We start from the raw sequence: 57,671 nt of genomic DNA on the forward strand, positions 1-57,671 counted from the left end.
CAGAACAGGCAATGCCCGCTCCCCCAGCTTGACGATTGGATATTGGCTCTCCGTTACTTGCAAATATCCTTCGGCAATGAGGAGCTGGATCAAGTCTGCGATCTCTTTTTCCTTGTATTCCTTCATCAAACCGTACGTAGGCAACTGATCGAAGGAAAACTGGGTGACCTTTTTATTCTTGGAGCCTTTCAGTACCTGCGCGACGAGTGCGGCACCGAAGCGCTCTCTCATACGTTTGACGCAGGAGAAAATCTTCTGCGCTTCAAGTGTAATATCGGACAGCTCTGTCTCATCCGTGCAGTTTCCGCAGCGCCCGCACGCGGCAGCATCTATTTCGCCGAAGTATTGCACGATGTTTTGCTGCAAGCAGCGCGGCGTCCGGCAATAGTCGATCATTGCGTACAGCTTTTTGTATTCCAACTCCTTGCGTTCGTCCAGCACTTGATTCTGCTCGATGAAAAACGTTTGCGTCTGGATATCCTGTGGCTGAAACAGTAGAATACACTCACTTGGCTCCCCATCACGTCCCGCACGGCCTGCTTCTTGGTAATACGCCTCCAGGTTTTTCGGCATGTTGTAATGAATGACGTAGCGCACATTGGACTTGTCGATGCCCATCCCAAATGCGTTAGTCGCGACCATCGTACGGACGTCATCAAACAGAAATGCTTCCTGGTTGGCTGCACGCTCCTCCTCCGTCAGTCCTGCATGGTATTTGGTCACAGCAAAGCCACGCTTGTCCAAATCTGCATGCAAGGCGTCCACGTCTTTTCTCGTTGCCGCATAAATAATGCCAGCCTGCTGTTTATTCGTCCGTAAGTACGCCTGGATGAATTCTCGACGGTTCTCTCCCTTGCGTACAGACAAGATGAGATTGTCTCTGCCAAACCCTGTGATAAAAAGGCGTTCGTCCTTTAATTCTAGCTGTCGCTTGATGTCCTCGGTTACCTCTGGAGTCGCTGTCGCCGTCAAGGCTGCGACGATCGGGCGCTGTGGCAAGGATTGAAGAAAACGAGCAATTGCCAAATAGCTCGGACGGAAATCGTGCCCCCACTGCGAAACGCAATGCGCTTCGTCCACTGCCACAAACGAGATCGGTACATCTTGAATCAGGTTTTGGAACGCTTCGGATTCCAATCGCTCTGGGGCGATATACAACAGCTTGTACTCTCCTCGCGCCGCCATACGGAGTCGATCGCGAACCTCGCTATAATCCAGTGAGCTGTTAATTTGAGTGGCGGGAATGCCCATGCTGACTAGCACGTCGACTTGATCTTTCATCAGCGAGATGAGTGGGGAGATCACGATGGTTACTCCTTCTTGGAGCATCGCTGGCACTTGATAGCAGATCGATTTCCCGCCACCTGTTGGCATGATGCCTACGGTATCATGTCCGGCTAACAGGCTCGTGATGATTTTCTTCTGGCCTTCCCGAAATGATTCGTAGCCAAAGTACTTCCGTAAAATCTCTTGCGCTTTATCTAACAAAGAGAATCACCTTCTCTTTCGATATGAATTTTCAATGGTTTTCTACTAATGTAAACATAGGCATTGGGACAAAACAAGGGGATGGGTCAACATTGTGGAGGAGAAGAAAAAGCACAGTTCTCTTCGACTCTGACACGCCAGCGTGGGGGATTGACTGTCCGTCTACACTTCAAAAAGGGGACCGTCGAGCCAAAGCCACCCTACGGGCGGAAGGTTATCAAAGAAGAAGTGTTCGACAAGCGTGGTCCCCTTTTTGAAGTTCCGACTGGGTAGGCGTTGTCAAGGTCTACGAGCCCTGTGCTTTTTCTTCTCACCGGCTTTGTTGGTTCATCCATACCTTTTCAAAAATAGTAAAAAAAGCACCACATGGGTGCCTTATAAGTAGACTACGAAGTTACTGAAATGATGAACCGTTTTTTCTGTATTACCCAAATGAACAAGTACACGATATATCCGATCATCCCGCCCGCTGTATTCAGGAGCAAGTCATCGACATCAAACGTTCCTACATTCATCACGAGCTGTGTCAGCTCCACACCGAGGCTTAACAGCAGGGATAGCAGGGTGACTCTGAACAGTGAGCCAGCTTTTTTTGGAAACAGGAGTGGCAGCAGAAATCCTAGCGGCATGAAGGCGATCACGTTGCCTACGAAGTTCACCGCACTATGCCAGCTTTGGTAATTTCGAATCGATCTGACATAGTTTTCGATTTCATGAAACGGCACCAAATTACTTTGGTAACGCAACCGCTTCACAATCACAGACGGATCGCTCCAAATGATTTTCCACTGATCTACTAGCAAGCTGGTATCCAAACTGCCGAATTTAAACAGCAGTATTTTCACGACGAGAAACAAATAAAGGGCAAACACTGCATAACCAGCAATAGCAAGCAGCTCTGTCGGTCTCTCTATTTTTTGCACGTTATCCATTGTCAAACCCTCTCTCCATCAGTTTTTTTGTCTCTGTAAAACGAGTGGCACCTTCTTCAGCGCCCATCACAACGGAAATGAGCCGCTTGTCCCCCCGCTTCGCTGTAGCCGTGAAAGAGTACCCCGCAGCATTGGTATCACCCGTTTTTAGCCCATCTAGCCCTGCGATACTCCAATCAGCGTTTGCCCCATCGAGCATGAGGTTTGTATGGGTTGGCTCGACCGTCCATTTGACAATATCGGGGAAGTCGTTGAGCAAGTGGTACGCGAGCATTCCTACATCGCGAGCCGTCATTTCATTTTGCCCATTTCCAGTATCCAATCCGGTCGCATTCACAAACGAAGAGGACCTCAGATTCAGCTCGGCTGCCTTCAAATTCATTTGTTCCGCAAAGGCAGTTGTGCTGCCTGCCAAATACTCGCCGATTGCCACCGCTGCATTGTTTGCAGAGCCAATCGCCATCGCTTCATACAAGTCTTTTATCGGATAGGCTTCTCCTGCGACAAGATGGACCCGTGCTCCCCCAGTCGCAGCCGCATTCTCCGATACGACGATCTCGTCGTCCCAATCGACTCGCTCTTCCTTAATGGCTTCGAGGAGCATATATTCGGTCATCATTTTTGACATGCTTGCTACCGGGTAAGGCGTATCCGCATTTTGTGCGTACATGATTTCTCCTGTCTGGCTATCCAACAAAATCGCTGCCTGTGCATCGACCTTCTCGTATGTTTTTTCCGTTAGCGTAATAGGTCCTTGGAATTTCCAATCTGCTTCTACTGCATCTGAATCGCGCAAAAGCGTCAACCCGACGAATATGGTCAGCATGAGAAAAGCCCATGTTGTTTTCCTCATAAAAAAAGCCCTCCTACACCTGCAAAAACAAAGGCTGTAACCTTCATGCAGTCAGGATAGACTTTTGGATTAAAATAAACGGAAACGAAAGGTAAAGAAAAAGTAAAGCTTTTCTCAAAGGCTTGAAATTGTATGTGGGAGCCAAACCGTGAAGGTCGTCCATTCCTTTGTGCTTTCGACGGAAATGCTGCCTTGGTGCAGGTCGATGATGCTTTTAGCGATAGCGAGACCGAGACCCGAGCCGCCTGTCTCTTTCGAACGTGAACCCTCCACCCGAAAAAAACGTTCAAACAAGCTCGGCACATATTCAGCCGGGATCGGAGCACCGTTATTGGCGACAGAAATCGCGATACCATCTCCTTGCTGGAAGACGCGAATGACAATTTCCGTACCATCGCGTCCATATTTCACGGCGTTGGAAATAAGGTTTTCCAGAACCCGAACGAGCTTGTCGGTATCTCCTGCCATTTCAATTTTTTGATCAGGCGTATCTACGACTAAACGCAGCCCTGCCTCATTCGCTACGAGTCGAAAGCCTACCGATACTTGCTCAACCAGCTCTACCAAGTCAAACTCCGTTCGGTTTAAATACGCCCCGCGATTGCGGACCTTCGTGTACTCAAACAGATCATTGACGAGCACGTTCATCTGCTTTGCCTTCTCGTAGGCGATATAGGCGTAATGCTTGAGCTTCTCTTCGTCCTTGTATTTGTTCTGCTCAATCAGCCCCAGGTAGCCAATGATGGAGGTCAACGGCGTTCGCAGATCATGGGAAACGTTGGTGATCAGCTCATCCTTCGATTGTTCCAGCCGCCGCTCCTCCTCCATCGCATCCAAGGCGCTTTTGACCAGAGCATGGATGCTATCGACGACTTGGCCCAAGCTGCCGTTCGGACGAAGGGAAATCTGGTGATGATAATTTCCTTTTGCAATGAAATGCAGCTCGTTTATGATTTGCTCCATCTGCTTTTGTTCCAGGTACTTGCGGATACGAACGACAGACCACGCCACAAACATACCCGTCGCCAGCAAAATGATCGGGATTTTGAAGGAGTTGATATCGAAATTGATCCGCAATTTCCAGATGAACTCTCTGATTTGCGGGATGGTGTACAAATAGTTGTTGGCAAAAAAATCAGCCATCTGAAAAACAGCGTAGATGATCAAGAGGCCAAGTAGCAAATCGAACAGGATGCGGATAAAATCCTTGGCTCTAAGCTTCAATTTTATAGCCGACCCCCCAGACCGTCTGTATCACCTTTTCGCCATTGGTCGCCTTCTCCAGCTTTTCCCGCAGGTTGCTGATGTGCACCATTACCGTCTTGTAGGAAACGAAATTCTCCATTTTCCAGCAACGGTCAAAAATTTCTTCTGAGCTGAATACTCGATTCGGATGACTTGCCAGAAGATGCAGGACGGAAAATTCCAATGCCGTCAGCTTGATCGGGGTGCCCTCTTTTGTCTGAACGAAGTGACTTTGCCTGTCGATAATTAACGGCCCCACCTCAATCACATGATCCTGTTTGCTTACCTGCGTGTAGTTCGACCGTCGGAGAAGAGACTTGACCCTCGCAATCATTTCCAACGGATTAAACGGCTTCGCCACATAATCATCTGCACCCGTCATCAAACCTAGGATTTTGTCCATATCATTCGTTTTGGCACTCGCCATCAGAATCGGGATGGTCGAGTTTTTTCGTATTCGCTTGGTAACTTCCAGCCCATCCAGATTGGGCATCATCACATCCAGAATGACGAGATCGATGGGCTTCTGCTCCAGTCTCTCCATCGCTTCCAGACCGTCAAAAGCCTTTTCGATCTCATATCCTTCGTTGCTCAAATAGATCGCCATCAGCTCTACAATCTCTTTGTCGTCATCTACAATCAAAATCCTCACGGACAAACACCTCCGAACTCGTGCATGGTAGATATAGATAGCATCACTATAACAAGAATTGTTAAAGAAAAGGTAAAGCCAAGTGATTGTTCTCTAACATTATCGCCATTCCGTTCACGAGACCAACCGAGCGAATGAGAGAGCAATATTTCAAACATCCCCTTGTGTTATAACTAACTTGAATTTGAATCAAGGGAGATGAAACCATGCGTAATTTGAAAGGAAAAATTGCATTGGTAACCGGAGCAAGCCGCGGGATTGGTCGTAGCATCGCATTACGTCTGGCACAGGATGGCGCATTGGTCGTCGTACACTATGGGAGACGACAAGAAGAAGCAGAAGCTGTCGTTCAGGAGATTGAACGAACAGGAGGCCAAGCATTCGCAATCGGTACGGACCTGCGCACTCTTGACGGCATTCGCGATTTCTATGCGACATTGGACGAAGAACTGCAGAAACGTACAGGAGATTATCGTTTTGACATTCTCGTAAATAACGCAGGCATCGGACAAATCTTAACGTTGGAAGAGGCTACCGAGGAATCGTTTGACGAAGTCATGAACATCAATGTCAAAGCACCGTTTTTTATGATCCAACAAGCTTTGCCCCGCTTAAGAGAGGAAGGCCGTATCATCAATCTCTCATCCTTCGTGACTCGTGCAGCTTCCCCAAGCGTGTTCACTTACAGTATATCGAAGGGAGCTGTTAACACACTGACGCTCGCTCTGGCTAAACAACTGGGGAGCCGTCATATTACGGTAAATGCGATCTTGCCAGGCATTATTAACACGGAGATGAATGCTGGCACGTTGCAAAATAATCCGGATGGGCAGAAGTACGCCGCTGGACTCTCTACCTTCAACAGATGGGGAGAGCCTGATGATGTAGCGGATATTGCCGCCTTTCTCGCTTCCTCGGACAGCCGTTGGGTAACTGGTCAATTGATTGATGCAAGCGGCGGTTCGCATCTGTAATGGTTCTCAAAAAAATAACCGATGGCCACAAACATGGGACCATCGGTTTTGTTTATGAAGATATTATTCTTTTGGATGAATCATTTGTTCAGGGCGCACGACTTGATCGAATTGCTCTTCGGTCAGCAAATTGCTCTTGATCGCCGCTTCCTTGAGGGTGATGCCTTCTTTGTGAGCCAGCTTCGCTACGGCTGCCGCATTTTCATAGCCGATGTGCGGGTTCAGTGCCGTCACCAGCATCAGCGAGTTGTTCAGGTTTTCTTTAATCACTGTCAGATCAGGCTCGATTCCTACTGCGCAATTGTCGTTGAAGGATTTCATCGCGTCTGCCAACAATCTTGCGGATTGCAGGAAATTGTAGATGATCACTGGCTTAAACACGTTCAGCTCGAAGTTCCCTTGGCTAGCAGCAAAGCCAATGGCAGCATCGTTGCCCATCACTTGGCATACAACCATCGTCATCGCTTCGCTTTGGGTCGGATTCACCTTGCCTGGCATGATGGAGCTGCCTGGCTCATTCGCTGGAATGATAAGTTCACCGATTCCGCAACGTGGGCCGCTCGCCAGCCATCTCACGTCATTAGCGATTTTCATCAGATCCGCAGACAATGCTTTCAGGGCACCATGTACATGAACGAGCTCGTCATGGCTGGTCAGCGCGTGGAACTTGTTTTCCGCGGTCACGAATTGGTGGTTGGTTTCCTTGCTGATTTCTGCTGCGACCATTTCACCGAAGCGCGGATGCGCATTGATGCCTGTTCCTACCGCTGTACCGCCAATCGCCAGCTCACGCAAGTACTCATTGCTCTCCTTGATCATCTTTTCCGATTTTTCCAGCATGCGTACCCAACCGCTGAATTCTTGGCCCAGCGTCAGCGGGGTCGCGTCCTGCAAATGCGTACGACCGATTTTGATAATATCCATATAGGCTTCGCTTTTTTCTTTCAACGTTGCTTTTAACAGCTGGATTGCAGGAAGTACTTGCTCCTCGACAGCAACCAGCCCAGCCATGTGCATCGCTGTCGGGAATGTATCATTGGAGCTCTGCGATTTATTCACATCATCGTTGGCGTGGATGCGAGCCGAGCTGCCCTTCTCTTGCAGCAATTGGTTCGCGCGATGAGCAATGACTTCGTTGACGTTCATGTTGGATTGCGTGCCGCTACCTGTTTGCCAGACAACCAGTGGGAAATGCTCATCCCATTTTCCTTGGATCACTTCATCTGCTGCCGCGACAATCGCTTCTGCCTTTTCATTGTCGAGCTTGCCCAGCTTTTGATTCGCCAGAGCAGCGCTTTTTTTCAGGATGGCAAACATGCGAATCAGTGGAAGTGGCATTTTTTCTTCGCCGATTTCAAAGTTTTGAAAGCTGCGTTGTGTTTGGGCGCCCCACAGCTTATCCGCCGGAACTTTGATTTCTCCAATCGTGTCCTTTTCAATTCTGAATTCCATCTCGCATCCTCCTTGTATAAACAACGGTTTTCTCATATTCTCTATTAAAATGATAATGATTTTCATTCTTGATATCAAGAGATGAAGTGTTAAACCGAGAAAAATGAATAGTTGTCCTCCAACGGTTGTGGTCGGGGGAAGCCCTGCCACATGTCTTCCAGTCGCCTGTATCCTCTCTTCGTTCGGGCGGTCTCCTTCCAGACATGTGACAGTGCTTACGTACAGCTTGTGTGTAGTAGAATTCTTTTACAACGTTTTGTTAGTCATACAAGGGAGTTTTACGAAGTGTTTTTCCCATCATGATGTCACTTTCAAGAAAGTAAACAAGAGCTACGTAGAAGAAGCGCATTTCCAGTCCAAGCGCCTCTGGAGCCCGACCCAGCGCAGGGAAAAATGGCGGGGAATTTCAGCTTCACTTATGGAAAACTTCTTCGAAACATCTACGTTTGAAGCGCTCCCGCCATTTTTTCCTGAGCGGACAGTCTACACCCTCAGCAGGGCGGAGGCCGAAGCGTAGACTGGAAATGCGCTTCTTCCCTCACGACAGCCACTTGAAAATGAAATGAAAAAGACGAAAGCCACACATGGCCTCCGTCTTCTATTATTCCTTTTTATCTGCTTTCTACTTCTACAGAAACAACATGATCTACCGCTTTCAGCAGACTGTAAATATCCGTCGTATACGTGTTTTCCGATGCCGTAATCATCATTTCCAGCTTTTGCAGACTATTGTCCAAGTCTTTGACCTTCACCCGTTTCACTTGTAAATCGAGGTGCTTTATCTGCTTGAACACCAAATCCAAATCGCCCCCGCCTTCGACCACAATCTTGATCGACAAATCTCTTTGTCTGAGCGATTCTGGACCAATCAAGCGAAGAAGGATCGGGAACAAATTAATCGCCAAAATAATGAGGATCGTCGCGGTCACTGCCTCAAAATAAAACCCTGCTCCTACTGCAATCCCAAGTCCAGAAGCCGCCCAGACCATCGATGCTGTGGTCAAGCCCGAAATGACATCATTACTCCGGCGTAGAATAACACCAGCCCCAAGGAAACCTACACCGCTCACAATTTGAGCAGCCAAGCGCAATGGGTCCATATTTGTGTGTCCAGGCAAGGAGAACCGATGCACGGATTCAATCGAGACAATCGTAATGAGACAGCTCGCAACCGAAATAACCATGCTGGTTTTTACCCCCAGCGGCTTGTGTTTGAGCTGTCGATCCATACCAATCATCAAGCCTAGAAATAGTGCAACTCCTAGTTTTAGCAAAAAATCATACGTCGTGAATATCGAGAGTGACATAAGTCTCTCCCCCCATCTGCTTTGATGTCAGGTTTTCTTCCATCGTCTATGATAAGAAGTATATCTGGTCTTTCACCTAGTGTAAACGGGGCTTTCATTCTTCATGCAAAAAGCGGAAAACCCCCACATTAGGGATTTTCCGCTTATCTGTTTCCTTATGAATGGCTGCGAATCATGCGTTTCTGTAACGACAGCAGACGTCCAAAAAGGAAGATGGCACCGGCAGCCAATCCCGTAATCAGACCAATCCAGTATCCGAATGCTGTAAGCGAAGTGAATTTCGCCAAAATGTATCCCAAAGGCAAGCCAATCACCCAATAAGATATCAGCGCAACGATAAAGGTAACGGTCACATCCTTGTACCCGCGCAGTACCCCTTGAATAGGTGCTGCGACGGCATCAGAGATCAGGAAGAGGATCGAGTACATCAAGAAATGCTGGGCAAGCTCCAACACCTCGATGTCGGTCGTATAAAAACCAGCTACCTGCTTGCTAAACATCAGCAAGCTGATCCCGAACAAAAGGGCGATCCCAAGAGCGATACCTATCCCCAAATAACTGTACTGCTTTGCGTCCCGGAACCTTTTGGCTCCGACCTCAAAGCCGACGACAATCGTCAACGCCATGGATATGCTCAATGGCACCATGTACAGGAAGGATGCGAAGTTCATCGCTGCCTGATGCGCAGCAATCGTAATCGTGCTGTATTCACTCATGAACAAAGTGACGGCCGCAAAAATGCTAACCTCACAAAAGATCGAAAATCCGATGGGAAGCCCCAGCTTCAGCAACTCTTTCCATGCTTTCATCGAGATCCGGTGAAAATGGGAGAACAAACCGAACTCAACAAATGGGTGTACGCGATTCACGACAAACAGAGTAATCAGCAAAATACACCAGTATGTGATGCCAGATGCAAGCCCGGCACCGATTCCACCCAGTCGAGGCAAACCAAAGTTACCAAAGATAAGAGCGTAGTTTAAAAAGACGTTAATCGGCAACGAAAGCAGGGTAATGAACATCGTTACTCGCGTCTGTCCTAATGCGTCAATAAAGCAACGGAGCACCGTATAAAGAAACATCGGGATAATTCCAATAGCGATTGCATGCAGGAAGCCGCGAGCAATTGTACGCACCACAGGCTCCAATTGCATCCAGTTCAGGATCGGATCAAGCACCAAACCACCGACGATGATGACACCGATCGCAATCCCCACACTCAAATATAAGGCCTGCATAACCGTGTAAGGCACCTGATCTCGTTTCCCTGCCCCAACCATCTGTGCAACCATCGGCATGACAGCCATCAAAATCCCCGTCAAGCCTGCTTGAACAGGTGTCCATAAACTAGCCCCGATCGCTACCCCCGCCAAATCTGTCGGACTAGCATGTCCAGACATGATGGTATCAGCGAACGTCATCGAAAACAGCGCCAGTTGTGATATCAAGATTGGAAGCAAAACAGCCAAAAACTGTCGCCATTTTTCTTTTAGCGAATAGGTTTCATTCATTTTTCATTTCCTTCTAACCTTATAAGATGGGCTTATCATTCAAATTATAAGTATATCAAAACAAGTAGGAATCGGCAAAATAGTGGCTGCACTTACACAAACAAAGCCCAGGCGGATCACCTGGGCTTTGCACCATTATTCAACCAGCTTCCATACATCGGCTTTCCCTGGCTCTTCGCCTTTGGTCCACCATTTTGCCTCATAAACCTTGTCTCCGTAGTTCACTTGCGCTCCGCCATCATACGCTTTGCCGGAATCCCACGACAGTACGACATCGCTCACCAGTTTCCACGCATCGGAATGGTCTGGCTTTTCTCCAGTTACCCACCATTTTGCTACGAATTCCAGTCCATCATACAAGACGCGGTCGCCCTGTACATACACAGCTGAGGAATCCCACTCGGCGATTTCACCTGGTACTTCAGGCTTTTTCTCCTTTGTGCTTGCAGCAAAAGGTGCACTCTCTTCGGAAATATTTCCTGCGGCATCAACTGCCTTGACTGTATACGTATAAGATGTTCCTGCCGTTAATCCTTTATCGACAAAGGAAGGCTTTTCAACTGTCCCTACGCGGGAACCGTCACGGTACACCTCGTATTTCACCACACCAACATTGTCACGGGAAGGACTCCACATCAGGTCGATTTCTGTCTCTGTTGGATTGTGCGTCATGATTCCTGCTGGTGCAGTCGGCGCTTCTGTATCCACGATATCTTCTGCTTTTGTGCGAACAGTTAGTGCCTTGCTAGCGTTAGACTCTTTCCCTTTGCTATCAACTGCCACAACGGTATAGCTATAAGCCGTAGCAGGCGTCAAATCTTTGTCCGTGTATGCTGTTTCTTTGGTAGATGCGATTAGTTTGCCATCGCGATACACGTCGTACTGCTTGATTCCGTCAGTTGCCACGGATTTTGTCCAGCCAAGCTCAATGCTTGTAGTTGTTTGTGATACAGAAATCACATTACCTGGAACGGTAGGCTTTTCTACGATACCTGTTCCATTGTTAATCAAATTCACGTCAATTGCCTGGTAAAAGGCCATGCCCGTATCGGCAATTTCCCAAACACCCAAAATAATGTGGTAACCGCTACGATCTGTCGGTACATTGCACGAATGCGTTACCGTGAATGGAGGTCTTTTCCCTCCGTCCTGGAATGAGCAGAACAGTTCCAGATCAGCTCGGGAAAGTGGCTTGTTTGGATTCCAATCTTTTTTCGTGATGTAATATTTCCACTCCGCTGTACTATGCGGGGCTGTCAGATTCCACGTAAACGAATTTTGTCCACCCTGCAAGGTAATCTTGGTCCAGCGATCTGCTGTTTGTGTGTAAAGCTCAGGATAGCGACCTGCACCGGTAAATTCACCATCGGCAGGACCAGATTGGGGGAACGAACCGATGCCCTCAACGCTTTGCGGTTCATACTGAATTTGACCGCAGCCTGTGTTTTGCCCCGTCTTACACAAGTAAGAACGACTCGCTGGCGATTCGATGTACCCGTGTGCCGAGGCTTTCTCAGCAAACACGAGAGTAGCTGCGCCTGCCACCAGCATCATAGCCAGCATGAACAAAAGCGACAGCCCTTTACTGAACAGTGTGTTTCTCAACCCTACGTTATCCATTTATTTATCTCCTCTTTCCTGGATTAGGATCGAATACCATGTTACAGAAAATTTTTCCAGTCTCCCAGATTCTGAATACCTAAACCAAAACCTACCAAATACCCGAATTCCAGTAAGAAAATAGGGAGATGATTCAGGAATGTATACCTATGCATGAAAATTTATATGCTTCTTCCGGGACTATTAGATCAAAAAAAATTGCTTGCCGAAAACTTTCTTTTCAGCAAGCAACTTTTTTACATCAACAGCAATGGAACTATTTTCCCGTCGTTAACATCGATCAACCCCAGATCCGTCAGCTTCAAGGCTGGACTGACCGGTAAGGAATGCGTGCTGATCGACATGATCGGGTTGTAGTGATCGTAACCGAGCGACTCCATAGCACGGCGTAGTTGTTCGACTTCCTTTGCCGTTTTTTCCAATGGTTCCTCTGTCAGAATGCCTCCGACTGGCAAATGAAGACTCGCGATCACCTTGCCATCCTCGACCACGTAAAAGCCGCCCTGGTTGCGAATGACTTCATTGGCTGCGACCATCATATCGTGCGGATTGTGTCCGACAACCAAGAGATTGTGGTTGTCATGCGAATAGCTGGTGGCTACCGCCCCTCGTTTGATCGTATCGCCGCTGATCAAGCCATAGCCACGGTTACCGTTTTTGCCATAGCGTTCAAAGACGGCGATCAAGCCGTACGGGCTCTCCTCCCACAAGAGTTGTCCTTCCTGCACCTCAGCGATTCCACGGTGATCCTCTGTAAAAGTAGAACCGTTTTGAACGAGCATGACCCGGCATGGATAACGATTGTCCGGCACCTCTACTGTGACGCGGAAGTCCTGCTCTGTAAGTGGTGATAGCTTGATGCTCTCATAAAAATGCGCAGGAAACTGCTTCTCTTTGACTACTTGTCGGTACTCTTCCTTGACGTCATAAGCTTTCTTCCCATTTTTATAGACGCGTTCGATCTTGAGTTCATGCAGATCAGACAGCAATAGGAAGTCCGCTTTTTTGCCGGGAGCTATCGCCCCTCGATCCGCCATGTTCATACGTCTAGCTGGGGTAAATGTACTCGCGTAGATTGCGCGCTCTGGCTGCATGCCCATTTGAATAGCTTTTTTCACAATATGGTTCAAATGTCCACGATTGACCAAAGAATCGGTCATCACATCATCCGTCACAAAACAAAAATGCTCAGAAACATCTTCCTTGATCAAATAGTCCATGACTTCATCCGTCATCGATTTTTCTTGAATCTCTAGAAACATGCCCGCTGCGATTCTCGCTACCATGCCCTCACGTGTCTGATGCGTATGATCGGAGTCCACTCCCGCATAAATGACGCGATGAAGGTCCAAATCAAGCAATTTCGGGACGTGCCCCTCGATGACGAGCTTTGGATACGTCTTGCGGATATGCTCCAGGATGCGATTCGTCTTGCAGTCAGGGTCCTTGATGATGTCTACGTAATTCATGATTTCGCCAAGGCAAATGATCTCTTCAGAACGCAAGAGCTCGTCCATGTCTGCAATCTCGACAGACCCACCTGTCGTTTCCATTGAGGTTGCTGGTACGGAGCTCGGGATCGCGTACAGCATATCAACGACACAATTACGGCTCGCACGAATCATCTCTTTGATCCCTTCGATTCCGAACACATTGGCCATCTCATGCGGCTCCGGTACGATCGTCGTCACTCCGTTTTGAATCAAACCATAGGAAAACGTCTCCGGCGTCACCATCGTGCTCTCAATATGCAAATGAATATCGACCAGACCAGGAATCATGTAGCGGCCTTGTCCGTCCACGATCTCGGCAGCTTCAAATGTTTCCGTACTCCGCTCACCAATATAGAAGAATCGTTCATCCAAAACAGCGACGTTTCCTTTGATGAACTTTTTAAAATAGCTGTTAAACACTTGGACGTCTTGAATCAACAAATCGACCTTCACGTAAATAACCTCCTGTCTTTAGTCCACGAGTACCACTTTGTCTTTCGGAAACAGCAGATTGACGTTTAGGCCAGTCTTGTACGGCGTCTCCATCTCTTGATTGACCGTGAAGTCACCCAACTCTGTTTCCACGACATATTGATAGCTGCGTCCCAAAAACGTGCTTACCTTTACCGTCCCGCGCAGACGGTTCATTCCCAGCTCGGTGCTCTCTTCTGTCGTCACGAGGAGGTCATCTGGTCGCATTGCGCATTTTTTACCGGACGGATTCGCCGTACCCGGATTTTTGGACGCGGTAAAATGATGGTCACCGACACGCAGGCCGATTTCTCCGTTCTGCTCAGTACGCTCTGCGAAGTCGATGAAGTTGGTAAAACCAATAAAGCGAGCAATAAACTCTGTCTTTGGATATTTGAAAATCGTGGCTGGATCGTCGAGCTGCTCGATCACGCCCTTGTTCATGATCGCCACCTGATCTGAAATGGAGAAACACTCCTCCTGGTCATGCGATACGTATACTGTCGTAATGCCCAGCTCCTGCTGAATGCGACGGATTTCTACGCGCATGTTGATCCGCAGGTTGGCATCGAGGTTACTGAGCGGCTCATCGAACAGCAGCAAGTCGGGCTGAATCACCAGTGCCCGCGCAATCGCCACGCGCTGTCTTTGACCACCAGACAGTTCCTTCGGGAAACGCTTTTCATAGCCGCCGAGACTCACGACTTCGAGAATTTGCTGTACCCGGGTCTTTACCTCTGTTTCATTGATCTTGCGCAGGCGCAAACCGAATGCCACGTTATCGAATACAGAAAGATGCGGAAACAGCGCATAGCTCTGAAACACAAACCCGAAATTACGCTTATTGACCGGAACGCGCGTATAATCTTTTCCTTCAAACATGAACCGGCCATCTTTTGCTTCGAGAAAACCCGCAATCAGGCGCAGCGTCGTCGTCTTTCCGCAACCGCTCGGACCGAGCAAAGAGATGAGCTGTCCTTTTTCGATATTGAGATTGAAGTTTTGCAAAATATATTGATTGTCATAGGCAACCGATACGTTATCCAGCGTGAGCAATGCCATGAGTTGATGCCTCCGTTATCGTTTTGTAAAGTAGGAAAGCCCCATCAGACGTTCAATGATGAACATGAGAATAGCCGTAAGAATCATGAGCAGCACGGAAATAGCGGCGATCGTTGGATCGAAGTTGTTTTCTACGTACGTCAGCATCTGGATCGGCAGCGTGCTTACTCCTGGTCCTGTCATGAAAACAGAGATATCTACGTTGTTGAACGACTCCAGAAAAGCGATCAGAATCGCAGCAATAATTCCGGAGCGAATATTCGGCAAGACGACTTTGAAAAAGGTTTCGAGACGACCTGCCCCAAGGCTTAAAGCCGCTTCTTCAATGGCGAAGTCAAAGTTGGACAAGGATGATGCAATGACGCGAATGATAAACGGAAGCATCAGCACCGTATGACCGACGAGAAGTCCCGCATAAATCGGCAAATTGTACACGACAATGACGTATTTCAGCATGGCAAAGCCCATCACAATACCCGGAATCAGGACAGGTGAGATGAAAATGCCATTCAAAATGCCCTTGCCGCGAAAATCAAAGCGACTGAGCGCATAAGCTGCCGGAATCCCCAATAAGAGCGCCAAAAGATTTCCGAGCAAGGAAACGAACATCGACGTCTTGAATGTCGTCATGAACATTTCTACATTAAAAATGTTTTCGTACCACCGCCAGGAAAAGCCCTCCGGCGGAAACTTCAAGACGCTCCCCGGCTCAAACGACGTAAAAGAAATGATAATGAGCGGCCCTAGCAAAAACAGAAAGACGAGAGAGGTAAACAGGGCCATCCCGCGATTTTTCTCCTGCATAGTTTCTACCCCTTCGGATTTAATTTCGTCGCCAGCTTGTTCATGAAATAAATGACGACAAATGTAATGACAATCATGATCGTGGCAATGACGGATGCCAAATGCCAATCATTAAGCGTAATCGCATTTTGATACAAAAACGTGGAGATGACCCGCTGTTTTCCACCTAGCAGGGCCGGCGTGGTGTAGGCGGTCAAGCTTCCGACAAACACCAGAATGCTACCAATGATGAGTCCCGGTACACTAAGTGGCACAATGACCTTCCAGAAGGCAGTCAACTTGGAAGCACCCAAGCTCTCCGCCGCCTTCAGCAAATCTGGGTCGATGTTTTCCATCACCCCTACCAGCGTAATAATAATCAGCGGCAGGAACAGATGAATCAAACCAATCATCATCGCAGTCGGCGTATACAATATTTCCAACGGCTTATCGATGAGCCCGATTGCAAGCAGCGAGCTGTTCAATAAGCCCTTTTTTCCGAGAATAATCATCCAAGAGAACGACCGCACGACAGAGCTGGTCAGCAAAGGAAAAATCGCCAATGCCAGCAGGATGCCCTTTTTGCGTGGGCCTAGCTTGGAAATGTAGTACGCAGCAGGGAAACCGATCAGGACACACGCAATCGTCGTGACCAGACTGACCTGCAGCGTCGTCAGCATAATTTTCAGGAAGTACGCGTCGGTAAGAAATTGGAGATAGCCTTGAATCGTAAAGCTACCATCTTGATAAAAGGTGGACGCAATCGTCATCACAATCGGAATGACCATGAACAGCGTCAAAAACAGCACACCCGGCAACAGTAATAAATAAAGACCCGTTTTTCTCATCTGATTAACTCCTGTTCACGGTATCGTCAGGCTTTCAATGCGCCGATAAAACGCGCAAAGAACGCATCTGCATCTACGTCCAGACAGACGTTTATGTTCGGTTCTTTTTGTAGGCGGTTTTGAAAGTCGCAAACCGTTTGCCCATCACACAGCTCACTTCTCGTTTCGATATCTACATACAGCTTCTTGGTCGCCACCAGCTTCGGATCGAGTGCGACTGCGACAGCCAATGGATCATGCATGGCGCACGCATAGATGCCATTTCGTTGAAAATAACGATGGAGGTAGTCAGACGTACTCTGTCTTACGTACTCGCCCATCGGTGTATCTCCTAGCTCACGAATATGCTCCTCGTTCAGCAGCACTCTTCGCGTCACATCCAGTCCAACCAGCGTCAATTGTGGGAATCCGGCATGAAACACAACCTTGGCCGCCTCTGGATCGACGTACATGTTATACTCCGCAACCGGCGTCACATTCCCGTGCTCGCGGACCACTCCACCCATGAAAATGACTTCCTTGACGTGTTGGACAAGCTCCGGGCATTTTTTCACCGCCAGTGCCAAATTGGTCAGCGGTCCCGTCATGATGAGCGTAATCTCGCCGGAATGAGCGAGTACGTTTTCCACGATGAAATCAGGAGCAAAGCCAGCAGTTGGCTCCTTGTAAACCGGAACACCTGCCAGAGCACCGCCCAAGCCATCTTCCCCATGCACGGCATGCTCGAAAAACAACGGCCGCAGCAACGGTTCAGATGCTCCACAGACGACAGGGATTTGCTCGCCGACTTGCAAGAAATCGAGAATTTTGCACGTGTTTTCTGTGGCTTTTCGCAGCGACACGTTTCCATTCACCGTAGTAATGCCCACCAAATCGAATTGCCCGCTCTTCACAGCGAGAATGATGCCAAGCGCATCATCAATGCCCGTATCCACGTCAAGAATGATCTTTTGCACGAGTGGTCCTCCTCACGTTCATTTCTCATAAGAAAACTTCTATCGAGGCCTATTCAACGTGGAGCGACCGCGTTTTAGCGGAATGTTTTCATGCGCTCCGGAATTTATTTTATAAATTCCTATACGTTGAAAAACGAGGGTATATCCGAAATTGTCTATACCCTCGCCCTTGTTTTTCTATCGCTCGTTATTGCGTGATTTCACGATTCCAACGGTCAATCCATGCTTTAGAGTGCTCGTTAACGAATTTCATGTCCATCATACGCAGCTTGCTTACGGTTTCTTCCCCGTACGTTACGCCTTTTGCTTCTTCTTCTGTCAGTTGAACCGTTTTGTTTACAGGGGAATCGATTTTTGCTTTTGCTGTTTTTTCCTGAACTTCCTTGCTCAGCTGGTAGTTGATGAAGTCTTCTGCGAGTGCTTTGTTTTTCGAGCCTTTTACGATGTTAACCGTATTCATGACCGCATATCCGCCGCTTGCAGGTTGTACGAAAACAGCTTCCGGAACAGCGGCTTTGATGTCTTTGAAGTACATTTCCATGATCGGTCCTACGCCGATTTCTTCTTGTCCAAACATGTTCACGTATTCGGAGGTCTTGTCGTAGAACTTCACTACACCTTGGTTAACTTCTTTCATTTTCGCGAAGGCTTGATCCTCGTTAAATTCCTTGCTGCCCGCTATCTGGGAAGCACTGTCGAGAACCATTGGGCCAGTTGTGGACGTAATGCTTGGCAATGTCAGCTTGCCTGCCAGTTCTGGGTTCCACAAGTCTTTCCAATCCTTGATCTCGGTTTTCACGAGTTTTGGATTGTAGGCAATCCCGAATTGGCCAATCGTGTAAGCTGGACCGTACTCCTCGCCCAGTGGTGCTTTGGCAATATCATAGATTTGATCCAGATTCGGGATGCGGCTGCGGTCGATTTTTTCAAATGCGCCACTCTCAATCCCTTGCTGTGCATAGTAGTCAGAGAGGTAGATCAAGTCTACATCGGAGCTTCCTTGGCGAATTTTGTTCAGGCGCTCTGCATTGTTCCCGATTTCCAGTACGATTTTCACGTTATGTTCTTTTTCAAACGGCTCATATACTTCTTTGCGGAAAAAGTCTTCAGAGAAGCCCCATGTGGAGATGACCAGCTTTTGTGGCTCACCCTTGGCTTCGCCGCCAGCCCCACCCGCTTGTGGTTGATCATTGCTGCCACAGCCAGCGAGAGCCAGTGACATCATAGAAAAAGACAGGATTCCAGCAAGTAATTTTTTCATCGTAATTCTCCTCCAGTTGGGTTCATTTGATGACAAAATATGGTGGTACAATAAAAAGAAAAGTACCCTTGATTAGAACGTATCATTCTAAACAAGAGCACTTTTCTTCGTAAACAAAGAGAAGTGACACCCGTTTTTACGCAAAGTCTACGGTCTCCCCTTAAGATAGATCAAAAGAGAAAATCCGAACGATTGCGTCAGGTATTCAGTTCTGATTCAGCTAAAATAACATTCGTGATCGCCCACTGCGTAGGCGCATCATAGTCCCGTAGCACGGCTTCCAACGGCAACCCCATCTCTTCCTCCAGTCGCTCTCTCAGTCTCTTCTTATAAAGAAGGGACATGCGAAAATCGACTTCGAGCTTGAGGGCCGGCGCTTCTCCTTCCAACGCTTGTGAGCGCGGAGAGCGGCGATGCTTGGCTTGGAACGTAATCATCTGGTTTTCAATCGTGACTCGGAGCAAAGTCGTTCCAAATCCGAACAACTCTTTTGCTATCTCATTATAGATGGCAGACAGCTTTTTTCTGGTTTCATTGGAGTCCACTAGAGTCATGTCATCACCTGCGATAGCTGGTATCGGGTTCATTCGCTCTCATTATACATATGATTTTTTAATTCTTCAATATAATATTCGTATTTTGATCAATTTCACATTTTTCCACCAAGTCATTCGTTTGCAAAAACAGTTGACACCTAAAAATTCAGTCGTTATAATCCAACTATCCAAATAAGAATTAACAACAATGTTTGGAATGATAATTTCATAGCACATTCTCTTATGAAGAGAGGTTGAGGGACTGGCCCTATGACACCTCGGCAACCTATCGCAAACGATACGGTGCCAAATCCAGCGGAATTTATTCCGACAGATAAGAGAGGTATTGTTGCAGTGTGGTTACATACTCGCAGTTTTCGCCTCTTCTGTCGGAAGAGGCTTTTTTCTTTTCCATCTTACATCCAGAGAAAAGGGGTATTTTCATGAAAAAGACTGGTCTACTGCTCACTACACTACTGCTCGCTGCATCGTTCGTAACGGCTTGCGGCGGTAAACAAGAAACTGCTCCTGCTAACGGTGGCACTTCTGCTGAACAAACCTCACTCAAAGTGGGCGTCACTGGCGGCCCGCACGAAGAGATTCTCAACAAAGTGAAAGAAGTCGCCAAAGGCAAAGGACTTGAAGTCGAAGTCGTCGTTTTCAACGACTACGTACAGCCGAATCAAGCTCTCGATAAAGGAAATCTCGATGTAAACAGCTTCCAGACCATCCCGTTCTTGGCGAAGTTCAATCAAGATCATAAAACAAAAATTGTCGAGGTCGGAAAAACCGTCACGTACCCGATGGGCCTGTACTCCACCAAGCATAAAAAAGTCGAGGACATCCAGGCAGGCGGCGTTGTCGGCATTCAAAACGACCCAACCAACCGAGCACGCGCCCTGCTGCTCTATCAGGCAGCTGGCTTGATTAAGCTCAAAGATGGCGTGGGCGACAATGCAACGCCACTGGACATCGTGGAAAATCCAAAAAATTTGCAATTCAAAGAGCTGGAGGCTGCTTTCCTGGCACGCTCGTTGAGCAACGTAGAGGTAGCTTCGATTAATACGAACTTCGCAATGGAAGCTGGCTACTCCCCGAAAAAAGATGCGATCTTCGCTGAGACGGCTGACTCTCCATACGTGAACATCTTGGCAGTCAACGAAACCAACAAAGACAACCCAGCTATCAAAAAACTGGTAGACATTTACCGTTCGGAAGAAGTGAAAAAATTCATCGACGAACGTTTTGAAGGAGCTGTACTGCCGTCCTGGTAAGATCGACGCCAGGAACATCAAGAACAACAAGGAGAACTCGTTATGATACAGCTAACCGATATTCATAAGTCGTATCAAGTAGGAAACAAGCAGGTAGAAGCATTGAAGGGCGTATCCCTTCAGGTAGAAAAAGGGCAAATCTACGGGGTTATCGGCTTTAGCGGAGCGGGAAAAAGTACCCTGCTCCGCACCATCAACCTGTTGGAGAAGCCGACCAGCGGTTCTGTGATCGTCAATGGCCACAACATGCTGACCCTCAAAGAAAAAGAGCTGCGGCAAGCTCGCAAAAAGATCGGGATTATTTTTCAACACTTCAACCTGCTCTCTTCCTATAATGTCTTTGACAATGTGGCGGAAATCTTGCGGATGAATCGCGTCCCCAAAGATGTCATTAAGCGCAAGGTAGAAGACCTTCTCGGCTTGGTTGGCTTGTCTGATAAAGCAAACGCTTATCCTTCTCAGCTATCCGGTGGACAAAAGCAACGGGTGGGTATCGCTCGTGCACTTGCGACTGATCCGGAAATCCTGCTCTGTGACGAAGCGACTTCTGCTCTCGACCCGCAGACGACTGAATCGATTCTGGAGCTGTTGCTCGACATCAATCGAAAGTTCAACCTGACCATCGTGCTCATTACGCATGAAATGCAGGTCATTAAAAAAATCTGCGACCAGGTAGCCATCATGGAAAACGGTGTCGTCATCGAGCAAGGCTCTGTTCTGAATGTTTTCAGCAATCCGCAAGAGCAAACGACACGTAATTTTATCAAAACGGTTTTCGACGATCAGGTACCACAGGAGATTTTGTCCAAGATAAAAGAAACCGGACCCGTTTCCAAAATTGTTCGCGTTGCCTTTCGCGGGGATGCCGCTCTCGATCCTGTTCTAGGAACACTCTCTGCACGTTTTCCGATTAGCACCAATCTGTTGTACGGCTCGATTACGACCATTAAGGGAACGGCGCTCGGCATTTTGCTTTTGCACATTTCTGGTGAAGACCAGGCCATTCAGGATGGCATTCGCTTCTTGCGTGAATCCGTCTACCGCGTAGATATTGTGTCACCAGAGGAGGTGCGGAGTTAATGGAGCGTTTGATTGAAATGATTCCGATATTCGGACAATCCCTACAAGAAACCGTCATCATGGTTGGGTTTTCATTATTCATTGCGACATTAATCGGGATTCCGCTCGGGATTTTGTTAGTCATCACACAGGCGAATCACCTTTTCCCGAACAAAATCATCTATCACACCCTGAATACGATCATCAACATTGTGCGCTCGCTGCCTTTTATTATCCTGATGGTTGCGATCATTCCTTTTACGGAGTTGATCGTGGGCACTTCTATTGGGATTGAAGGAGCAATTGTGCCGCTCATCGTCTATACGTCGCCTTACATCTCACGCTTGATGGAAACGGCCCTGCATGACGTCGATCGTGGCGTTATCGAAGCGTACCAAGCGATGGGCGCATCCCGGACGCAGATAATTTTTCGCATCATGCTGCGCGAAGCACGGCCTGGCATCGTCCTCTGCCTGACGATTGCGACGATCGGCTTGATTGGCGCTACGGCTATGGCGGGCGCAGTCGGTGCTGGTGGGCTTGGCGATCTCGCCTTGCGCTACGGCTATCAGCAATGGGACATCGAAGTCATGATCATTACTGTCGTTATTCTCGTCGTCTTGGTCCAGCTCATTCAATCGCTGGGTAACTGGGCAGCCCGAAAACTGAAAAAGAGTGCGTAAAACGAAGAACCCCTGACATGATCGCTTGTCAGGGGCTTTTTTGTAGGTATTTAGACTGATCGTCACTGAAAGCTCGTTGGAATTTCGTCCGATATTCATGTAGACTTATATATACAAGTCATTAAACTGAGAGGGGCTACTCAAATAACATGAAAAAACTCATCATGATGTTGGTTGCCGTAATGCTCGTACTCGCTCCGGCCGGAGGATTCATTGATCATGCCGACGCGAAAGGCTATAAGTCCGGGAAAAAATCCTTCAACTCTAATACGGCTCCTACGAACACGCAAACGCCTAACAAAGCTGATACAAATGTAAATGCTTCAACAAATAAAGGTACAACAACAACTCCTGCTGCTACAGCAAGCAAAAGCGGCGGATTCATGAAAGGTCTCATGATTGGTGGTCTGGCTGGTTTGCTGTTCGGATCCCTGTTCGGTGACATGGGTATCCTGGGCTCCATCCTTGGCTTCATGATCAACCTGATGGCGATCCTCGCTGTGATTATCCTGATCCGTAAAGTGATCGTCTACTTCAAAACCAAGCGTGAGAAAGAACAGGAACTGAACGCATGGAAAAGATAACATTTTCCGAACAAGATATCATTAATGCGATCTGTATTCACGCAGCCTACAAAAAGCAGTTGAAGCCACAAGACATCTCCGTCGAACTGATGTGGGACGAAGAATACGGCTTTTCTGCTGAAGTACACTGGATGGATCGCCAACAAATCTTCATCGAGATGAATATGATTGAAGCGATTCGCTACTATCTGGAGACCCAGATGCAGCGCAACCCTTATTCCGCCGGTATCGAGCTGGTATTGGACGACAAACACGGGATCATCGCTCATATCACCTACTAACACTGGATAATCATTTGTTAACCCAAGGCCAATTTGTTCACGCATGTGAGCAGGTTGGCTTTTTACTTATTGAATTTGACCTCATTACGTTATATACTTTATCTTAGTGAAAATGATTATCATTACTACGATTAATTATAATTCGTGTTCAAAAAGTCGTCTTTTCAGCACCGAGAAAGTGGCGAGAACCTGAAGAAGGAGGAGCGGAGTGTAGGGAACCTACATGAGCACCGGACTTCGAAGGTGAACGCCAATTTCGATGTCGAATACGCTCTCAGGACTACTGCGTGATCAAAAGACGACTTTTTGAACAACCTCGTTACAGGTACATACTTTGCTTAAAAAGGAGTTGGCCCATTGTGGAGCGCTTATACACGCAAAAGCTGGACATCGGATACGGTGAGCTTTCCATTGTCAAAGACTTGAACATCAGCATTCCTTCTGGAAAAATCACTGCACTGGTCGGTGCAAACGGTTCTGGTAAATCGACGATCCTCAAAACTCTCGCCCGGATTATGAAGCCAACAGGCGGACAAGTATTTTTGGACGGAAAATCGATCCACCAGCAATCGACCAAGGAAGTCGCCAAGCAACTGGCGATTTTGCCGCAAAACCCAACCGCACCCGATGGCTTGACCGTGTCTGAGCTCGTTACCTATGGCCGCTTCCCCCATCAAAAAGGCTTCGGCTCTTTGACCAAGGAAGATAAAGAGATCATAAGCTGGGCGATCTCCATGACCGGCATGTCCGATTTCCATGATCGTCCGGTTGACCAACTATCCGGCGGTCAGCGCCAACGCGCATGGATTGCCATGGCTCTAGCGCAAGGAACAGACATCCTGTTCCTGGATGAACCTACGACCTTCCTGGATATGGCTCACCAGTTGGAGGTTCTCAAGCTCCTACAAAAGTTGAATGACGAAGAAAATCGTACGATCGTCATGGTCGTCCACGATTTGAACCACGCAACCCGTTATGCACAGCACATGGTTGCAATCTCTCGCGGTACCGTTGTCGCTGAGGGAAGCCCTGCTGAAGTCATGACGCCTGAGATGCTGCGTAAGGTATTCAACATCGAAGCAGACATTCTAATTGATCCTCGCACGGGTGTACCGCTCTGCCTCCCTTATGAGCTGTCTCATGCAGTAGATCAAAAGCAACCAAGCGAAAACACTACCCAACCTGTTTACACGGAAGAGCGCAAGCTGGTTGGAGCCAGATAATTGTTAGATTCCGCAAGCAAAAGGCCGGTTTTCACCACGTTTTATGGTGTAACCGGCTTTTTGCTATACCTACTTGCAGTTAGTCACAACTCCGACATACATATACCCCGTATATGTATGTTAGTATTTGTTTGCAAGAAAATTATCCCATTTCAAAGGAGAGATCATCATGAAGGTTGCCATATTGCTTTTCGACGGCATCACCGCTTTAGATGCAATTGGTCCATACGATGTATTCGCTGCTACGCTGAAATGTGAAGTGAAGTTTGTCGCTAAGAAAAAAGGGTTAATCAAGCTTGACTCCAATATGGGCTATTTACATGCCGATTACAGCTTCTCTGAAGTTACTTCCGCTGATATTCTTGTTGTTCCCGGTTGCAGTCCGCCCAATTATAAAACCCCTATGAATGATGAAGAAACTCTACAATGGATTCACCACATACATGAAACAACGAAATGGACTACGTCTGTTTGCAATGGCTCTCTGATCTTGAGCGCCGCAGGCTTGTTACATGGAGCTGTAGCCACCACTCATTGGGGGTCCTTCGAACTGCTCCAATCCCTTGGAACCACTCCAACAGAGGAAAGAGTCGTTCGTCAGGGCAAAATCGTTACAGCGGCCGGTGTTTCCTCTGGTATCGACATGGCACTCCAATTAGTTGCATGGGAATTGGGAGAAGATATGAGTAAAGGAGTCCAATTGATTTTGGAATACGATCCCCAGCCACCGTTTGACTCTGGTTCACCTAAGAAGGCACCTGCTTTATTGGTAGAACAAATCAGAGGGATGTTACAGGAGTTTGCAAAACGGGAGCCCCGGGTATAAATCAGCACGTTTTAAAAAAATGAAAAGGCGACAGCCCAGGGAATGTCTTACTCCCCTCGGCTGTCGCCACTTTCTGTTCTAGCCTCTTACCACTTAACTTCTTTCAGAACTTCGTCTGCCATGCCAGCGGTAGATACCAATCCGCCACCAGACAAGTACCAGTTGCTAGAATCCAGGTAAATGATGTTGCCAGTTTTGAATGCTTTCGTGTTCTTAATCAGGTCGTTTTCTACAGTTTGCTGTGTAGAAGTAGACACTTCTTTATTCTTGGAAATCGCGTTGCCACGATCAATTACGAACAGGTAGTCTGGATTTTTTTCTGCGATATATTCAAAGGAAACGCTTTGACCATGGTTTTCTACAGAAATGTTTTTGTCTACAGGCGTAAATCCGAACTCACCGTGCAGGATACCAAAACGGGAACCAGCGCCGTAAGCGTTCAGCTTGCCTTCGTTAACCATAACGATCAGAGCAGTCTTGCCGCTTGCCGTTGCTTTTGCATTCAATTCCTTGATAGATGCATCAATTTTGCCCAACTCTTCTTCTACTTGTGCTTCTTTACCGAAGATGGTACCCAATGTTTTCATGTTCTCTTTGAAAGATTCCATGTACTTCGCATTGTCTACACCCATGAAGATGGTTGGAGCAATTTTGTTCAGTTCTTCGTAAGCATCTTGTTGACGTCCAGAAATGAAGATCACATCTGGTTTCATTGCATTGATTTTCTCAAAGTCTGGCTCTTTCAAGCCACCAACGTTTGTGTATTTCGCATCTTTGAACTTTTCCAGGTATGCAGGAATGCTGGAAGACTGTGCAACACCCGCTACTTCGATACCCAATTTGTCCAAGGAATCCAGAACACCGTAGTCAAATGCTACAACGGTTTTTGGATTCTTTTTCAGTTTTGCTTCACCCAATTTATGCTTGATCGTAACTTCTTCGGATGTTTGTGCAGCTTCAGGTGCTTTTGTTGCGTCTGCCGCAGGTGTTGCAGGAGCGGCGTTATTGGAGCCGCATGCAGCTGTGAATACAGCCAACAGTACTGCCATAAACAGCATGAGTAATTTTTTGTTCACTTCTCTCACCTCTATATAGAATGTAAAAGTATATAAAATTATTGATAGCTTGCTGATGAAACCCCCGGCAGGCCATCAAAATTTTAACGATAGGAAAATGGAGCTTACGCGAAATAGACACAGATTTTATTTTCTTCAATGTCTTCGATATGGATATCCATGTCATAGACATCTTTCAAGATCGGTCGTGTGATGATCTCGTCTGTAGTGCCTTCCTTCACGACCTTGCCATCCTTGAGAGCGACGATATAATCCGAATAGACGGAAGCGAAGTTGATATCGTGAATGACAATGACAACTGTTTTGCCTCTTTCGTCTACCAGACGTCGCAGCACTTTCATGATCTGGACGGAATGCTTCATATCCAAATTGTTGAGCGGCTCATCCAAGAGGACGTATTCCGTATTTTGAGCGACAACCATCGCGATGTAAGCGCGTTGACGCTGACCGCCACTCAACTGGTCGAGGTACTTGTGTTGAATGTCCGTGAGCTCCAAATATTGGATAGCCTCGTCTACATACTTCCAATCCTCTTTTGTCAAATTGCCTTGTGAATACGGGAAGCGACCAAAGCTGACCAGCTCACGAATCGTCAACCGCACCGTAATGTGGTTCGATTGCTTGAGAATCGAGATTTTCTTCGCCAGCTCACTGCTCTTTGTCTGTCCAATCTCCTGACCCTCAATGAAAACCTCGCCTTGATCCTTGGTCAACAGGCGACTAATCATCGACAGCAGCGTACTCTTTCCGGCCCCATTGGGTCCGATAAAAGACGTGATTTTCCCCTTGGCAATCTTCACAGAGACATTTTCCACGACATTTTTGCTACCATACTGTTTTGTGACATTCCGGACTTCTATCACGCTTTATTCTCCTTTAACAGAAGATAGATGAAGTAAACCCCACCAATAAAGTTGACGATGACACTGAGCGTCGTGGAGAACGCAAGTACACGCTCCACAATCAACAAACCGCCAACCAGTGCAATCACACTGATTAAAGCCGAGCCCAGCAGCAAGTATTTATGCTGATAGGTTTTCATAAACTGATGGGCGAGATTCGCTACCAACAGTCCAAGGAAGGTAATCGGTCCAACGAGCGCTGTCGCGATTGATACGAGAATGGCAATGACGATGAGAAACCGCTTGATGACAAAATCGTACGGAATCCCCAAATTGATCGCCTGATCCCGACCGAGTGATAACACATCCAAGTACTTGATGTATCGCCAGAAGTAAATCATGATTCCGATGACCAGAACAAAGCTCGTAATCAACAGGTCTGTTTTTACATTGTTGAAGCTGGCGAACATTCGGTCTTGCACAACCAAAAACTCATTCGGATCAATCAATACTTGCATGAACGTGGACAAACTGCTGAACAATGTGCCCAAGATCAATCCGATGAGGAGCAGGAAGTAAATATTTTGCCCTTCCCTTTTAAACAGGAATTTGTAGAGCAAGCCTGCGAAAAGCACCATCCCACCTGTCGAGATTAGAAAGTTCACGTTGTTGTTCATCAAGGTGAAATGGGTGGAGCCAAACACAAAGATCACAAATGTTTGGATGAACATATAGAGCGAATCGAGGCCGATGATGCTAGGCGTCAAGATTCGGTTGTTCGTGATTGTCTGGAAGATCATCGTAGAGAAGGCGATGATGCAACCGGTTAAAATGACGGCAAGAATTTTCTTAGCCCGCCGAGGAAGGACATAATCCCAGTTGCCACCGGCGTCAATCATCATAAAAATGGCTATCAAAGCAATGGCCACAATCGACAGGGCACCTATCTTCGCTTTCATTGTTCATATGCCTTTCTTCTCATGAGTAAGTACACGAATATCCCGCTGCCTATGACCCCAACCATCAAGCCGATGGAAATCTCGTATGGGAAGATGATGAGGCGTCCCAGGATATCACAAGCAAGTACAAACACCGCGCCAAGCAAAGCGGTATGAGATAAGCTTTTTTTCAGGTTATCTCCCAGGTAGATCGTAACCAGGTTGGGAATGATCAGCCCCAAAAACGGGATTGTCCCTACCGTGAGAATGACTACCGAAGTTACACAAGCGACGATGACCAATCCAATGTTGACGACATGCTTGTAGTTCAACCCGAGGTTGATGGCGAACTCTTCACCCATTCCCGCAATGGTGAACTTGTTCGCATACAAGTAAGCGATAATCACCAGCGGAATACTTATGTACAAAAGCTCGTAGCTGCCTTTCATAATGGTGGAGAAATCTCCATGCAACCAAGCAGACATGTTTTGCATCAGGTCATGCTTATAAGCGAAAAACGTCGTGATGGATCCGACGATGTTGCCAAACATCAGTCCCACTAACGGGATGAAAATGGAGTCTTTAAATTTGATTCTTTCAAGAATCTTCATAAAGACAAAGGTTCCAAAGAGAGCAAATGCAAAAGCAACGAGCAGCCTCACCCATGAGCTCGCATCAGCGAACACCAAGAGTGAAACCAATATTCCGAATCGAACGGAGTCCTCTGTCCCTGCTGTCGTCGGAGAAACGAACTTGTTTCGGGTCAGCTGCTGCATGATCAATCCGGCGATACTCATGCTGATCCCTGCGATGATAATGCTGATCAAACGCGGAATCCTGCTAATCCACAGCACTTGCACTTTGTCATCTGTGAGATTGAACAAATCCCACGGAGATATATCTTTCACGCCAATAAAAAGTGAAACGAACGATAGCAAAATAAGTGCTACAACCAAATATCTCTTTTTCATCGCGTCCCTACTCTTCTTACTTTTTCCTGGAGTAATGTTCCGTATTGACTCGAGTATTTACGAGAGAGAATAATTCTCATCATCATTAATAAAGAGATTCATTCTCAATTAGAACTACCTTTGTTATATTAGCACTTCTTTATCGGAAGGGAAAGCTTTTTTTCATTAGTCGACTAATTTTTCCCTCAACCTGTCAAAATACCGACAAGAACAAGAAAACCGTCAGGGCAAAAACCCTGACGGTCCTGATTTATTTAGATGTGTACGAGCCTTTTATGTTTAGAACGGTTCGCTCTCCGCTCCCGTCATTCTCAATTCGTACATTTCCTTCGACAGTATCAATGACCATGTCGCCGCTTTCGTCGGATATCTTTATGTCGCCCTTATGATTTCGAATAACCATATCGCCGGATTGATCGTGAATCTCTACATTTCCACCCGTATTTTCCATGAAGATATCACCCGAGTCATCCTCGATCAGTTTGAGGGCAGACGAATCCTTGATCGTAATGTCACCGGACTGATCGCGAATCTCTACCTCTCCGTTCGTATTCGTTAATTGAATATCACCGGAGTCATCCTCAATCGTGATCTTTCCTGTTAGATTCGTCATGTCAATATCTCCTGATCCATCAGTAAGGGCTATCGGCAGCTGGGCAGGAACGATTACCGTTAGCGTCATATCCACATAGTTAACACCGATATCTGTGTTTATTTCGGATCGTAGTGTTGCGGTATTCCCATCCTTCTCGAGTGTAAGGATGATTTCTTCGGGTTTGACATTTTTCGATTTGATATCCGCCTCTACATGAATCACGGTTGCTTTTTCATCACCTTTGACGATCAAATCGCCTGAATCCGTAAGAATCTTCAACGTCTCGATGGACTCCGCAGGTAATTCAATCTGTCTTTTTTCTTCATCAATCTTGATCACGTTATTGTTGATCGTGCATCCGGCCAAACCGATTCCTACAGCGATGAGACCTACTCCTATCCACTGTTTCATTTGTTTCATTTTTGTTTCCCCTCGATACTGGTTATTTTTACAAGATAAGTTCTATATCATCGTAGCAAAACAGCGTAGAAGAGAAATCAGGCTACAGCGTTGTACTCTCGTCAGTCTGCAGACGGATATTCCATTGTATAGATCGCGTCTTTTCCCTACACTATATGTATGAATATTTTACCAATTAAGTTGCCGCGGAGGGTAAAACAATGGACTTGAATCGAATCCACTTTGTGAAGGATGCTTTTCCGTGCTTTTCCCTTGTTCCGGAAGCCGCATGGCGCCATCCTGACATAACAGTGGAACGCTTTTCTCCCCAGCTTACGATGCAACAGGGTCATCTGTTTGCCCACGCTGCTTTTGTATTGTCAGGCAAGGTCCGCATCTATATCATCAGCGAGTCAGGACGCGAGGTTACGTTATATCGGGTACAGCGCGGGGGAGTCTGTGTCCTCATGATGGCAAGTATTTTAGGCGAGACGGGCTATGAAGCGTCCGCACAGCTAGAAGAGGAAACCGAGCTGCTACTTTTGCCTGTAGATGTCTTCAAAGAATGGATGGATCGCTATAAGGACTTGCGTCAATTTATTTATCGAAACATGATCAACCGAATGGTCTCCGTCACGTCTCTGGTCGAAGATATCGCGTTTAAGCCGATCAACGCCCGCATCGCCGAATTATTGCTCCGTCGTACCACAGATTCTAGCAACCACCTATCGATTACCCATGAAGCGATTGCCATTGAACTCGGGACTGCCAGAGAAGTAATCAGTCGGTCACTCAAGGAGTTTGAGAAAGCCGGATGGCTTCAGTTAGGACGAGGCCGAATCGCTGCTATTCGCCGTGATGCCCTCCAGGAAAACCTTTTTCCTGGTGATTAGTGAGAATGGTGAGTAAGTTACAGAAGCAAGTATCTTCCCTCTCTACAATGAAGTCGTAGCCACTACCCATGGAATGGAGAGGATGTTTCATGTCAAAAGCACGTTCGTATTATGAATCAGCAAATTTGTCGCATATCCCTGAATTAATGAAATTGGCCCCTGAGGCTGCCGCTTCTTATTTTTCTCTCGAGCGACAAATCTACCAGCAATCCCACCAGCTCCCGGTCAAAACGAAAGAGTTGATTGCCATTGTGGTCGCTCACGTGACTGGCTGCCCCTACTGCATCGATGTTCATGTCAAAAAGTATAAAGAGCTAGGCGGCACCATGGAGGAAATAATGGAGGCTCTACTCGTTGCCGCAGTGACACGTTCCGGTGCCATCTTAAGTCATGGGGTCAATGCCTTGCTCGCCTATCGTGATGCTCCCGGCAAGCCAGATTGCTTTTGCTAACCCAACTATATCAACCGTTTGGAAAGTAAAACAAACGAATCCAGTTTCATCACGAACTGGAATTCGTTTGTTTTTTTATATGTTCATCCACACTTTTTATGATCAAATGATTGCGACATTTTTCCTATCAGTGTTATGGTAAAAGTAGACTACTTACTAAGAATAACTAACCGTTTCGATACAGGAGGTTTTATGGCTCGTATCCTGATAGCAGACGACTCCCTTGTAGTACGAGATTACATGAAAATCATTTTGGAACGGGCGGGCCATCAAGTCATTGCAGAAGCAACAAATGGATTGGACGCCTATCAAAAGTATGCGACCCACCTCCCCGACGTGGTGACGATGGATATCAATATGCCAGGAATGAATGGCATAGATACTGTCAAAAAGATCATCGGCACCTTCCCCGACGCCAACATCATTATGGTCAGTACCAATGGATTAAAGCCGCTCGTTTTTGAAGCAATCAACGCTGGAGCGCGCCATTATATTCTAAAACCGATCGATGAAGAACGACTTTTGGCTTCCATTACGAATTCTCTTTAGTCGATCAAACAAAAAACTGAGGCACGGTCGCCTCAGTTTTTTCTATGGGTCTAGCGAATATCTTCCAACGGGATTCGGAAGGTAAAGCGGGTGCCCTCTCCTTTTTGAGTATCAACCTGAAGGGTTCCACCCAACTGCTCAACCTCTTGCTTAACAATGGACAGGCCAATTCCTCTGCCCGATACGAGACTCGCATTTTCTTGCACCGTGACATGCTCCGCCATTGCCAACTTTAGCTTTTCCCTATCTCCGCCCCGCCCATCATCACGAATTGTGACGCACAAGGAAGTATCCTCTTGCCAAATGCGGCATTGAATCTTGCCGCTGCGTTCTTTTCCGTATGCCAATCGTTCTTGTTCTTCTTCCATTCCATGATCGATGGCATTGTTGAATACGTGAACCAAGCTCCTCGCAAAATTCTCGAATCGCTCCGGATCGACCAGTACTTCATCTGCATCCCATTCGACCGGATCGATGGTCTTATTCAAACGGATAGCGAGCTCACTTACATAGTCTTCATACCTTGACAACATGTCCTTCATAGGACGATAGCGAAGCTTGCGGATGCGGTGGAGCAGCTCCTGCTGAGCTTCCCCCTGTATCAGACTGGTGATCTCATGCTCGAAGCTTTCCCATTGCTCTTTTGCAATGGTGTACACATGCTCGTTATGATCCAGGAACCCGACCCCGAGCTTGTGCTGCATGATCGACAAATCTTGTTGCATCGCAGCTTGAACCTCTGCGAATGACTGCTGGGCGCGCACATCCTCGTCGGAGAGGCGTTCTCCGGACTTTGCCCATTGAATCAACCACGATTCCAAATCATGCAGCTTTTCCGGTGTATGAATCAAGTGTAATTGGCTGAAGTCACCTTTAAATTGATGAATCTGAGCGACCAATTTGAATAGTTTCTCGGAATCCGCGATCTCTTCTCCGAGGACTCGCTTCCACCCATCCTCAAAGAAAGCATCAAAAGCTCGCAGTACCTTTTGGAAGAGCGGGAGACTAATCGCAACAGTTACGACCATATTCAACCTTTGCCATTCTCGCTCCATCTTGGATTTGAGCGCCCGTTGCTCACTCATATCAGTCAGGATCAGCATCAAGCCCTCTGGCGAATCTCGCCGATCTTCATAAATCGGCTTACATGCCAGCTTCAACGGCATTTGATTGATCTGGATTTCCGTAGGAAAAAGACTGAGATACAGCTCTTTTTGCCCTTGGTCTTTTGCTTCAAAGTACTTTTCCAAAAGGGATTCAATAAACATGCTGTCCTCTGGACGATCTGGGTATAGTAGCTCAGCGACCGACACCCCAGCCAGTTCTCGACCAAAAATTCGTAGACATTCCCGACTGTATTCGGAATGGACCAGCAGGTTTTTGGAAAAAGACAGAAAGCCTTGTCCCGCATTGTTTAACAGATTTTTATTCGCTTGCAAAAGGGCCTGAATTTCATTGGTACGCTCTGTCACGATCTTTTCCAAGGATTGATTCCATTGCTCCAATTGATGATACAGTCTCGCATTTTCAATAAAGATCGCAATTTGCGAGAAGATCAGTCTGAGCGGCTCTGAGCGTTTTTCGTTGAACACATGTGTCGTCTCGTTGTTCTCCAAATAAATGACGCCGATCATTTTTCCTTGCTGCCATAGCGGGGAGCATAGAATGGATTTCGGCTCGTGCTTCGCAATGTACGTATCGCGGAAAAAGACGCCTTCAACCGAAGCGTTGTGGAGCACCAGCATCTCTTCTGTACGAATGGTGTAATTCACGACGGCGACAGAGAGCATCCCGCTATGTTCATACGGGACAGACTGCATGATCTCCACGTCCAAATCGACAGAGCCTGCCGCTTCGATGAGCCATTCACCATCTTTTTTCAGCAGGAGGATTCCTTTCTCCGCACCTGCATTACTCATCACCGTGCGCAGCATCGTGGCCAGCAGCATTTCCAAGCGGAGCTCGCTAGCAATCGTTTGTGATGCCTTGATGACACTCATTAAATCGACGAGGTCTGCTGTCTGGTCAGTCGTGGCAATCTCGGCAGAAGCCCCCAAGTTTCTTACCCGTTGCAAAAGATAAGGGTACCGTTCCCCAATCTCTCGTGCCTTGGCGACCGCTCCCCAAAGCATGTAAACCTCGTGTGCCTCAGTCATGTATACCTTCGCAATCGTATCGAGTCCGAGTGCCAAGTAATGCTGGGCGGCCAATTCATTTGCCATTGCCTCGTTTTGCAAGAAAACATCTTTTTTGGCGAGTTGAACCGCTTGTTCATAAAAAGGACCTGCTTCTTGTTTTTTCTCAGTGACACGCAGCCACTCAGCATACATCAACAACCACTTGTGCTGAAAATTTTCCGGGCATTCCTTTGCCCACGTCTTCATCTTTTTGATATTTGCTTTGATTTTTTTCCCATACTTCGATTTTTCCTGTCGGTTGGCGTTCTCATAGAGCCCCGTCAATGCCAGTGTTTGCATAAAAACTTGCTGGCTGACAAGAACTTGTCCACTGACTGAATCCATCCATTGCTCTGCTTCGCCCAGCAGCTCTGCAGCCTCCAGGTGGTTCCCGTACATGAGATGAACCATCGATTTATAGTAGTGGTACATGTACCGCTTGTAGCTGTTTCCTTCTTTTTGCAGGTTGCTTACATATGCCGCTTCGTCAAATCCATCATGGCAAAACGCCGTTCGTTCCTTGTCGGTCCACCGTGTAAAAGTATGCAGCGCCTGGCGCAATAACAGGAGTCGATCATCGTGATCAACGACCTTGATTTGTTGAATCATATCGCTGTATTCCTCGATTTGCTGCTCCAATTCTTCCACTGGCACACCACAGTAGAGCATGGCCTCCAAAAGCCCATGGGCATTGTAGGCAGCATAAATGTTGCCGCCACCATCCAAGCCGAGCTGAATCGCTTTTTTCAGGAGAGGGATATTCGTCCGCGCATGCTCGCACCAGTGATTGATCAGTAAGGCAAACGCGCCATACGCCTTCGTCATGGCGATCGGATCGGCGAAGCTGTCTGCTACACGGCAAGCCAATTGCCCAAATTCGTAAGCCTCTCGATAATTTCCGAATTGAGCAGCTTGTACGATCCCGTAACCGGTATAACCGTTCGCCGAGGCGACCGCGTTTCCGTGTACGAGCGACAGATGAAGGGCACGCAAAATCGTTAAAGCAAACCAATTGAGATTAACATAGTAAGCAGATGGGCCTGCGTAGCTGATGATGCTCATCGCCATCTGATAATTTTCATCGGGAACATCCGGCAAATACAGCAGCTCATCTATTTTCCGGCCTTTGAGGCGGCGTTTGATGTGAAACATTTCCTTAATGATATCGAGCTTGCCAGGCTTTTTGGGAATCGGTACGCCCAATAACCCCAAGGCTTCGCTTGCGATCTCCATGACCCGAGGAAATTCAGCCAGTCGTGTATACATGCGAATTTCCATTTCCAAAATGCGTACTCGTTCTCGGTCTGTTTTGGCATGCTGCATCCCGCGTTCAAACAATTGTTTTGCCTCATCCAATTGGTTACAGAGGTACGTCGTCTCCGCAGTCAACGCACACAACTCCATGGTCAGATCATGATTGTGCTGCCAGCCCTCTTCCCCGACCAGCTCGAGACCACGTTGGAAGTACTGCAAGGCGGACTCAAATGCCGCAGAGAATTTCGCTTTTTGACCAGCGAGTAAATGACAGTACGCTACATGAATACGCTCCGCCTGATCCTCCAGTATCTCTTTGCCCCGGTACATATGATCGCAAATTTCGAACAGGGAGCCAGATTCGCTCCCTTGGGACATTTCCCACATCATCCTGCCCAGCTTGACGTGAGTCTGTCCGCGCTCTGCCTCTGCTAACAACGAATAGGCGGCCTGTTGAATTCGATCATGCACAAAGCGGAAACGAATCTTCATCTGAGACGCCACTTCTTCTTCCACGAGCGCAGCGTAATTCAGATATTCCGCTCCTTCAATCGGATAGATGAGACCTTCCTCAATCGCAGGCCGTATATGCTGGATGGCTTCTGACTCCGTTTGATTTCGTGACTTGGCTATCAAATGAAGCAAAAACGAGTTACCCAGACAAGCAGCATAACCGAGCTGCTGCTGAGTGGAATCAGGCAATCTTCTCATTTTTTCTACGAGAAAATCGGCCACATTTTCCGTAGTACCCAGCTTCTCGATTTCTGCCAAATCCCATTGCCAGTTCCGTTCTTCTCTCACATACCACAGCAAGTTCCGATCATACAGCGTTTTAATGAATTCTCTTACATAAAACGGATTCCCAGCTGTTTTCTGCATGATAATCGTAACCAGCGGCTTCGTCATATCCGGCTCACTATGCAACGCATCCGCTAGCATCGCATTGAATTCGGGTTCTCGAAGCGGCAATAACGTGAATTGACGCAAAATGCGGCTCTTGATGCCTGTCTCTGTCAAAAGGGCAATCAACGGATTCATCGTACTGCCATCATGCTCACGATAAGCGCAAATCAGCAGAAAATGACTGATCTGCATATCCGCAACCAACTCTCGGATCAGGAAAAGCGAAGAAGAATCCGCCCACTGCAAATCATCTAGGAACAAGACAAGTGGATGGTCTGGTCGCGCCCAAATCCGAATAAAGCGTTGCATCACCCATTGAAAGCGATTTTTTGCTTCTGTTGCAGGTAGCTCAGGTACGGCAGGCTGTTTGCCAATCACTGCCTCAAGCTGTGGAATGACATCCACGATCACTTGACCAAGTCCTTGCATGGCGTCGAGTATCATCTCTCGCCAAGCGAGCAGCTCGCGTTCGTGGCCTGCCAAGAGCTGCTTGATCAAGTCCTGAAAGATTTGAATGATGGCCGAATACGGAACGGCCTGATTATATTGGTCGAACTTTCCTGAAACAAAACGTCCCCGGCCTCTCAAAAACGCTTTTTGCGCTTCTAGCACGAGAGCAGATTTACCCACGCCTGCAGAGCCACTGAGGACAACCATCCTCGTAGCGCCGTTCGTAACTTGCTCAAATGCATCGATGAGCATCTGGATTTCTTGCTCACGTCCATACAGCCTCTCTGGAATCCGCAAGTGATCAGCACGATCTTCTAAAGCAAGCGGAAAAGGCGTAATCAAACCGTTTTGTTCAAGCTGGTCATAGCAGCGCTGCATGTCTGCCAGTAAGCCAGACATGCTAAAGTAGCGATCCTCTGTATTTTTTGACAGACACTTCATCACAATGTCCGATAGAATCTCTGGAACGGATGGTTTTACACTGGAGGGAGCGAGCGGCTTTCTCGCCATATGAGCATGTATGAGTTCAAGCATGTCCGAAGTTAAAAAGGGCAGCTTTCCAGTCAATAACTCGTAGAGCGTGACACCAAAAGAATAAATGTCGGAGCGGTAATCGACGGTGCGATTCATTCTCCCCGTCTGCTCCGGTGAGACGTAGCGAAGATTCCCCTTCCATTCTTTTGGATTCATCACACTTTGGTATTCTTGGTGGCATTTAGACGCCAACCCAAAGCTAACAAGCTTTACCTCATAGGTTTCAGGATGAACCAGGATATGATCGGGATTTACATCCTTATGAATGATTCCGTGCTGATGGATTTCTTTCAAGCAGGAAGCCATACGGACCGCAATGAAGAGCATCTCCTTCAGCGACAGTCCTTTCATTTTCATAAGCAAGGAGAGCGGCACTCCCCCGAAATCTTCCGTAATCATTACCGTTTCACGGTTGTGAGTAACGAGTTCGATGATCGTTTCCACTGCATGGGATTCCAATGATTGAAGAATGCGATATTCATGCTTCAATTTCCACAGAGATTCTTTATGGGAAGATCCTTCCATCGGTACTTTGAATAAGACAGGGAGATTGTCGTTATTTCTGTAACCCCGATAAATTCCCAATTTTGAATGAGTGGAAAGAAACTCTACCACCCTATACCCTGGAACCACGATCATGCCGCTCATACTATCCACTCCATCTTTAGGTAGAACATCCTATCTTTTTAATTGTTGCCCCGGAACAAATAATCTATATTTAATCTATATTCTGTCTTAAAATAATCTCTTTTTACTATTTTTCAAGGAGGTATAGTGTTGTCAAATCTAAGTCGCAGTGTAAGTAACCCACACAATAATGAAGTAGTTACCTTTTTGAAGACAACGGAAGAAACGAATGGCGAATATTTGTTATTCCGTACCGATCTTCCACCGGATAACGGGATTTTTCTACACTATCATACAAAACTTGTCGAAACCTTTGAAGGTGTAATTGGAAATTTAGAGGTAACCATTGCTGGAAAAAAAGTAATCCTGAAGCCCGGAGAGAAGCTAACCATTCCGACAGACAAGATTCATGGGTTCCACAATCCCTCTAACGAATTCGTTAGCTTCGATGTGGAAATCCGTCCGGCAGGTACTTTTGAAGCGTTTGTCCGCTGTGGATACGGGCTCGATACAGATGGGCGCAGCTTTTATTTGCCGATTATCAAGCAGAATATCCCGAAAAATATTCTCCTCTTGGGAACGATCTTTCAGATGGGGCAGTTTTACCTCCCAATCATTCCGCGCTTCCTGCAAAAAGGCATGTTCGCTGTGTTCGCTGCACTGGCTCGTTGGACAGGTTCAGATAAGTCGCTGGAAAAATACTACAAAACCTCTCCGGCTGCCCCAGTCTCCCCTACCGAAATCGAGCAAACAGCGCAAAAGACGTTGCAAGGATAAAATGGGAAAGACACCATAGGGATTACTCCAGCTTGGTGTCCTCCACGCTTTTTATATCCACATATTCCAACCTGGATTCATTGTTTTATCGTGTAAGCTCGTGTAACTGCTTCACCGTATCAGAGCGTGAAGCTGCTCTTGCACGTTGTTTTGACACATGCCTCCATGATAACAAATGATACTAGTAATTTCCAAGTTCTCGAATTTTTTTAATGAGTTTACTGCCATTTCCATATCGAGAGTGTTTTGCGGAATCGGTCCTCGCAGTGCTTCGTTCATGTAGACCATAGCATCACCTGCTATCAAGGTCTTGCTATCTTGTACATAAAGGCTGATATGCCCCGGCGTGTGTCCGGGAGTATGAATGATGCGAATTCCCCCACAATACGGCAGAATCTCTGCGTCTGCTAGTGTCTTGTGCACCATTGCCTTTGGCGGATTTTCGCAAAGCCGTTGCAAGTGCTCGCGTTCCTTTTCAGGCAACATCGTAAGTAATGGGGCCATGCTTTTGGGGTTTGCTTTGAGGAGAGGGCGTGTGCCTTCAATATACGGCTGATCTAGCTCATGCGCGTATATTTCAACCTGTCCGCCAAGCTCACGAACGATTTCTGGAAGACTGCCGATATGATCAATGTCCTGATGTGTCAAAATGATAGCCTGTAAACGCTCAGGTGGTATGCCAGCACGGCTCATCTCCTGACGAATGGTCTCCCATGAACCAGGCATTCCTGTATCTACTAATACCGCTCGGTCATCATCCCAAAGCAAGGTGGGATAGATCACCATCGGCTTGCCAAATGCCTCTCCTTGTAACGGAATCATTTTCACACCTGTGTTAGCTTTCATACCCTATTCCTCCTCACACCATTTCATCGCACAACTACTTTTTATCACGGAGCGAGGAGTTATTTCAACAGAAAAATATTTTATTATATCACAAATAAAAATATTTGTCAATATATTTTCGAGGCATTTTCTTGTACAACAACGACCCCCGAAATACGCGGTCGCTCCTACCAGAGCAGACCGCGTTGGCGTTTTATTTACTTAAGGTGTCGTTGTCTGAACAGGCTGACCGCCCGTTGATGCATCTTGGCTTCGCTCCCCAAGAACGCCACGAACAGGTTGGATGTCAGGCTCGTCCACCATCAACCGATAAACCGGTACGAACACTGCCGGAGGACGGATCGGTTCAGGCTTTGTTTCAGGTGGCTGTACATGCGTACTCGTACCTCCCCAAACCATGTAGCCTCCCCACGCTCCAGCACCTAGCAAGACAACTACGCTGGATATCACCGTAGCTTTGTGCCGAAACAGCTTCACGAGCGGATTAGCTGTTTCGCTGCGTACCTCGTCCAAAAGCTTGCGGAAATCAGCATTTCGGATCGCATACCACCGTTTTCGCCATTCTTTGTCCCGCAATCTCTTACCTTTCTCCTCAAGGAAGAAGGCCTTCAGTGCTTGTCTGTATGCAGGCAACAAATACTTCCCTTCGAAAAACATCCGCTGGCTCATTGTCCATTGGATAAAGGACAGTGTAACGGATTCCCCACCATTTTGCTGAACATACTCCAGCAATTCTGCAAACTGGAAGCCTTCCTGACCAAAATGATCTTCCCGGTAAAAGACCAGCGGCACCTGCGGGAACTCGTCCGCATGGAGCGGTTTACTCAACATATTCTGGATCATTCTTTGCTGCACGGAAATCGCTTCCCGATCCCATTTCCGGAAAAACTCTGCCGGGTGTGGCGTGCTTCTCTCTTCGTGCAGCTTCGCCAGGTTCAAGAGCATTTCTTGTTTGTGGCGACTCTCCATATCCAGCGTTCCGAAAAAGCTCTGTGGCTTCTCCTCCAAAAGGGCGATGAGAACTTGAAAATCATCCTTGGATAGCGTGTCTAGCGCGACGAGCTTCATCAAGGACTTGTCCAGCTCATCCAACAGCTCATCGGCATAGCTGCGTGCCCCATCGATGCTTTCAAAGAACTGATGGATGGTAATGGCGGCAGTGAGCTTTTGACGTTCACGCGCAAATAGACGCAATACTTTTTCCGTCGTGGTAGCAACAAAAACGGCATTGCGCATAGCTTGCGGTTCTGTTTCTGTCCAAAACCGAATTTCTTTTAGCATCTGGTCCAAACTGGTCACGGCGGCTACCCGCTCGGTCATATAATCCTCAAAGAGCGGCTTCACCAACTGTGGATAGCCAAAAATCGTCCGCATCATGAAGCCAAACAGCTCCCGGTTGCTGGACAAATGCTTGTACACTTCTGCCACGTAGCTGCTCTGTCTCGAGGTCTTGGCCTTCATCAACACGTCCATCAAGAAGCGGATCAAATCCATTTGCAGACGTTCCTGCCTGGTGACACGGTAGGACTCAATCATTTGCTTGATCGTCTCGCCGTCAGGCAGCTGTTTGGACGAAAGCGCCTCTACCTCGATCCTCATCAGCATTTCCTGAAGCTCGATCATCCGTTTCTTGCGTGTCAGGCTGCTGTGTCCCAAATAGCTGTTCAACGCCTGCCAAACGCCCGCCCGCTTGCTCTCATACACGGACGTTCGTCCCTTTTCAATCAAATACAGGGCACACAGCTCATAGTACGTGCGAATGTTCAAGGCCAGTGCATGGTCTGCTCCAGCCAGCACTTCCTCACAAAATTCGTGGAACGCATCCAAAATCCGTGGCTCATTCACATACTCCCAAGCAAAGTCGAGGTATTCGTGTCCTCCGTCCTGCAAATCGACGTTCTGAACGCGACCAAGGGCGAAGTCGAACAAAAAGTCTTTGTCGCTGTGCCCCCCGCCTGGGCGTATGCTTCCTTTTTCCACGAACGTGACGTGGATATGCTTCTTGCTCTGCGGCTCGTTGCTAAAAGTGAGAAACCCAAAATGTCTGCGCATCTCATAAGGCAGACAACTGTACAAAATCTCCAACAATTGAGCAGCACTCTTGGATGAGGCACTAATGTCCACATCCAGGCTGATGAACACCTTCTTTTTCGCTGCAAGCGAGGACATCACCGCAAAGAGGAGCTGTTTGAATAAACGCTCATCGACTCCCAGTTGCCCAAGCAGCTGTTTTCGGTCTTGCGATAAGCCTTTTTCAGAAGGGATGTCATCGACGGTAGGAAGCTCCTTGCCCGCTGCATCGTCGTGACGATTCGTAAAAGAGCGCACTCCAAAGATCTTGCCCGGGTTCTTGATAAACTCATCCCGACGCTCTACCGGAATGACATAGTTGTGGCTAAAAAACGTATTGCGCTGACCGGTAAAATCCGCTCCGACAAATACACTTCTACCGAGAACCATCTCTCCTGTTTCGGCCTGGAAGCTGACAAGCGCCTCCGGGAAGAGCGCCAGATTGCTTTCCGCCCGCTCTTGAAGCTGTCGCGGCGCATCGTACACGCAAAACGGATGGAGCGCCTTTTTAATGAATTGGTTATCCAGCCCTGGCGTTTTGGCGACAGTATCGTATCCTTCGTTCGAACGGAAAACCCCTTGTCGCCCGCGGGTGTAGTACTGCTGCAAAATGGGCTGACGGTTGCTCACTACCGCTCCCTCCCCTCGATGTAATCAAGCTGGTGCATCAACCAAATAAACGGTTCATCGACGCGAATCGGCGTCACGACACCACTCACCCTTTGATTGACGGGATTGCTCCCCAGCGCAGATACAGCGAAATAGGCCGTATTCGTAAAGTAAACATCCAACGCGTCTTTAAACGGTCTATCCACCTTTTCGATGAATCGGCGGATCTCCCCATCGATGTTCTCAAATTCAGTCGTATTTAAATATTGTTCATGGACGAAATTGCGGAAAACGTTGCTGTTGGACTTGATGTATTCGCCGTCGTCTTCCTTGATCAGATGCAGCATGTCGCTCTTCGTCAATACGACAGCAGTCGGAATATGTGTCTTGCTCTGCTCCTGATAGCCGATGAAGTTCTCAAACAGCGTAATAACGACCTCACGCGGCTCGTCGTACCTTGCCGTGAATTCCCCGGGCTCATCCCCTGCTTGCAACATGACCCGATCGCGAATTGTCTTGATTTGCAGCGGATCAACCAGGAACAAGATGCCTGATGAGTTTTTCACATGCGCCGCATATAGCTCCAAATACTCGCGGTCGACCATTCCCTCGCCCGCTACGTCAAAAAACACCAGGATCAACGGTGCCTTGTCGCTATCCTTGAAAATGAACTGGAAGATGAACGGCTCCTGACGCTTTTCTTTTTGCGTAGAATCAAGCAACTGTCCACGTTCAAACAAGGGTGCCTCGTAGTTCTCCCGGAACTTGCGGCTAATCTGCGCATTGAGCGGCATACACGCTGCATCGAAGTGATTCGCAGTCGTGTTCTGCAAAGTATGGATCAATGAGGTCATGTAAACGGACTTCCCGACTTGGGATGCCCCGACAATCGAAATAATGTTGCTCGGCGCTTTGCCCGCTGTAATCGGCAGCTCGTTGTGGCATTTCGGGCATAATCTGCGCTTGGAAACCATGCCATACCGATCGGTCACACCTGCGAGGACGTTATCAACATACAAATGGTTTTCCTCCGGGATGGATTCAGGATCGATCACCGCTTCCAACTCATCGACGGCATCGAGTCCGAATTTATCCCGATACGCATTGAGAATCTCATCCTCCTGCAACGCGTAGTCTTCGTCGTCCTGACGATGATGTGTGGCACGGAAGACAACTTGGTCTGGTCCGTATTTGGCGAAGCAGTACGGACAGACAATATCGTAAAAAGGAAGCCGTTCCTTGACCTGCGGCTTCTTTTCAAACATGTTTTTCAAAAACGACAGCATGGCGCATCCCCTCCTATTCAGGAATCAGTTCGTACATTTCTCCGTATTTTTTCCCGTCCGTAAAAAACAGGCGGACAACGTCTTTTTTCCTGACCTCGATCTCCGGCATCAGATTGACACCGGGCTCGAGATCGCGAATGAAATTGTATCGGGTACCATCATCCTTGTGGGCGGGAGGAGAGCCTTCTTTTTTTACGTAGCAGAGTACGTCCCGCGCGATCGGAATCTCTGAAAAAATGCGAATCTGCAACGATTGATGCTTGCTAAACCAGCTTCCGCCCCGTTTGAACGAGTAGTAGATTTTGGCCTTTCCTGTGCTGACGTGGATCACATGGGCATCCCCGTCTGGCATGAGCAGAATCGGCTTTCCATTTTCCAATCGGCAAGGAAAGATGCGGTATGTGTACCGGCCGATGCCGTCTGTTTTTTCCCGCAGCCCTTTGTGGACTTTGTATTCCTCTCGGGTATACAGCTTGAACTGACGATCATCCAGCTCGTTTACGTCAAAAGGGGCGCCAAACTGCGACTTGTGTACGTACACGCACGGAATATCCTGCGCCCAATGCCAATTGAGCACATATTCGTTCCCTTGATACTGGCAGGTGACGTCCTTGATGAAGGTTTCTGTTGTTTCCTCCCGATTAATCATGATTCATCATGCTCCCTTTACTCAAACCGCTTGCTGCTTTGGTTCCCGGCGTCCAACGCGCGAGGGTTTTGTCTGGTGTTCAGTCTGCGCTTTGCAAAAGACGATCCACCACTCGTGGAAGCTGGCACAAAGAGAGTGAACAATGTCAGGATGACAGCGAGCAAGGAGCACGCCAGCAAACGTACAACCATATCGAGCAAGTCGATTGACGACAGTCCCATTTCCAAAACGAGTCCAGCTAACAGTCCTGATACCGCCCCGCCAATCGTGAAGCTTTTGGCCAGATGGCGATTGTCAAAAATCAGACCCAGCGCCAAGCCGAGCAAAGCACCGATGATCAGAACACTGACCACACGGGTAATGGCGTAAAACATGCTTTCTTCTGTCGCTCCTGTCCGCTCGGAAACGATATTGCGGTCTGTTCGGCTCATATCGTAAATCTGACCAAAAATTCCTGTCATTTGATCAGCGTGTTCAACATTGAAGTAGCTGCCGCCAGTCTCAGCAGCGATCTTTTGAAGCAACGCCGTTCCGTCTGCATCGATTTGGCTCATGCCTACGGTATGGACAATCACTTGGTTTTGCTTGTAGGGTGCAAGTGCGGCAGGGACATCCAGATCACTATAGCCGTCTGACATCAGCACGACCGTACTATTCGCCATTTGATTGGCTTGCAGCTGATCTAGCCCCGCTTGCAAAGCCAGGTCGATCCGGGTGCCTCCATCCGTTCGCGGATATTGAAGCAGCTTCTTCACAATCTCATCCTTCACGGACTGGCTACTCAGCTCGGTGAGGGGTTGCAGCACATTCGTTTGATCGTGAAACGTAACCACTGCTATGTTCATGTCACTGTCCATGCGCTGCACCATGTCGGCTGCTGCTTTGAACAATTGGTTATCCGGGTCAGACGACTGCATGCTGCCTGACGTATCCAGAACCATGACAATATTGTTGGCCCCACTGGCCTGTTGAAATGATGACCCGTACAGCAGCTGAAGCAGCAAGGCCACTACGCCCACCATCAAAAACGTGCTGGGCACGAGCATTTTCCAGGAAAAGCCCAGATAGCGTTGCTTCCAACCGACTCCATTCAGTCGTGGCGAGATCATTTCCGCAATGAGGCACATCAGTCCTACGAAAAAGGCATATTGACCAAAATAAAGTCCCATTAACAACCATTGCGGTATTTCTCCGGACAGCTTGCCGAGCATGACTTCCCCGACCAAAAATCCGATCACGCCACCTACCAGACTACAAACTAGCATGAGTAAGCTTACCCTTCTCTGACTCATGACGACTCATCTCCTCCCACGCGGCGAAAGACAAACCCGCTGTCCTCATAGGAAGCATGGTATTTCTTGTTATTGCGGTAGAACATCAACTCTTCCATGCCGAATCCACCCATCAGGTTCATTTTTTCTATCCCGCTTTTTTGTTCCTCGTGGATGCAGCCCAGCTTGTAAGTTCGTGTGCTCTCATCTTTGTGCAGCGCATATTGGACGAAGTCGTTGTGAATATCGGCAAACAAGTACTTCTCCTCATAGCGGTGCTTCTGCAAGAAATGGAACACTTCGATGTGAACCGCTGCGCGCTCTTCCAATACCAATGCGAGATCGAGGAACAAATCCTCCTTCGTCAGCACGGTTCGGTTATCGTAAGCAGCCCCGACGTTGGCACGCGCAAGCAGCTCCGCCTCAAAAGATAAAGCAAATGGCGCTCGGGTGAGAATCTCGTTCCGGCAAAACTGACACAGCCTCTCCACGAGTCCGGCGAGTCGATTCCCGCTGAGCAGAGCGCCGCTACCAATATACCGTTGTTCCATGTAAAAATCACTGCCGCGCGAAGCTTCCAATGACCGGATTGTTTCATGGACCACCGATTCGTAATATTCGTCGACGTTTTTGCCCAAGTAGTCAGTCGCTTCTCGAACACTCGTCTGGGCGATTTCCCGCAGTTGCTTATGCAAGGCTTCCAGCTGCTCGACTTGCTCACCTAACTGCCGGTGAATCTGCTCTGCCTGTTTCTCATAGCTCACAAGGATGGAGAGCATCATCTCCCAATCCAGCAGCTCCAGCTTTTTGCCATAAACAGCGTCCAGCAAATGGCGAATGAAGGTCCGCACACGCTCCTTATCCCGTGTGAAAAATCCTCCTACGCGAATATCCTGCCGCTCCACTCGCTCTTGGTAGAGATCGACAAGCTCGGCTTTAATCTGTTCAACCTGTCGAGATGTCTCTCGAATTCCTGTGCGGAGCTCATCCAGCAGGTTTGCTCCATTGGCGTGTTCGGCTGTGAGATAGTAAGCTGCATACAGCCCAAGCCGTTCATCCTCGATAATTCCTTTCTGAATCAAATCAGCCAAGGACTCCTGAGACAGCATGTGATCCAGACGTTTACGCGCCCCGGAAACGACATTTGCCTCAAAAAAGGCTTGGCTGCTACCGTCAAACAAAGCCAGCTCCGCTTCACGCATATTCATACTGCAAAGCTCGCTGTAGCTGATACCAGAAGTCATGAGCCCCGTCATTTCCTCCAGGATGTGATCCTCAGGAAGAATGCCAGCCAATTTTCGCTGCAAATCATGCGCCGTCAATCCGAGCTTTTCTCTCGCTTTTGTTTTCGGCAATACCTCGCCGTCTTGTAGTCGCTCCCAATAGCGGTCAAATACGGCGGATAGTACTGTCAGCGCAATCGCATGAGTTGGTCGCTTCACTTTGGATAGTCCAGCAGACGCGAGCTTGGTCTGCCCATGATCAACTGTGATGCTCCGCATAAATTGCAGCTTGTTATAGCCATCATTGCTTTCATGGAACTCCGACTCTACCTTTTTGTTGTTCAAAAGCACCAGCTTGCTGATCAGCTCATAATTTTCCTGCATGCCGCCTTCGATAAACAAGCCATGCTCTGTCTTGTCACTCAATAGGTAGGCCAGTGAAAATAACGGTGCGTTCACATGCTCCACAGGCAGTTTCACGAGATCCTCCGTTACCAAGAGATTCGCTCGATAACTGTAGTCGCTCCGCTGATAGCGATTGACCTCTTCCAAAAAGCTGACTGAGAGCGCTGTCGAGAACCCGAATGCTTCCCCGTTGTTCTTTTCTTGAAGCAGGACGTACAGGTCGACAGATACGTTTTTAAACAGCTCGTTGAGGTAGCCCTTGAGTAGCAACGTCAGCTCTGGCAAAAGGATCGTGGCAGGATCATCCGCCCTTGCTACGACCGCTATATTGACTTGCTGAAAAGCAGTGAACAACTTGCCCATTTCCGCTACCCGCACGCTTGCCAGCTTCATCACCTTGTTCAGCTCCATGGTGACAGCTTCATCGAGTAAAAAACGCTCGTGGATCGAAGTACGCATCTTTTTCTTGTCGGCATCTGCCTGCGGCAAGCGGCACCCGATTACTTGCGGATGCTCCCACGTTTTGTCCTGATACGCATGGACATAAAGAACACCGTGACCATTTTGCCAATTGCGCTCGTTGTGGGCACGAACAGCTTGCAGTGCCTCTACGCTCTTATCCCCGAGAAAAAGGAAGAGCACGGGGTTTTGAATGCTTCGCTGTCCGTTTCCGCTATCCAGTTGTCTTTCCAAATCCGTAACGTATTGGGTCGCGAACTCTCCAATCAAATCCCTCATGCGTCCTCCTCGGTTATCAAACAATCTTGACTTTTATTGCAGCGTCTTGCGCATATCGTTTACTTTTGACCAAACCTTTTTGTAGAACTGGAACAGCTCTTCACCGTTTACGTATTCATCGCGGTCGTATTCCAGATCGTTTTTCGTTTCTTGGAAGGTCGCCGCAATTTCATCGAGTTTTACCAGCAGTTGCTGCGTATCCTCTGCGGAGGTCATCGCGTCACTGCGTTTTGCAGCCTTGCGCTGGATGGTTGCCATGTTCTTGTGATCCAATGCGCGGAACTTTTCATAGATAGCGAATTCGACGTGCTTGTTGACCTTCATCAGGTTGATGAATGGCTCCCACGCATCTTCTTCCTCATCCTTGTCGTAGACGTAGAGTGCACCGCGCTTGCAGATGGTGCTTGTGTAAAGTGCTTCGATGAATCGGGTCACCAGCTCTTCTTCGTCCTTGATGGCACCTACGATCTGCTCCAGCTCCTGGATTTTGGCTTCGATTTCTTCGTATTTGCGCACTTCCTGTTCGATCAGGCGAATCTGCTCTGGATAGCGAATCAGGTTTTCTTTCGCCATCTCTTCATTGATACTGCCGAACACATCACGCGTAAATTCTTGCTCCAGACCATCTCTCAGGAAACCTTTGAGCTCAACCAATGCACGCTTGATCTCGCCAGGGCTCAGCTTGGTCGCGTCTCCTTGCGCTTGGTGCTTAGCCAAGAAAGTGGCCAGCGAGAACGGCTTCGTCACGATGGATTCATAGCGGTTGCTGGTCTTGCTGTCGCTGCCTTTTTCGCGGATAGCTCCATAGCGCACCGCACGGTCAAACAGTTCGCGTACGTTGGCGTTGTACGCTTTGATTCGCCCATTTTGGTACGTATCTCCCCACGATTTTTCCGGAATAGGGGATGGGAGGTACGCCCAGTTGTTCTTTTCGGTTTGAACGAGGTGGCGTCCGATACCCTCTCTATCCAGAATGGTACGTTCGTAGCTTTCCTCGTAGACCTTCAACGGTGTGTAAGCGAACAGTGGAATACCGTTTTTCGTATTCAGCCAGAAGATGCGGTTTTTGACTTCGCTTTCTTTGACGGTAAAACGCGATCCGCTAATCGCTGTGTTTTGATAGTTTTTAATCCCCTTCAAGATCGATGGTGCTTTCAGCGGCACGGATACAAAGCCCCAGGAAGGGAAGTGCATATTGCCGAGATTGTTGCTCAGATGGAAGACCGGGATCGCCTCTTCATCCAGCTTGCTCGCAATCTTGCGCTCTACGATGCGATCGAGTGTCTCGTCCTGACCGTATTTGATCACGAGGAATTCTTCCATCGACTTGGTGATCAGCTCACCGAATTTCTCCGAGAGGAATTCGGAAATCGAGCTGACGATATCCAGCTCCTGCTCTTTGACCCACTGATCGGAGTGTCGCAGCAGCTCGCTGGTGAAATCGCGGATCAGGTCATCCGCATCTTTTTGTTCCAGGATGTTGCTGACTACCTTGGAGATATCCGGCACACTGACGATGTTCCAGTAGTATGTCTTGTTGCCCGTGCGGTCGCTCTCTTCGCCGCCTTTGATCAGGATGTCGCCGTTTTGCTCGAAAATTTGATTGAGTGCGTTCAAAATCTCAGTAAATACGTTATAAATGCGGTTGTTTTCTGCATTCAACAAACGGTGCAGCTCTTCGTAGAATTCGATCATTTGCTCCAGCTTTTCTTGATCAGCCAGGAGCTGGTATTCGTTGATCTTCGCTTCGATGTAGCTGTTTTTCTTCTTCTCCTTGGAGATGAAGGCACTGCGGGCATCGCCCAGCTTTTCATTCGCATTTTCGCGCGCACCCTCAATCTCACGCGGGAAGCTCTCCAGATTCGCCTTGAGGCTCTCGATGTAGGAGAGGATCATTTTCATCAGGCAATAGCCTTTGTCCGAATGAATCAGACGGGACGCATAGAATGGTCCTTGCTGCGGGTGCAGGAACACGCGCGTAATCATTTCGCCGAAAACAGAGATCATGTCGCCTGGCGTCTGCTTCTTGCATTTGATGTACGCTTCGCGCGCTTTGGCGAGATAACCCTGCTCCAGCTCGTGGTCGATGCTCACGACTTGCTGAGTGATCACGTTGCTGTAGTTCAGACGCTCGCTGTTTTCATAGCCTGGCAACGGTTCAGGAACGCGCTCCTCGAACTTGCGGGAAATCGAGTCGATGTCGATTCCGAGTTTGCGGGCGAATTTCTCCGCATCTTCCTGTGTTGGTGCTACTGTGAACATTTTTTCCATCTTATTAAACAAGCGATATGCCAAGTATGTTGTCATCTCTTCGATCGGCAAGACAGCAGAGGAAGCACCGATGACGTTGTATTGGTAGTTCGCTGCGTACGCTTTTGGCATCTGGTTGATGTTCGTACGGATGTTGCTGATATAGTCGTGGATCGCAAACTCTTCACCCGAACGCTTTTCTTCGCTCGCCATGAAGTTCGTGATGTTCTCCGCGGTTACGTTCATGCAGTAATCGTAGGCGTTTTCCAATGCTTTGCCTTCGAGATTGGTCGCAGAAATCAAATGACACAGGTTGAATGGTGGCATTGGCGATTGGACAGTGAGTACAGTGCCGTATTGCTGGCGGAAACGCTCATTTCGCTCATCCGCATTCATCCAGTAGTCCAGCTCTTTTAATGCCGCATAACCGTTTTTCATGATGTAGTCGCGTGTGTGCGAGCTGAGACTCTTGTTCGACAGGTTGACGTCAGGCGTGAACAGGTAGCCCAGCGTATTCACCTTGTCTACCCCCGCACTGCCGAAGTCGCGCTCCAAAATGCCTCGTACGATATAGGCGATGTCGAGGAAGCAACCGCTCCCCGTTCCCCCGGACAATCCGCTCAACAGGAATACTGTCAGCTTTTTGTTCGTGCCCTCGCACAGCATCTTGACCTTTTTCTCAATGGTTTGTACGACTTGCGTAATTTTCGTAAAGAGAAGAAGTCGACCTGCCTGACGAACACCCGATGCTCCGCTGATTCCATCCGTAATCGTCAGCTCTGGTGAGAGCCAGTCAGTGATATACGGCTCCAGAATGCTGCGATTCTGCAACACACCGCCGATCTCAGGATTGGACAGGAGTACGAACTCCGTCACTGGATCGAGTCCGATGCCCTTGTACTTTTTGTTACGGTCATGTTCATTCGTTTCAAACGCGATGAATTCAATATTGTCCGGCTTTTCCTTGCGCTTCTTAGAAAGCTGGTCTACCGGCAGCTTGAAGCGTCTGTTCACTTGGTATTTCAGGCGCAATAGCGCATCAATTCCTGTACCGCCAAGACCGATGACGAGCATCGGGTTATCAATTGTATCTACGCGAATCTTGTCACTGACGATTCCTCCGCCGAGGGATACGTCCAATTGTTGAATGTGTTCTCTCACAACTGCTTTCATAATCGACTCACTCCTAGACGATGTAATCTACATATAAGGACTTGTTCACATTCGTTAACGAAATTTTGATGCGATCGTTTTTCTTCAACTCTTTGCCTTTGCTTGCATCGAGCACACGTCCGGCCTTTTCGATTCGGCAGCTTGAACGGTTTTCGATGATCAGCGTATCGTTTTTCCCTGGTAAAAAGATGACTTTCTCTGTCTCCGCAAACTCAGGGGCGAGCTGCAAGAGTTGGTGCAGCTTCACTTTTCCTTTGAACGCGTTCAGTTTCTTGTACTGCGGATTGGACTTTTCCCCTGTATCCTCATCCACGATCTCGATGGCGATTTGGCCCGCGAAGCCCTTGTTCGCCTTGCGATAGATCGACAGTGCGTACAAGCCTGCACCGATCAACAGGATGAGAACCACGGTACCTCCTACTACGGTCATCCATGGAAATGGTTTCGATTCTGCCGCAGGATCAGTAGTTGTGTTCGGCTTGCTCGCTCCAGAACCTGCCGTTATGGAAGCATCTACAAGGAGTGGTTTTGTCTCCCGGTAAAAGCTGGTGTCTTCTGCCTTGATTTTGATCTCATACGCATGGTCAGCCGGGATTGTGAAGCTGCCTTCGAACCCGCTGCCCGTATTGTTCAGGACGACCTCATTCATCTTATTATCCGTCTTGTCATTGACGATCAGTGTCGCCTTCATCTGCTTGTACAGATCAGGACTCGCTACCTTCTGTCCGTTTGAAACAAGTGCAGCCTTGATCGGTACGACATCGCCAGCCTTGAAGCTCTTGGCTGTGACTGGCTCCATCTCCAATTGCAGATCGTAGTTGAAGATGAGGTTAATATCAATTTTTTCCTTCGGGGCACCCTTTACCTGTAGCTTCCAATCGCCCTGCTGTGGCTTGACCAGCTTGACCATCGTGTACGCATTGGATTTCGACAGTCTGACCTGGTTGGAAGGGATTTGTACTTCCTTGCCTGCTGGGTCATACAGCTTCACTTCCACTGCTTTTTGCGACATGATCGAGATGTTGGCTTCCATGACGCTGCCATTCGGGATTGGGATCGGAATCTCCTGAGCCTGACCGTTTGCAACGAAGCTTTTCACCGGGACAACCTTCAGCTTCAAGTGATTTGCAAAGATTTCGCTCAAGATTTGCGGGAGCTTGTCCGCTGTGCTTGTTTCGAAAAATTTACCATTTGTATCCGCAGCAATCTGTTGCAGGGTCGTGCGGTTAAGCTGACCGTCTGCGTTCAAGCCAATCGTGTAAATCGGATAGCCTTTATCTTTGGCCTCTTTCACTGCTTGCTGTAACTCTTGATCAGATTGTGCTTGGGTACGGCTTGATACTTTGTTCAAATAGTTGTTTCCGTCTGCCAACAACACGATGATCGGCGCATTGTTTGGATTGCGTCCCGCATCCAGGATTTTTACTGCTTCCGTAACCCCTACAGCAATATCGGTGTAGGCTCCTTTTTGCAGGCTGTCGATGAAGGCTTTGATATCGTTCTTGTCTTCTTCGGAATTAATCTCAAGCAGTGCCTTTTCCCGCTCGATCTTGTCGGTATAGGCGACGACACCAATCTTGTTCGCTTGGATCGACGTCATGTCGACGAACATTTTCATCGCTTCGTTGCTGACTTTGTTCTTATCGCTTTGGGTCATGGAGTTGCTGACGTCCACGACCAGGACAGCGTCCATATTGTTTCCGCTCGTTTGCGCAAAGCCTGGGTGAGTGACGGAGAGGACACTGACCAAAAGCAGGGCAAGACATGCTACGTATCGACATAACATTCGGAATCGTATTATTTTCATGAGAGCTCCTTTTCTTGTTCGTTACAAAGAATTTGTGAAGTGTTGCAAAGGAAGTAAGACTATGACACTATTACCACTAGATTCAAGAAGTAGAAGACAGATGATAAAAAAGTACTAGAATGATTGCCCCTTACTCGTAATACGATACGACATGATTCTTTGTTACAGATTTCGACAACTTCGTTAGGAGAAATTTTATGTTAACTTACTTTCTGTTATTTGCGGCTTTTTTGCTGCTAGCGGTCCGATTCCTCAAGCTGCTGCGACTAAAACGGCGCAATCTCTCCAACGCCGAAATCGATCAGCATCTTCATGCCTTACTGAATGAGAAGAGGGATTCACCATGAGAAAACGAATCGGCGTCCAATTCCGCAAAACCCGTAAAACCACTCATACGTATGAAAGAATTCAAGCGTGCACGCGATGCCATACGTACCATGTCCTGTGGGAGACACATTGTGAGACCTGTGGGAGAACCTACACACCAATCCGCCAGGTTTCCCACGCTGTGACGCGCCGTTATGTGCAGACGCGCTTTTTGCTCTTGGGCTTGTTCGTCTGTCTTGCTCTCCTTTCTGCGGATACCCTTTTGCAATTAGCTCTCGCAGGAGGTATTGGCTGTGTGTTGTTCGTCCTGTTTTTCGTGATGCAGAAAAAATACGGCACCTATGAAAGAGACATACAATTTCAACACTTTTTGACAAAGGAACTGGATACGTTCAAGAAGTCACTCCTCCGTCATTTGGAGGAAGTGGGAAACGACGTCAAAGAAGGACATCTCAAGGAAGCTTATGAAAAAACGAGAGAGATCGGGCATTTCGTCGATTCCGATACGATCAAGATACGCAAGATCATGTTCCTCAATCATTACGTCCTGCGAAAAGACATGGAACTGGAGCTCGAAACGCTCATCCCGTCTATGTACGACAAGGACTTCATGGAATATGTGCGCGAAGTCATCAAGGTCCAGCCTTCGCTCGTCAAAAAATCTGTTCTCAATTATGTCAGACGTTATAAAAATCAAATATTGTTACTAGAAAATGGGGATCAGCTCATCGGTCAAGTGGCAGGTGCAGCGCTCCGCATGAAGTCTTATGTGGATGAATATCAGGATCTGATTATCGAATTTATCGATTTTTTGCCTCGCGAGCGCCTTCTGCGATTGGCAAAAATGGTACAAACCCATAAGGATGAAGGTTGGGAACAACTATATCATTTTACCAAAAACAGGGTGGATACGCATTACGCGTTTGACCCGGATTTCAAAGGCTTACTGTGAAGGAGGAGCCTTTCATGCTGCCTATCTCTCCCTATCATAGGTCCCTCTGGGTCCGTAATATTTTTCTTGGTCTCTTTGCCTTGGGTTTGATCGCCGTTCTGTTCAAGCTCGGATTTGGGTACAAGCAGATTACGTTATATAAACAGGCAAAGGCGTTTTATGAACAAAAGAACCTGCTGCAAGCCGAGGAAACCTTTTCTCGCGCGCATGATATGGCTGTCCTGTCCTACGGGGATGACGAATGGAATTCCATCATGTTCCTACTGACTTCTATCCGTGCTGAACTAGAAGGGCTTCACCTGCATTCACGTTCTGCCATCTCGGAAAAGAAGGTCGCAGAAATCGGTGTAGTCTATGAACAATACCAAGCAGTCAAACAGAAATACCAGAATCAAAAGGACGTACCAGGGATGTTTTTCCAGCAATTGTCCGCTCACTTGGGTATGGATAAGAGCTTTTCCGATTATTACTTGAATGCCTTGCAAACAGCCAAGGCTCAGGCACAATCGAATCTCGAAAAGGAAAACTATCAAGACGAATCTTTCATCGAAACACTCCTTGTCATTCCGGATGAATACTACGGCGGCAAAAAGAAGAAGCAGGCTGAGCTCACGGCCTTGTTCCAGGACTATGAAAAGACCAAGCTGCGGGCGCTGATCGCTTCGGCTCCTTTTGAAGAAGTCATCACCAAAACGGCTACAAGCATACGCCATTACGAAAAACTGGGTATCGAGACAGATTGGTTAGTGGGTCAGTTGGAAAAGTATGCACTAGCTGAAATCAAGGAAGTTATCCGTTCGAAGGATTTGAGTGCCTTCGTGGACATGGCAGCCGCCTATCGCAAAATCGAGGATGTGCTCTCTACGGATTCGCCTGTACTCGATTCGATCACCCGCTATCTGGAGGGCAAGCTCAAACAGGCAGAGCAATATATCAAGTCGCTCGAGTTCACCAAAGCGCGTGAATTGTACGAACAGTTAAATCCGCTCCAGGATACAGCTACACTCCTGTCCGATCTGGAAAAACTCTGGTTGGAATACGATCCCGCACGCTTATTGCAATTGAGATATCCTGACAGAACGTTCACCGACATGCTCTCCGGCACAGATCGCTGGGGAGCAAAGCTTTACGCATTTGGACTCTCCGAGGCAGATCAACGTCTTTATTTCGCAGCGAAAATGCCAAATGACTCGCTCCTCTATCTGGATCAGTCGCTCGATGTGGACATGAAATCGGCAAAGGCTAAGATCGACGATACGCTCGGAAGTAAAGAAAAGCCTGTGATAATCGTGAGTGCATCCGGCAAGGAGCGTGCTAACGCCTACGCGGCACTGTCTCCGAATTTGATAAAAGAGTCACTCGATAAGCGCTTTTCGGTGGAGGCGGATGAACTCAGCGTAGAAGACTCCGAGCATGTGATCATGAAAAATGCGGTAGGCAAAGGGGAAAAGGAAATCGCTCTGTTCAAGCTCGAGGACAATGGCTTGGATTACATAGAAAAGCTGGCTGACTTAGAAGAGAATCCCGAAGAAACGACCGAGGGTAACGAGTCAGGAGAAGCGACCTCCCCCGTTGACGGATCGACAGAGGTAACGGACCAGACTAACCCTGCCACTCAAAAAACCGATGTTTTTGCGGGGCCAGGTGATGAATATGAGAAGATCGGTCAGGTAGTAGCAGATGGTTCCCTCCAAGTCATCGCCGATCTGAATGGCTGGTACCAGATTGTATTTAATGGAAAAGAAGGCTGGATACGTGCTACTGAATCGACGCCGTAATCCGTTTACTTGAATAATGAGCTCCCCGCGCGATCATGATACACTTTCTTTGATCTGCGTCAGGAGCTTTTCCTCATTTTTCGCATTGCTTTAAGTGTCAGATTATTCTATAATCTATTTTTATTTTATAGATAGACAAGGAGTGGGAAGCGATGTTTGGAATCGTTCATTATGAAGCATTTCTGATGACTGCAATCATGTTGAACCTGATACCCGGCTCAGACACGATGTACATCATCACCCGCAGCATTTCGCAAGGAAAACAGGCAGGAATTCTTTCGGTTCTCGGCATTTTGACAGGCTCACTCATTCACACACTCTTGGCTGCTTTCGGCTTGTCGCTCCTTTTGGCGCAATCCATCGTGCTTTTTAACATCGTCAAAATATTGGGGGTCGCCTATCTCGTCTATTTGGGCATTCGCATGCTCATGACGAAGGAATCACCAGCTTTTTATACGGCCGATTCCAAGAAGCTGAAGGGTGAAAAGGTCTATCTGCAAGCGATCCTGACAAGTGTCACGAATCCAAAGGTCGCCCTGTTTTTCATCGCCTTCCTCCCGCAATTTGTTAGCGCGACGGAAGCAGGACCACTCCCTTTCCTTATTCTTGGCCTGACTTTTACCGTTACGGGTGGCATCTGGTGCAGTCTCCTCGCCTTGTTTGCTTCCTTCGCTACGCAAAAATTGCGCAATAATCAGAAGTTCTCTGTCATACTCAACAAGCTGACGGGGATTGTTTTTATCGGGATGGGGTTGAATCTGTTGCGGGCGAAAGCCAATCCTTAGGAGGTTATCTATGAAAAAGATTATTTCTGTACTCGCACTCATTCTTTGCTTTGCTTTTTTACCTGTTCAAATGATTGAAGCGCATCCAGGCAGAACAGATGCAAATGGTGGACACACCTGTAGAACAAACTGCGAAAAATGGGGATTACAGTATGGAGAATATCACTATCACAACGGTGGCGGTGGTTCTTCTAACAGCCAAGTGAAAAAATCGGCTCCTCCAAAACCATCGGCCCCCCGTACACAACCTAAAATACTACCTTCGAAAACAATTGTAGCCGTAGACAATGCTAACGTTTATTCTGCTCCATCCCTTGACTCTGTCGTTACTGCAACCCTATGGTATGGTTTTGAAATCAAAGCATCAGGTACACATCCGGAATTTATCTCCATGGATCAAGGATACGTTTCCAAAACAGTGGTCACCTCGTATACACCGATCACTCCGAAGACTGTCAAAATTCAAGGAGAGAAAGGCTACTTCTTCTCGACCCCTTCGACAGAAAGTCCAGGCAGGGGCTACGCTGTCAGAGATGCACTTGTTCAAGTAGTCGGTGAACGTGGCGATTGGTATTACGGCTCCACTATCGATACAAATGGGAAAGTCTTAGTTGGATTTGTCGCAAAAAGCGTCGCCTATTAACATAGAACGAGACCGAAAAAGCCAGTCAGGAGAGTCTTTCTCCTCTGG

At 47.8% G+C, this 57,671-nt stretch carries 47 protein-coding genes and 1 riboswitch (1 of these 48 running past the window's edge); of the genes, 17 read left to right on the plus strand and 30 right to left on the minus strand.

Annotated elements, in window-relative coordinates; translation table 11 throughout:
• The 5 genes from recQ to HPY27_RS14410 all read right to left on the minus strand — a co-directional run.
• Positions 1-1,488, minus strand: the 5' portion of a protein-coding gene (gene recQ / locus HPY27_RS14390) for a DNA helicase RecQ (protein ID WP_174225290.1). 288 nt of this gene lie to the left of the window's left edge; only the first 1,488 of its 1,776 coding nucleotides appear in the window; its start codon is at positions 1,486-1,488; its stop codon lies off the left edge, out of view.
• 386 nt (positions 1,489-1,874) lie between these two features.
• Entirely contained in the window at positions 1,875-2,420 is a 546-nt protein-coding gene (locus tag HPY27_RS14395) for a VanZ family protein (protein WP_017252574.1), read from the minus strand.
• Positions 2,413-3,273: a D-alanyl-D-alanine carboxypeptidase family protein gene (locus HPY27_RS14400; RefSeq protein ID WP_174225291.1), complete on the minus strand. Its 861-nt coding sequence runs from the start codon at positions 3,271-3,273 to the stop codon at positions 2,413-2,415. The genes HPY27_RS14395 and HPY27_RS14400 overlap by 8 nt, the downstream gene beginning before the upstream one ends.
• 114 nt (positions 3,274-3,387) lie before the next feature.
• Positions 3,388-4,497, minus strand: a complete 1,110-nt coding sequence (locus HPY27_RS14405; RefSeq protein WP_174225292.1) for a sensor histidine kinase — start codon at positions 4,495-4,497, stop codon at positions 3,388-3,390.
• The gene (locus HPY27_RS14410; RefSeq protein WP_217437977.1) at positions 4,487-5,176 is read right to left on the minus strand and encodes a response regulator transcription factor; all 690 of its coding nucleotides are present in this window, start codon (positions 5,174-5,176) and stop codon (positions 4,487-4,489) included. Before HPY27_RS14410 ends, HPY27_RS14405 begins: the two co-directional genes overlap by 11 nt.
• 200 nt (positions 5,177-5,376) lie before the next feature.
• Between HPY27_RS14410 and HPY27_RS14415 the strand changes: the two genes are divergently transcribed.
• Positions 5,377-6,144: an SDR family oxidoreductase gene (locus HPY27_RS14415; protein ID WP_174225294.1), complete on the plus strand. Its 768-nt coding sequence runs from the start codon at positions 5,377-5,379 to the stop codon at positions 6,142-6,144.
• A 63-nt stretch (positions 6,145-6,207) separates the two neighbouring features.
• Here HPY27_RS14415 and fumC read toward each other — a convergent pair whose 3' ends face one another.
• The 11 genes from fumC to HPY27_RS14470 all read right to left on the minus strand — a co-directional run bounded on the left by fumC (position 6,208) and on the right by HPY27_RS14470 (position 19,462).
• A complete protein-coding gene (gene fumC, locus HPY27_RS14420) occupies positions 6,208-7,596 on the minus strand; it encodes a class II fumarate hydratase (protein WP_017252579.1) in 1,389 nt (462 codons plus the stop codon).
• A 611-nt stretch (positions 7,597-8,207) separates the two neighbouring features.
• The gene (locus tag HPY27_RS14425) at positions 8,208-8,903 is read right to left on the minus strand and encodes an MgtC/SapB family protein (RefSeq protein ID WP_017252581.1); all 696 of its coding nucleotides are present in this window, start codon (positions 8,901-8,903) and stop codon (positions 8,208-8,210) included.
• A gap of 155 nt (positions 8,904-9,058) precedes the next feature.
• Positions 9,059-10,414, minus strand: a complete 1,356-nt coding sequence (locus HPY27_RS14430) for an MATE family efflux transporter (protein WP_174225295.1) — start codon at positions 10,412-10,414, stop codon at positions 9,059-9,061.
• Between the two features lie 135 nt (positions 10,415-10,549).
• The gene (locus HPY27_RS14435) at positions 10,550-12,034 is read right to left on the minus strand and encodes a lytic polysaccharide monooxygenase (RefSeq protein ID WP_174225296.1); all 1,485 of its coding nucleotides are present in this window, start codon (positions 12,032-12,034) and stop codon (positions 10,550-10,552) included.
• Positions 12,035-12,270: 236 nt separating this feature from the next.
• Positions 12,271-13,980, minus strand: a complete 1,710-nt coding sequence (locus HPY27_RS14440) for an adenine deaminase (RefSeq protein ID WP_174225297.1) — start codon at positions 13,978-13,980, stop codon at positions 12,271-12,273.
• 18 nt (positions 13,981-13,998) lie between these two features.
• Positions 13,999-15,060, minus strand: a complete 1,062-nt coding sequence (locus tag HPY27_RS14445) for an ABC transporter ATP-binding protein (RefSeq protein ID WP_017252585.1) — start codon at positions 15,058-15,060, stop codon at positions 13,999-14,001.
• Between the two features lie 15 nt (positions 15,061-15,075).
• Entirely contained in the window at positions 15,076-15,864 is a 789-nt protein-coding gene (locus HPY27_RS14450; protein WP_174225298.1) for an ABC transporter permease, read from the minus strand.
• A 5-nt stretch (positions 15,865-15,869) separates the two neighbouring features.
• Positions 15,870-16,691 (minus strand): ABC transporter permease, encoded by an 822-nt coding sequence (locus HPY27_RS14455; RefSeq protein WP_007724617.1) that lies wholly within the window; start codon positions 16,689-16,691, stop codon positions 15,870-15,872.
• A 26-nt stretch (positions 16,692-16,717) separates the two neighbouring features.
• A complete protein-coding gene (locus tag HPY27_RS14460; protein ID WP_106833504.1) occupies positions 16,718-17,647 on the minus strand; it encodes a nucleoside hydrolase in 930 nt (309 codons plus the stop codon).
• 187 nt (positions 17,648-17,834) lie between these two features.
• Entirely contained in the window at positions 17,835-18,908 is a 1,074-nt protein-coding gene (locus tag HPY27_RS14465) for an ABC transporter substrate-binding protein (RefSeq protein ID WP_069849860.1), read from the minus strand.
• A gap of 197 nt (positions 18,909-19,105) precedes the next feature.
• Positions 19,106-19,462, minus strand: a complete 357-nt coding sequence (locus tag HPY27_RS14470) for a hypothetical protein (protein WP_015893853.1) — start codon at positions 19,460-19,462, stop codon at positions 19,106-19,108.
• A gap of 220 nt (positions 19,463-19,682) precedes the next feature.
• Positions 19,683-19,785: riboswitch (SAM riboswitch) on the plus strand.
• A 102-nt stretch (positions 19,786-19,887) separates the two neighbouring features.
• Between HPY27_RS14470 and HPY27_RS14475 the strand changes: the two genes are divergently transcribed.
• From HPY27_RS14475 to HPY27_RS14505, 7 genes are all read left to right on the plus strand, one after another.
• On the plus strand, positions 19,888-20,718 hold the full coding sequence (locus HPY27_RS14475; protein WP_174225299.1) for a MetQ/NlpA family ABC transporter substrate-binding protein: 831 nt from the start codon (positions 19,888-19,890) through the stop codon (positions 20,716-20,718).
• A gap of 42 nt (positions 20,719-20,760) precedes the next feature.
• Complete coding sequence (locus tag HPY27_RS14480; RefSeq protein WP_174225300.1) at positions 20,761-21,798, plus strand: methionine ABC transporter ATP-binding protein; 1,038 nt, start codon at positions 20,761-20,763, stop codon at positions 21,796-21,798.
• On the plus strand, positions 21,798-22,460 hold the full coding sequence (locus tag HPY27_RS14485) for a methionine ABC transporter permease (RefSeq protein ID WP_174225301.1): 663 nt from the start codon (positions 21,798-21,800) through the stop codon (positions 22,458-22,460). Before HPY27_RS14480 ends, HPY27_RS14485 begins: the two co-directional genes overlap by 1 nt.
• A 149-nt stretch (positions 22,461-22,609) precedes the next feature.
• Positions 22,610-23,044 carry a hypothetical protein gene (locus HPY27_RS14490; RefSeq protein ID WP_017246620.1) on the plus strand — a complete coding sequence of 145 codons (435 nt, stop codon included), beginning with the start codon at positions 22,610-22,612 and terminating at the stop codon, positions 23,042-23,044.
• Entirely contained in the window at positions 23,032-23,325 is a 294-nt protein-coding gene (locus tag HPY27_RS14495) for a YxcD family protein (RefSeq protein ID WP_174225302.1), read from the plus strand. Before HPY27_RS14490 ends, HPY27_RS14495 begins: the two co-directional genes overlap by 13 nt.
• A 359-nt stretch (positions 23,326-23,684) precedes the next feature.
• Positions 23,685-24,548, plus strand: coding sequence for an ABC transporter ATP-binding protein (locus HPY27_RS14500; protein ID WP_017246622.1), 864 nt, complete (start codon positions 23,685-23,687; stop codon positions 24,546-24,548).
• A 169-nt stretch (positions 24,549-24,717) separates the two neighbouring features.
• On the plus strand, positions 24,718-25,374 hold the full coding sequence (locus HPY27_RS14505; protein WP_017246623.1) for a DJ-1/PfpI family protein: 657 nt from the start codon (positions 24,718-24,720) through the stop codon (positions 25,372-25,374).
• Positions 25,375-25,460: 86 nt separating this feature from the next.
• On the opposite strand, the gene HPY27_RS14510 is transcribed toward HPY27_RS14505, so the two are convergent.
• From HPY27_RS14510 to HPY27_RS14530, 5 genes are all read right to left on the minus strand, one after another.
• On the minus strand, positions 25,461-26,450 hold the full coding sequence (locus tag HPY27_RS14510; RefSeq protein WP_035290734.1) for a siderophore ABC transporter substrate-binding protein: 990 nt from the start codon (positions 26,448-26,450) through the stop codon (positions 25,461-25,463).
• 104 nt (positions 26,451-26,554) lie between these two features.
• Positions 26,555-27,313 carry an iron ABC transporter ATP-binding protein gene (locus HPY27_RS14515; protein ID WP_017246625.1) on the minus strand — a complete coding sequence of 253 codons (759 nt, stop codon included), beginning with the start codon at positions 27,311-27,313 and terminating at the stop codon, positions 26,555-26,557.
• Positions 27,310-28,251 carry an iron chelate uptake ABC transporter family permease subunit gene (locus tag HPY27_RS14520; protein ID WP_017246626.1) on the minus strand — a complete coding sequence of 314 codons (942 nt, stop codon included), beginning with the start codon at positions 28,249-28,251 and terminating at the stop codon, positions 27,310-27,312. The genes HPY27_RS14515 and HPY27_RS14520 overlap by 4 nt, the downstream gene beginning before the upstream one ends.
• Positions 28,248-29,201 (minus strand): ABC transporter permease, encoded by a 954-nt coding sequence (locus HPY27_RS14525; RefSeq protein ID WP_017246627.1) that lies wholly within the window; start codon positions 29,199-29,201, stop codon positions 28,248-28,250. Before HPY27_RS14525 ends, HPY27_RS14520 begins: the two co-directional genes overlap by 4 nt.
• Before the next feature lie 250 nt (positions 29,202-29,451).
• Complete coding sequence (locus HPY27_RS14530; RefSeq protein WP_017246628.1) at positions 29,452-30,216, minus strand: DUF4097 family beta strand repeat-containing protein; 765 nt, start codon at positions 30,214-30,216, stop codon at positions 29,452-29,454.
• 200 nt (positions 30,217-30,416) lie between these two features.
• Here HPY27_RS14530 and HPY27_RS14535 point away from each other — a divergent pair, with 200 nt between their 5' ends.
• The 3 genes from HPY27_RS14535 (at position 30,417) to HPY27_RS14545 (ending at position 32,089) form a co-directional block, all read left to right on the plus strand.
• Complete coding sequence (locus HPY27_RS14535) at positions 30,417-31,088, plus strand: Crp/Fnr family transcriptional regulator (RefSeq protein ID WP_174225303.1); 672 nt, start codon at positions 30,417-30,419, stop codon at positions 31,086-31,088.
• Between the two features lie 89 nt (positions 31,089-31,177).
• A complete protein-coding gene (locus HPY27_RS14540) occupies positions 31,178-31,540 on the plus strand; it encodes a carboxymuconolactone decarboxylase family protein (protein ID WP_069849882.1) in 363 nt (120 codons plus the stop codon).
• Between the two features lie 192 nt (positions 31,541-31,732).
• Positions 31,733-32,089 carry a response regulator gene (locus tag HPY27_RS14545; protein ID WP_017246631.1) on the plus strand — a complete coding sequence of 119 codons (357 nt, stop codon included), beginning with the start codon at positions 31,733-31,735 and terminating at the stop codon, positions 32,087-32,089.
• Positions 32,090-32,139: 50 nt separating this feature from the next.
• On the opposite strand, the gene HPY27_RS14550 is transcribed toward HPY27_RS14545, so the two are convergent.
• Positions 32,140-38,055, minus strand: coding sequence for an AAA family ATPase (locus tag HPY27_RS14550; RefSeq protein ID WP_174225304.1), 5,916 nt, complete (start codon positions 38,053-38,055; stop codon positions 32,140-32,142).
• 126 nt (positions 38,056-38,181) lie between these two features.
• Between HPY27_RS14550 and HPY27_RS14555 the strand changes: the two genes are divergently transcribed.
• Positions 38,182-38,811: a cupin domain-containing protein gene (locus tag HPY27_RS14555; RefSeq protein WP_371814328.1), complete on the plus strand. Its 630-nt coding sequence runs from the start codon at positions 38,182-38,184 to the stop codon at positions 38,809-38,811.
• A 111-nt stretch (positions 38,812-38,922) separates the two neighbouring features.
• On the opposite strand, the gene HPY27_RS14560 is transcribed toward HPY27_RS14555, so the two are convergent.
• The 8 genes from HPY27_RS14560 to HPY27_RS14595 all read right to left on the minus strand — a co-directional run bounded on the left by HPY27_RS14560 (position 38,923) and on the right by HPY27_RS14595 (position 53,138).
• Positions 38,923-39,657, minus strand: a complete 735-nt coding sequence (locus tag HPY27_RS14560) for an MBL fold metallo-hydrolase (protein WP_174225306.1) — start codon at positions 39,655-39,657, stop codon at positions 38,923-38,925.
• Between the two features lie 201 nt (positions 39,658-39,858).
• Complete coding sequence (locus tag HPY27_RS14565; RefSeq protein ID WP_174225307.1) at positions 39,859-42,357, minus strand: GAP1-N2 domain-containing protein; 2,499 nt, start codon at positions 42,355-42,357, stop codon at positions 39,859-39,861.
• Positions 42,357-43,622, minus strand: coding sequence for a TRAFAC clade GTPase domain-containing protein (locus HPY27_RS14570; protein WP_017246636.1), 1,266 nt, complete (start codon positions 43,620-43,622; stop codon positions 42,357-42,359). The genes HPY27_RS14565 and HPY27_RS14570 overlap by 1 nt, the downstream gene beginning before the upstream one ends.
• Before the next feature lie 13 nt (positions 43,623-43,635).
• Positions 43,636-44,271 carry a hypothetical protein gene (locus HPY27_RS14575; protein ID WP_017246637.1) on the minus strand — a complete coding sequence of 212 codons (636 nt, stop codon included), beginning with the start codon at positions 44,269-44,271 and terminating at the stop codon, positions 43,636-43,638.
• Between the two features lie 17 nt (positions 44,272-44,288).
• The gene (locus HPY27_RS14580) at positions 44,289-45,563 is read right to left on the minus strand and encodes a vWA domain-containing protein (RefSeq protein WP_017246638.1); all 1,275 of its coding nucleotides are present in this window, start codon (positions 45,561-45,563) and stop codon (positions 44,289-44,291) included.
• Entirely contained in the window at positions 45,560-47,908 is a 2,349-nt protein-coding gene (locus tag HPY27_RS14585) for a hypothetical protein (protein WP_173623425.1), read from the minus strand. Before HPY27_RS14585 ends, HPY27_RS14580 begins: the two co-directional genes overlap by 4 nt.
• A 33-nt stretch (positions 47,909-47,941) precedes the next feature.
• A complete protein-coding gene (locus tag HPY27_RS14590; RefSeq protein ID WP_174225308.1) occupies positions 47,942-51,331 on the minus strand; it encodes a tubulin-like doman-containing protein in 3,390 nt (1,129 codons plus the stop codon).
• A gap of 13 nt (positions 51,332-51,344) precedes the next feature.
• Positions 51,345-53,138, minus strand: coding sequence for a vWA domain-containing protein (locus tag HPY27_RS14595; protein ID WP_174225309.1), 1,794 nt, complete (start codon positions 53,136-53,138; stop codon positions 51,345-51,347).
• Between the two features lie 197 nt (positions 53,139-53,335).
• Here HPY27_RS14595 and HPY27_RS14600 point away from each other — a divergent pair, with 197 nt between their 5' ends.
• The 5 genes from HPY27_RS14600 (at position 53,336) to HPY27_RS14620 (ending at position 57,623) form a co-directional block, all read left to right on the plus strand.
• On the plus strand, positions 53,336-53,485 hold the full coding sequence (locus HPY27_RS14600; RefSeq protein WP_007724683.1) for a hypothetical protein: 150 nt from the start codon (positions 53,336-53,338) through the stop codon (positions 53,483-53,485).
• On the plus strand, positions 53,482-54,417 hold the full coding sequence (locus HPY27_RS14605; RefSeq protein ID WP_174225310.1) for a hypothetical protein: 936 nt from the start codon (positions 53,482-53,484) through the stop codon (positions 54,415-54,417). Before HPY27_RS14600 ends, HPY27_RS14605 begins: the two co-directional genes overlap by 4 nt.
• A 14-nt stretch (positions 54,418-54,431) precedes the next feature.
• Positions 54,432-56,195 (plus strand): SH3 domain-containing protein, encoded by a 1,764-nt coding sequence (locus tag HPY27_RS14610; RefSeq protein WP_174225311.1) that lies wholly within the window; start codon positions 54,432-54,434, stop codon positions 56,193-56,195.
• Positions 56,196-56,347: 152 nt separating this feature from the next.
• A complete protein-coding gene (locus HPY27_RS14615; protein ID WP_174225312.1) occupies positions 56,348-56,980 on the plus strand; it encodes a LysE family translocator in 633 nt (210 codons plus the stop codon).
• Between the two features lie 10 nt (positions 56,981-56,990).
• The gene (locus HPY27_RS14620; protein ID WP_174225313.1) at positions 56,991-57,623 is read left to right on the plus strand and encodes a YHYH domain-containing protein; all 633 of its coding nucleotides are present in this window, start codon (positions 56,991-56,993) and stop codon (positions 57,621-57,623) included.
• Positions 57,624-57,671: the final 48 nt, after the last annotated feature.

The sequence above is a fragment of the Brevibacillus sp. HB1.1 genome, assembly GCF_013332445.1.
Taxonomy (GTDB): domain Bacteria; phylum Bacillota; class Bacilli; order Brevibacillales; family Brevibacillaceae; genus Brevibacillus; species Brevibacillus porteri.

Excerpts from the sequence above, each read along its gene's own strand:
- HPY27_RS14395 (WP_017252574.1), bottom strand. The coding sequence starts at position 2,420 with ATGGATAACGTGCAAAAAATAGAGAGACCGACAGAGCTGCTTGCTATT.
- HPY27_RS14400 (WP_174225291.1), bottom strand. The coding sequence starts at position 3,273 with ATGAGGAAAACAACATGGGCTTTTCTCATGCTGACCATATTCGTCGGG.
- HPY27_RS14415 (WP_174225294.1), top strand. The coding sequence starts at position 5,377 with ATGCGTAATTTGAAAGGAAAAATTGCATTGGTAACCGGAGCAAGCCGC.
- fumC (WP_017252579.1), bottom strand. The coding sequence starts at position 7,596 with ATGGAATTCAGAATTGAAAAGGACACGATTGGAGAAATCAAAGTTCCG.
- HPY27_RS14425 (WP_017252581.1), bottom strand. The coding sequence starts at position 8,903 with ATGTCACTCTCGATATTCACGACGTATGATTTTTTGCTAAAACTAGGA.
- HPY27_RS14430 (WP_174225295.1), bottom strand. The coding sequence starts at position 10,414 with ATGAATGAAACCTATTCGCTAAAAGAAAAATGGCGACAGTTTTTGGCT.
- HPY27_RS14435 (WP_174225296.1), bottom strand. The coding sequence starts at position 12,034 with ATGGATAACGTAGGGTTGAGAAACACACTGTTCAGTAAAGGGCTGTCG.
- HPY27_RS14445 (WP_017252585.1), bottom strand. The coding sequence starts at position 15,060 with ATGGCATTGCTCACGCTGGATAACGTATCGGTTGCCTATGACAATCAA.
- HPY27_RS14450 (WP_174225298.1), bottom strand. The coding sequence starts at position 15,864 with ATGCAGGAGAAAAATCGCGGGATGGCCCTGTTTACCTCTCTCGTCTTT.
- HPY27_RS14455 (WP_007724617.1), bottom strand. The coding sequence starts at position 16,691 with ATGAGAAAAACGGGTCTTTATTTATTACTGTTGCCGGGTGTGCTGTTT.
- HPY27_RS14465 (WP_069849860.1), bottom strand. The coding sequence starts at position 18,908 with ATGAAAAAATTACTTGCTGGAATCCTGTCTTTTTCTATGATGTCACTG.
- HPY27_RS14470 (WP_015893853.1), bottom strand. The coding sequence starts at position 19,462 with ATGACTCTAGTGGACTCCAATGAAACCAGAAAAAAGCTGTCTGCCATC.
- HPY27_RS14475 (WP_174225299.1), top strand. The coding sequence starts at position 19,888 with ATGAAAAAGACTGGTCTACTGCTCACTACACTACTGCTCGCTGCATCG.
- HPY27_RS14480 (WP_174225300.1), top strand. The coding sequence starts at position 20,761 with ATGATACAGCTAACCGATATTCATAAGTCGTATCAAGTAGGAAACAAG.
- HPY27_RS14485 (WP_174225301.1), top strand. The coding sequence starts at position 21,798 with ATGGAGCGTTTGATTGAAATGATTCCGATATTCGGACAATCCCTACAA.
- HPY27_RS14490 (WP_017246620.1), top strand. The coding sequence starts at position 22,610 with ATGAAAAAACTCATCATGATGTTGGTTGCCGTAATGCTCGTACTCGCT.
- HPY27_RS14495 (WP_174225302.1), top strand. The coding sequence starts at position 23,032 with ATGGAAAAGATAACATTTTCCGAACAAGATATCATTAATGCGATCTGT.
- HPY27_RS14505 (WP_017246623.1), top strand. The coding sequence starts at position 24,718 with ATGAAGGTTGCCATATTGCTTTTCGACGGCATCACCGCTTTAGATGCA.
- HPY27_RS14520 (WP_017246626.1), bottom strand. The coding sequence starts at position 28,251 with ATGAAAGCGAAGATAGGTGCCCTGTCGATTGTGGCCATTGCTTTGATA.
- HPY27_RS14525 (WP_017246627.1), bottom strand. The coding sequence starts at position 29,201 with ATGAAAAAGAGATATTTGGTTGTAGCACTTATTTTGCTATCGTTCGTT.
- HPY27_RS14530 (WP_017246628.1), bottom strand. The coding sequence starts at position 30,216 with ATGAAACAAATGAAACAGTGGATAGGAGTAGGTCTCATCGCTGTAGGA.
- HPY27_RS14535 (WP_174225303.1), top strand. The coding sequence starts at position 30,417 with ATGGACTTGAATCGAATCCACTTTGTGAAGGATGCTTTTCCGTGCTTT.
- HPY27_RS14540 (WP_069849882.1), top strand. The coding sequence starts at position 31,178 with ATGTCAAAAGCACGTTCGTATTATGAATCAGCAAATTTGTCGCATATC.
- HPY27_RS14545 (WP_017246631.1), top strand. The coding sequence starts at position 31,733 with ATGGCTCGTATCCTGATAGCAGACGACTCCCTTGTAGTACGAGATTAC.
- HPY27_RS14550 (WP_174225304.1), bottom strand. The coding sequence starts at position 38,055 with ATGAGCGGCATGATCGTGGTTCCAGGGTATAGGGTGGTAGAGTTTCTT.
- HPY27_RS14560 (WP_174225306.1), bottom strand. The coding sequence starts at position 39,657 with ATGAAAGCTAACACAGGTGTGAAAATGATTCCGTTACAAGGAGAGGCA.
- HPY27_RS14570 (WP_017246636.1), bottom strand. The coding sequence starts at position 43,622 with ATGCTGTCGTTTTTGAAAAACATGTTTGAAAAGAAGCCGCAGGTCAAG.
- HPY27_RS14575 (WP_017246637.1), bottom strand. The coding sequence starts at position 44,271 with ATGATTAATCGGGAGGAAACAACAGAAACCTTCATCAAGGACGTCACC.
- HPY27_RS14580 (WP_017246638.1), bottom strand. The coding sequence starts at position 45,563 with ATGAGTCAGAGAAGGGTAAGCTTACTCATGCTAGTTTGTAGTCTGGTA.
- HPY27_RS14585 (WP_173623425.1), bottom strand. The coding sequence starts at position 47,908 with ATGAGGGATTTGATTGGAGAGTTCGCGACCCAATACGTTACGGATTTG.
- HPY27_RS14590 (WP_174225308.1), bottom strand. The coding sequence starts at position 51,331 with ATGAAAGCAGTTGTGAGAGAACACATTCAACAATTGGACGTATCCCTC.
- HPY27_RS14595 (WP_174225309.1), bottom strand. The coding sequence starts at position 53,138 with ATGAAAATAATACGATTCCGAATGTTATGTCGATACGTAGCATGTCTT.
- HPY27_RS14600 (WP_007724683.1), top strand. The coding sequence starts at position 53,336 with ATGTTAACTTACTTTCTGTTATTTGCGGCTTTTTTGCTGCTAGCGGTC.
- HPY27_RS14605 (WP_174225310.1), top strand. The coding sequence starts at position 53,482 with ATGAGAAAACGAATCGGCGTCCAATTCCGCAAAACCCGTAAAACCACT.
- HPY27_RS14610 (WP_174225311.1), top strand. The coding sequence starts at position 54,432 with ATGCTGCCTATCTCTCCCTATCATAGGTCCCTCTGGGTCCGTAATATT.
- HPY27_RS14615 (WP_174225312.1), top strand. The coding sequence starts at position 56,348 with ATGTTTGGAATCGTTCATTATGAAGCATTTCTGATGACTGCAATCATG.
- HPY27_RS14620 (WP_174225313.1), top strand. The coding sequence starts at position 56,991 with ATGAAAAAGATTATTTCTGTACTCGCACTCATTCTTTGCTTTGCTTTT.